At 42.6% G+C, this 57,671-nt stretch carries 54 protein-coding genes, 6 tRNA genes and 1 pseudogene (1 of these 61 only partly in view); 11 read left to right on the forward strand and 50 right to left on the reverse strand.

Annotated elements, in window-relative coordinates; translation table 11 throughout:
• Together BMW59_RS13940 and BMW59_RS13945 are read left to right on the forward strand one after the other, a co-directional pair.
• On the forward strand, positions 1 to 934 hold the 3' portion of the coding sequence (locus BMW59_RS13940; RefSeq protein WP_093053413.1) for an STAS domain-containing protein. The gene continues 101 nt to the left of window position 1, outside the view; the window shows 934 of its 1,035 coding nt (coding positions 102-1,035); its start codon lies beyond the left edge, outside the window; its stop codon occupies positions 932 to 934.
• Between the two features lie 112 nt (positions 935 to 1,046).
• Positions 1,047 to 1,856 (forward strand): uroporphyrinogen-III synthase, encoded by an 810-nt coding sequence (locus tag BMW59_RS13945; protein WP_093053417.1) that lies wholly within the window; start codon positions 1,047 to 1,049, stop codon positions 1,854 to 1,856.
• A 131-nt stretch (positions 1,857 to 1,987) separates the two neighbouring features.
• Here the strand turns inward: BMW59_RS13945 and BMW59_RS13950 are convergent, their stop codons facing one another.
• Entirely contained in the window at positions 1,988 to 2,602 is a 615-nt protein-coding gene (locus BMW59_RS13950; RefSeq protein ID WP_093053420.1) for a hypothetical protein, read from the reverse strand.
• A gap of 9 nt (positions 2,603 to 2,611) precedes the next feature.
• Entirely contained in the window at positions 2,612 to 3,805 is a 1,194-nt protein-coding gene (locus BMW59_RS13955; RefSeq protein WP_093053423.1) for a ParM/StbA family protein, read from the reverse strand.
• Between the two features lie 630 nt (positions 3,806 to 4,435).
• Between BMW59_RS13955 and BMW59_RS13960 the strand changes: the two genes are divergently transcribed.
• Positions 4,436 to 5,434 (forward strand): chymotrypsin family serine protease, encoded by a 999-nt coding sequence (locus BMW59_RS13960; RefSeq protein ID WP_093053426.1) that lies wholly within the window; start codon positions 4,436 to 4,438, stop codon positions 5,432 to 5,434.
• A gap of 104 nt (positions 5,435 to 5,538) precedes the next feature.
• On the opposite strand, the gene BMW59_RS13965 is transcribed toward BMW59_RS13960, so the two are convergent.
• Positions 5,539 to 6,042 (reverse strand): ferritin, encoded by a 504-nt coding sequence (locus BMW59_RS13965; RefSeq protein WP_093053429.1) that lies wholly within the window; start codon positions 6,040 to 6,042, stop codon positions 5,539 to 5,541.
• A gap of 211 nt (positions 6,043 to 6,253) precedes the next feature.
• Between BMW59_RS13965 and BMW59_RS13970 the strand changes: the two genes are divergently transcribed.
• The gene (locus BMW59_RS13970; RefSeq protein WP_093053431.1) at positions 6,254 to 6,619 is read left to right on the forward strand and encodes a (2Fe-2S) ferredoxin domain-containing protein; all 366 of its coding nucleotides are present in this window, start codon (positions 6,254 to 6,256) and stop codon (positions 6,617 to 6,619) included.
• A 66-nt stretch (positions 6,620 to 6,685) separates the two neighbouring features.
• Here BMW59_RS13970 and BMW59_RS13975 read toward each other — a convergent pair whose 3' ends face one another.
• Entirely contained in the window at positions 6,686 to 7,960 is a 1,275-nt protein-coding gene (locus tag BMW59_RS13975) for a GntP family permease (RefSeq protein ID WP_093053433.1), read from the reverse strand.
• A 738-nt stretch (positions 7,961 to 8,698) separates the two neighbouring features.
• On the opposite strand from BMW59_RS13975, the gene BMW59_RS13980 reads away from it, so the two are divergent.
• Positions 8,699 to 10,525 carry a M4 family metallopeptidase gene (locus tag BMW59_RS13980; RefSeq protein ID WP_177174354.1) on the forward strand — a complete coding sequence of 609 codons (1,827 nt, stop codon included), beginning with the start codon at positions 8,699 to 8,701 and terminating at the stop codon, positions 10,523 to 10,525.
• A 152-nt stretch (positions 10,526 to 10,677) separates the two neighbouring features.
• On the opposite strand, the gene BMW59_RS13985 is transcribed toward BMW59_RS13980, so the two are convergent.
• A complete protein-coding gene (locus tag BMW59_RS13985; RefSeq protein WP_093053437.1) occupies positions 10,678 to 13,851 on the reverse strand; it encodes a bifunctional cytochrome P450/NADPH--P450 reductase in 3,174 nt (1,057 codons plus the stop codon).
• Positions 13,852 to 13,898: 47 nt separating this feature from the next.
• Complete coding sequence (locus BMW59_RS13990; protein ID WP_093053439.1) at positions 13,899 to 14,465, reverse strand: TetR/AcrR family transcriptional regulator; 567 nt, start codon at positions 14,463 to 14,465, stop codon at positions 13,899 to 13,901.
• 202 nt (positions 14,466 to 14,667) lie between these two features.
• On the opposite strand from BMW59_RS13990, the gene BMW59_RS13995 reads away from it, so the two are divergent.
• Both BMW59_RS13995 and BMW59_RS14000 read left to right on the forward strand, forming a co-directional pair.
• Positions 14,668 to 15,645, forward strand: a complete 978-nt coding sequence (locus BMW59_RS13995) for a zinc-binding dehydrogenase (protein WP_093053441.1) — start codon at positions 14,668 to 14,670, stop codon at positions 15,643 to 15,645.
• 262 nt (positions 15,646 to 15,907) lie between these two features.
• Complete coding sequence (locus tag BMW59_RS14000; RefSeq protein WP_093053443.1) at positions 15,908 to 17,035, forward strand: zinc-dependent alcohol dehydrogenase; 1,128 nt, start codon at positions 15,908 to 15,910, stop codon at positions 17,033 to 17,035.
• Positions 17,036 to 17,162: 127 nt separating this feature from the next.
• On the opposite strand, the gene BMW59_RS14005 is transcribed toward BMW59_RS14000, so the two are convergent.
• Positions 17,163 to 18,224: an SIR2 family NAD-dependent protein deacylase gene (locus BMW59_RS14005; RefSeq protein WP_342740230.1), complete on the reverse strand. Its 1,062-nt coding sequence runs from the start codon at positions 18,222 to 18,224 to the stop codon at positions 17,163 to 17,165.
• Positions 18,225 to 18,466: 242 nt separating this feature from the next.
• Between BMW59_RS14005 and BMW59_RS14010 the strand changes: the two genes are divergently transcribed.
• Positions 18,467 to 18,799 carry a c-type cytochrome gene (locus BMW59_RS14010; RefSeq protein ID WP_245733117.1) on the forward strand — a complete coding sequence of 111 codons (333 nt, stop codon included), beginning with the start codon at positions 18,467 to 18,469 and terminating at the stop codon, positions 18,797 to 18,799.
• A gap of 155 nt (positions 18,800 to 18,954) precedes the next feature.
• Here the strand turns inward: BMW59_RS14010 and BMW59_RS14015 are convergent, their stop codons facing one another.
• Positions 18,955 to 19,146, reverse strand: a complete 192-nt coding sequence (locus BMW59_RS14015; RefSeq protein ID WP_093053445.1) for a DUF4083 family protein — start codon at positions 19,144 to 19,146, stop codon at positions 18,955 to 18,957.
• Between the two features lie 44 nt (positions 19,147 to 19,190).
• On the reverse strand, positions 19,191 to 19,784 hold the full coding sequence (locus tag BMW59_RS14020) for a nucleotidyltransferase family protein (RefSeq protein WP_093053447.1): 594 nt from the start codon (positions 19,782 to 19,784) through the stop codon (positions 19,191 to 19,193).
• Between the two features lie 243 nt (positions 19,785 to 20,027).
• Here BMW59_RS14020 and BMW59_RS14025 point away from each other — a divergent pair.
• Both BMW59_RS14025 and BMW59_RS14030 read left to right on the forward strand, forming a co-directional pair.
• A pseudogene (locus BMW59_RS14025) lies at positions 20,028 to 20,824 on the forward strand (dehydroquinate synthase/iron-containing alcohol dehydrogenase family protein); the annotation flags it as partial.
• Between the two features lie 203 nt (positions 20,825 to 21,027).
• The gene (locus BMW59_RS14030) at positions 21,028 to 21,726 is read left to right on the forward strand and encodes a YetF domain-containing protein (protein ID WP_093053449.1); all 699 of its coding nucleotides are present in this window, start codon (positions 21,028 to 21,030) and stop codon (positions 21,724 to 21,726) included.
• A gap of 40 nt (positions 21,727 to 21,766) precedes the next feature.
• Here the strand turns inward: BMW59_RS14030 and BMW59_RS14035 are convergent, their stop codons facing one another.
• The 28 genes from BMW59_RS14035 to BMW59_RS14170 all read right to left on the reverse strand — a co-directional run bounded on the left by BMW59_RS14035 (position 21,767) and on the right by BMW59_RS14170 (position 43,601).
• Complete coding sequence (locus tag BMW59_RS14035) at positions 21,767 to 22,015, reverse strand: glutaredoxin family protein (RefSeq protein ID WP_093053451.1); 249 nt, start codon at positions 22,013 to 22,015, stop codon at positions 21,767 to 21,769.
• Positions 22,016 to 22,073: 58 nt separating this feature from the next.
• Positions 22,074 to 22,553, reverse strand: a complete 480-nt coding sequence (gene rlmH / locus BMW59_RS14040) for a 23S rRNA (pseudouridine(1915)-N(3))-methyltransferase RlmH (protein ID WP_093053453.1) — start codon at positions 22,551 to 22,553, stop codon at positions 22,074 to 22,076.
• A 172-nt stretch (positions 22,554 to 22,725) separates the two neighbouring features.
• Complete coding sequence (locus BMW59_RS14045) at positions 22,726 to 22,893, reverse strand: CxxH/CxxC protein (protein ID WP_093053455.1); 168 nt, start codon at positions 22,891 to 22,893, stop codon at positions 22,726 to 22,728.
• Positions 22,894 to 23,198: 305 nt separating this feature from the next.
• Entirely contained in the window at positions 23,199 to 24,449 is a 1,251-nt protein-coding gene (locus BMW59_RS14050) for a S1C family serine protease (RefSeq protein WP_093053457.1), read from the reverse strand.
• Positions 24,450 to 24,631: 182 nt separating this feature from the next.
• On the reverse strand, positions 24,632 to 25,426 hold the full coding sequence (locus tag BMW59_RS14055) for an MBL fold metallo-hydrolase (RefSeq protein ID WP_093053459.1): 795 nt from the start codon (positions 25,424 to 25,426) through the stop codon (positions 24,632 to 24,634).
• A gap of 17 nt (positions 25,427 to 25,443) precedes the next feature.
• Entirely contained in the window at positions 25,444 to 26,226 is a 783-nt protein-coding gene (locus tag BMW59_RS14060; protein ID WP_093053462.1) for a two-component system regulatory protein YycI, read from the reverse strand.
• On the reverse strand, positions 26,213 to 27,574 hold the full coding sequence (locus BMW59_RS14065) for a YycH family regulatory protein (RefSeq protein WP_177174355.1): 1,362 nt from the start codon (positions 27,572 to 27,574) through the stop codon (positions 26,213 to 26,215). The genes BMW59_RS14060 and BMW59_RS14065 overlap by 14 nt, the downstream gene beginning before the upstream one ends.
• Positions 27,567 to 29,396 carry a cell wall metabolism sensor histidine kinase WalK gene (gene walK, locus BMW59_RS14070; RefSeq protein ID WP_093053466.1) on the reverse strand — a complete coding sequence of 610 codons (1,830 nt, stop codon included), beginning with the start codon at positions 29,394 to 29,396 and terminating at the stop codon, positions 27,567 to 27,569. Before walK ends, BMW59_RS14065 begins: the two co-directional genes overlap by 8 nt.
• Positions 29,397 to 29,399: 3 nt before the next feature.
• A complete protein-coding gene (gene yycF, locus BMW59_RS14075) occupies positions 29,400 to 30,110 on the reverse strand; it encodes a response regulator YycF (RefSeq protein WP_093053468.1) in 711 nt (236 codons plus the stop codon).
• A 498-nt stretch (positions 30,111 to 30,608) separates the two neighbouring features.
• A tRNA-Thr gene (locus BMW59_RS14080) sits at positions 30,609 to 30,684 on the reverse strand.
• A gap of 9 nt (positions 30,685 to 30,693) precedes the next feature.
• Positions 30,694 to 30,769 (reverse strand) — tRNA-Phe (locus tag BMW59_RS14085).
• 14 nt (positions 30,770 to 30,783) lie between these two features.
• Positions 30,784 to 30,859, reverse strand: a tRNA-Asp gene (locus tag BMW59_RS14090).
• A 60-nt stretch (positions 30,860 to 30,919) separates the two neighbouring features.
• Positions 30,920 to 30,996: transfer RNA gene (locus BMW59_RS14095), tRNA-Met, on the reverse strand.
• 222 nt (positions 30,997 to 31,218) lie between these two features.
• A tRNA-Glu gene (locus BMW59_RS14100) sits at positions 31,219 to 31,293 on the reverse strand.
• Between the two features lie 26 nt (positions 31,294 to 31,319).
• Positions 31,320 to 31,395, reverse strand: a tRNA-Lys gene (locus BMW59_RS14105).
• Positions 31,396 to 31,651: 256 nt separating this feature from the next.
• Positions 31,652 to 32,938: an adenylosuccinate synthase gene (locus BMW59_RS14110; protein WP_093053469.1), complete on the reverse strand. Its 1,287-nt coding sequence runs from the start codon at positions 32,936 to 32,938 to the stop codon at positions 31,652 to 31,654.
• A 208-nt stretch (positions 32,939 to 33,146) separates the two neighbouring features.
• Complete coding sequence (locus tag BMW59_RS14115; protein ID WP_093053471.1) at positions 33,147 to 33,656, reverse strand: DoxX family membrane protein; 510 nt, start codon at positions 33,654 to 33,656, stop codon at positions 33,147 to 33,149.
• Positions 33,657 to 33,970: 314 nt separating this feature from the next.
• Positions 33,971 to 35,335: a replicative DNA helicase gene (dnaB, locus tag BMW59_RS14120; protein ID WP_093053473.1), complete on the reverse strand. Its 1,365-nt coding sequence runs from the start codon at positions 35,333 to 35,335 to the stop codon at positions 33,971 to 33,973.
• 30 nt (positions 35,336 to 35,365) lie between these two features.
• Positions 35,366 to 35,809: a 50S ribosomal protein L9 gene (rplI, locus tag BMW59_RS14125; protein ID WP_093053475.1), complete on the reverse strand. Its 444-nt coding sequence runs from the start codon at positions 35,807 to 35,809 to the stop codon at positions 35,366 to 35,368.
• On the reverse strand, positions 35,806 to 37,776 hold the full coding sequence (locus BMW59_RS14130; RefSeq protein WP_093053477.1) for a DHH family phosphoesterase: 1,971 nt from the start codon (positions 37,774 to 37,776) through the stop codon (positions 35,806 to 35,808). Before BMW59_RS14130 ends, rplI begins: the two co-directional genes overlap by 4 nt.
• A gap of 12 nt (positions 37,777 to 37,788) precedes the next feature.
• Entirely contained in the window at positions 37,789 to 38,724 is a 936-nt protein-coding gene (locus BMW59_RS14135) for a YybS family protein (RefSeq protein ID WP_093053479.1), read from the reverse strand.
• A gap of 171 nt (positions 38,725 to 38,895) precedes the next feature.
• Positions 38,896 to 39,078 carry a YuzK family famiily protein gene (locus BMW59_RS14140; RefSeq protein ID WP_093053481.1) on the reverse strand — a complete coding sequence of 61 codons (183 nt, stop codon included), beginning with the start codon at positions 39,076 to 39,078 and terminating at the stop codon, positions 38,896 to 38,898.
• Positions 39,079 to 39,317: 239 nt separating this feature from the next.
• A complete protein-coding gene (gene rpsR, locus BMW59_RS14145; RefSeq protein WP_093053484.1) occupies positions 39,318 to 39,545 on the reverse strand; it encodes a 30S ribosomal protein S18 in 228 nt (75 codons plus the stop codon).
• A 49-nt stretch (positions 39,546 to 39,594) separates the two neighbouring features.
• Complete coding sequence (gene ssb, locus BMW59_RS14150) at positions 39,595 to 40,140, reverse strand: single-stranded DNA-binding protein (protein WP_093053486.1); 546 nt, start codon at positions 40,138 to 40,140, stop codon at positions 39,595 to 39,597.
• A gap of 42 nt (positions 40,141 to 40,182) precedes the next feature.
• Positions 40,183 to 40,470: a 30S ribosomal protein S6 gene (gene rpsF, locus BMW59_RS14155; protein ID WP_093053488.1), complete on the reverse strand. Its 288-nt coding sequence runs from the start codon at positions 40,468 to 40,470 to the stop codon at positions 40,183 to 40,185.
• Between the two features lie 253 nt (positions 40,471 to 40,723).
• Positions 40,724 to 41,824: a redox-regulated ATPase YchF gene (gene ychF, locus BMW59_RS14160; RefSeq protein ID WP_093053491.1), complete on the reverse strand. Its 1,101-nt coding sequence runs from the start codon at positions 41,822 to 41,824 to the stop codon at positions 40,724 to 40,726.
• A 455-nt stretch (positions 41,825 to 42,279) separates the two neighbouring features.
• Entirely contained in the window at positions 42,280 to 42,486 is a 207-nt protein-coding gene (locus BMW59_RS14165) for a DUF951 domain-containing protein (protein WP_093053493.1), read from the reverse strand.
• An 89-nt stretch (positions 42,487 to 42,575) separates the two neighbouring features.
• Complete coding sequence (locus BMW59_RS14170) at positions 42,576 to 43,601, reverse strand: YkvI family membrane protein (RefSeq protein WP_093053495.1); 1,026 nt, start codon at positions 43,599 to 43,601, stop codon at positions 42,576 to 42,578.
• An 89-nt stretch (positions 43,602 to 43,690) separates the two neighbouring features.
• Between BMW59_RS14170 and yyaC the strand changes: the two genes are divergently transcribed.
• Positions 43,691 to 44,302, forward strand: a complete 612-nt coding sequence (gene yyaC, locus BMW59_RS14175) for a spore protease YyaC (RefSeq protein ID WP_093053497.1) — start codon at positions 43,691 to 43,693, stop codon at positions 44,300 to 44,302.
• A 326-nt stretch (positions 44,303 to 44,628) separates the two neighbouring features.
• Here yyaC and BMW59_RS14180 read toward each other — a convergent pair whose 3' ends face one another.
• The 13 genes from BMW59_RS14180 to rpmH form a co-directional block, all read right to left on the reverse strand.
• Entirely contained in the window at positions 44,629 to 45,336 is a 708-nt protein-coding gene (locus tag BMW59_RS14180; RefSeq protein WP_093053499.1) for a DUF554 domain-containing protein, read from the reverse strand.
• 10 nt (positions 45,337 to 45,346) lie between these two features.
• Positions 45,347 to 46,507: an aminotransferase class V-fold PLP-dependent enzyme gene (locus BMW59_RS14185; protein WP_093053502.1), complete on the reverse strand. Its 1,161-nt coding sequence runs from the start codon at positions 46,505 to 46,507 to the stop codon at positions 45,347 to 45,349.
• A 129-nt stretch (positions 46,508 to 46,636) separates the two neighbouring features.
• Positions 46,637 to 47,485: a ParB/RepB/Spo0J family partition protein gene (locus tag BMW59_RS14190; protein WP_093053505.1), complete on the reverse strand. Its 849-nt coding sequence runs from the start codon at positions 47,483 to 47,485 to the stop codon at positions 46,637 to 46,639.
• Positions 47,478 to 48,239: a ParA family protein gene (locus tag BMW59_RS14195; protein ID WP_093053507.1), complete on the reverse strand. Its 762-nt coding sequence runs from the start codon at positions 48,237 to 48,239 to the stop codon at positions 47,478 to 47,480. The genes BMW59_RS14190 and BMW59_RS14195 overlap by 8 nt, the downstream gene beginning before the upstream one ends.
• Positions 48,240 to 48,572: 333 nt before the next feature.
• Positions 48,573 to 49,421, reverse strand: coding sequence for a nucleoid occlusion protein (gene noc, locus BMW59_RS14200; RefSeq protein ID WP_093053510.1), 849 nt, complete (start codon positions 49,419 to 49,421; stop codon positions 48,573 to 48,575).
• 340 nt (positions 49,422 to 49,761) lie between these two features.
• The gene (gene rsmG / locus BMW59_RS14205) at positions 49,762 to 50,478 is read right to left on the reverse strand and encodes a 16S rRNA (guanine(527)-N(7))-methyltransferase RsmG (protein ID WP_093053513.1); all 717 of its coding nucleotides are present in this window, start codon (positions 50,476 to 50,478) and stop codon (positions 49,762 to 49,764) included.
• A 39-nt stretch (positions 50,479 to 50,517) separates the two neighbouring features.
• A complete protein-coding gene (mnmG, locus tag BMW59_RS14210) occupies positions 50,518 to 52,407 on the reverse strand; it encodes a tRNA uridine-5-carboxymethylaminomethyl(34) synthesis enzyme MnmG (RefSeq protein WP_093053516.1) in 1,890 nt (629 codons plus the stop codon).
• A 64-nt stretch (positions 52,408 to 52,471) separates the two neighbouring features.
• The gene (gene mnmE, locus BMW59_RS14215; protein ID WP_093053519.1) at positions 52,472 to 53,848 is read right to left on the reverse strand and encodes a tRNA uridine-5-carboxymethylaminomethyl(34) synthesis GTPase MnmE; all 1,377 of its coding nucleotides are present in this window, start codon (positions 53,846 to 53,848) and stop codon (positions 52,472 to 52,474) included.
• 401 nt (positions 53,849 to 54,249) lie between these two features.
• Positions 54,250 to 54,867 carry an RNA-binding cell elongation regulator Jag/EloR gene (gene jag, locus BMW59_RS14220; protein WP_093053522.1) on the reverse strand — a complete coding sequence of 206 codons (618 nt, stop codon included), beginning with the start codon at positions 54,865 to 54,867 and terminating at the stop codon, positions 54,250 to 54,252.
• The gene (spoIIIJ, locus tag BMW59_RS14225; RefSeq protein ID WP_093053525.1) at positions 54,864 to 55,664 is read right to left on the reverse strand and encodes a YidC family membrane integrase SpoIIIJ; all 801 of its coding nucleotides are present in this window, start codon (positions 55,662 to 55,664) and stop codon (positions 54,864 to 54,866) included. The genes jag and spoIIIJ overlap by 4 nt, the downstream gene beginning before the upstream one ends.
• Before the next feature lie 125 nt (positions 55,665 to 55,789).
• Positions 55,790 to 56,020, reverse strand: coding sequence for a membrane protein insertion efficiency factor YidD (gene yidD, locus BMW59_RS14230; RefSeq protein ID WP_093053527.1), 231 nt, complete (start codon positions 56,018 to 56,020; stop codon positions 55,790 to 55,792).
• A 10-nt stretch (positions 56,021 to 56,030) separates the two neighbouring features.
• A complete protein-coding gene (gene rnpA / locus BMW59_RS14235) occupies positions 56,031 to 56,390 on the reverse strand; it encodes a ribonuclease P protein component (protein ID WP_093053530.1) in 360 nt (119 codons plus the stop codon).
• Positions 56,391 to 56,660: 270 nt separating this feature from the next.
• Entirely contained in the window at positions 56,661 to 56,798 is a 138-nt protein-coding gene (gene rpmH, locus BMW59_RS14240) for a 50S ribosomal protein L34 (protein WP_026697111.1), read from the reverse strand.
• Positions 56,799 to 57,671: the final 873 nt, after the last annotated feature.

The raw sequence follows: 57,671 nt of genomic DNA on the forward strand, positions 1-57,671 counted from the left end.
AGAAACCGCCATGGTGATGTGGGTGGAAACCGCTATGAAAAGTTTCCTGGAAACTATTAGTGAAATTTCTGGCTCCCAGGTAGCGAATGTCGTTCTGGAAACAGCCGGCTACCGGATGGGAGCCATTGTAAGTGAATTCTTTAAAACGGGTGAAATACATGATATTTTTCAAACCCTCCCTTCAGTCTACCGTGCTGCCGGCTGGGGACTTACGACAGTAAGTGATTATAGTGTAGAGAACAAAACAGCCATTATACAAGTGAAAGATTCGTGGGAATACCGGATCAATAAAATACAAAGCGAAGGCAGGGACCCAGCTTTCCTCCCGGGTCATTTTGCAGGTCTTTTATCAAATTTATATGAAGATAATATCTGGTACACGATTGAGAAAAGCCAGCTCAATGGTGATGACTGCTATGAGTTTTATTTTTCGCCATCACAGATTACTCCTACCCAGAATATTCATGAACTGACCCGGGCACAGGAACAAAGGGAAATTTCCAAGCTTGAAGAGATGGTGGAAGAGCGGACGAAAGATTTGAGAGAATTAGTGAAAGAAATCTCCTCCCCTCTCATACCCGTTTTCGATGATATCGTGGTTATTCCATTAATGGGGACATACGATGATATGCGTGCTAATGAACTGCTGCATAAGACGCTGGACAAGCTGCCAGAAATTAAAGCAAATTACGTCATACTGGATTTGACAGGTATTAACGACAGTGTCGATGAATATATGATTTCGCTTATCCAGAAAATGACTCAGTCTGCTGCTCTCCTAGGCTCCCAGTGTATTCTTGTTGGCATCTCCCCTAAATTAAGTATAGAAATGACCAATGCCAATTTTACTACAAGAGAAACACATATCGGCTGTTATTCCACTTTAAAACATGCGATAATGTACGCTCTTTCCCAGGAAGGGAAACAAATTTAATCTTCACCGTACCTGCCTCCACACTAAGGAAGCAGGTACTAATTTTATGTAAAACCAGATAACCTGTTACAATAAAGCTTCAGCATTAAATGCCAGAAAGGAATGTGCCATCATGAGCCTGTCAAATAAGCGCGTTGTTATTGCCGGTTTAAGGAAAACTGATGAAATGAGTACCCTTATTAAAAAGCAGCACGGGACCCCGCTTGTCCGATCTCTTCAAGGCACCGTTTTTTTAAATAGCGAAGAAATAAAAAAGGACCTGGAACAGGTGACCCAGACAACCTGTGACTGGCTGATCTTCACTACAGGTATTGGCGTAAATGCGCTTATAGATACAGCTGAAGAGATCGACTTAAAAACTTTGTTTTTAGAAATGGTACGTGAAGCGAACGTTGCTACAAGAGGATATAAGACGTTTTCAGCTTTGAAAAAACTAGGTGTCAGCCCACAGGCGAAAGATGACGACGGGACAATTAATGGACTGATTTCTTCTTTAAAACCATTCGACTTTAAAGGTAAACAGGTGATGGTACAGCTTCACGGAGAAAATGCCCCGTCTCTGCTTACCTTCTTAGAGGAAGCCGGGGCTGATGTTCTGCCTGTTCTTCCTTATAAGCATGTTTCCCCTAACCTTCAAACGATGGAACGTTTCTGCCGGGAAGTAATTGCAGGAGAGGTGGATGCCGTTTGTTTTACTGCTGCTGTTCAAGTACATTTCTTGTTTAAGTATGCCTCAGAGAATGGGTATATGCATCAGCTTATTAAAGCGTTTAACTCGCATACCGTGGCCGCTGCCGTTGGAAAAGTTACTGCTGAAGCACTGCACGGGGAAGGAATAGAACAATGTGTCCAGCCTGAACTGGAAAGAATGGGTGCGATGATTGTAGAATTAAGTCACTATTTCGGTAGAATAAAAAAATAACATTATACTTAAAAGGCATGCTGTCATACGATTGACAGCATGCCTTTTGTATTCCTGTCTATTATTAGACTGACTTGGCAGAGAAGCGGCTGACAGCGGCTTCTCAGTCCATTTCACGGAACCAGGACGATTTATTTATTCATTTGTGCCAGAAAATCACCAAGTAAATCTTCTCCGTCCTCTTCTTCCTCTTTTTCTTCCTCATTCCTGTCTGCAGAAGAAGCGAACTCTTCTCTTGCTTTATTTAAATCAAAATTAGCCAGATCATCTTCCAGGTTATCTTTTTGAGGAGAAGCCTGGACAGGTTCTTCTAATGCTTTTTCACCCTCCTGAGTGGCCCCATCAGTTTCAACCCTTTCACCGGGCATGGAACCCTCATTTTCCTGTAAATATAAAGCCTCATCAATATCAATAGAACTGCTGTTTAACGAAGCCAGAAAAGAAGTTGCCCGCATCGGATCTACCAGCAATTGATAGACAACACTCCCTAAAAGAGCTTCAGAGTGTGAATGTTTAAGCCAATTGCGTTGCTCCTTTGTCAATTGTCGTGGCAAGGGGATGGTGACCGTTTCTCTTTCTTTGGATAGAGAATTATTAACTCCTTCTAAAGCAAACTTAGCAATTTCACTGGAAAAATTTCTTCTTTCAGTCTCTTTTAATTTTTGAAGCTGCTTTAAAATATGATCAGGTGTATCAGAGGGGAGACGGAACGTAATCGCCTGCCCTCTCTCAATCCTTTTTGTCATAAAACCACCCTATTTGTTTTTTACAGGCTGTTTCTCTGTCCCTTTGTCACTCTTAGCTTGCTCTTTATTATTTTCTCTGTTAAAAGCGGAAATTAACTTGTAATAGGCATTAGCCATCATCCAGATACTTTCCTTTTCGTCTTCAAAGAAGCCGATATTATATCCGTCTAAATTATTATTGATCGTTTTAAGATATTCTTTTAAAACCATCGATCCTCCGCCAACAAAATAACAGATTTCTGTCTGGGAATTTTTTTGCCAGACATTGCGTAAATGCCGGTACTGTTTTTTAGCTATGTCTAACAAGATTCTGTCGGTAATATCATGAACGCTTGTCCGGCTGCCTTTGACCATAATGTGGTTCCTGTCATTTTTCTTAGTGATAATGTCAACGACATCTCTTCGGCTATCGAGCTCAACGCCGTGTTTTGATCTGATTTCTTCCCTGATCTGCTCCAATGACTCAGAAACTCCAATATTAAACCCTTGAGCTTTATCATCATCTATCTTACGGTTCACAATGACAGCAATATCAGTAGTTAGTCCGCCAATGTCCTGGATTAATATTCTCTTATCCACTAAATCTCTGTTCGTGATGTTTAAATCGTTATCCATAACCAGGTTGATATAAGCAGCAAAGCCTTCAGGATATACTTTGACGTGGTCAAACTTTATATTCACCTTTAACCCTTGATATTTAGGGGTAACTAAAAATTCAACTTGATGAACAGACCCTAGCAAACTTGAGCGATAGCCTACATCCTTCCCTTCTTTCACTTCACGAAGAGGCAGGCCTGTACCCAGCGTATAATTAGCATCTATAACATTATCTTTTCTATTAAACAACTCTGCGTTTTCTTCTCTAGCAGCGTCCAACGCTAAAGAAGCAAAAAGCATAACAAGTGTCTGGTCTTCTTCAGATTTACTGCTGCCCATATCTAATTCTGTAGCATTCCCGCTCTTTGTCGCTAAGTCCCCAACACGGTAAATTGCATTGTTTTCTTTCAAGGCAGGCGAATGGACACGTATATGTACTCCTTCTAAAGGATTTTTATCGTCCAGTTCTTCTATACCTATAACTGGTCTGTCTTCTGTATCTCTTGCAATGACATTCGGCATAGTCAGTTCATAGTCTGCTTTTCCAAATAACCCTTTAATTGAATCATTGCCTACATCAATCGCTGCAATTCTGCTTTTGCTCATATTATACATCCCTTCCTTTATATCTAATAATTTCCACAGATTAAATGATATAGCAGGAAGGAAGATTATACAATCATCCCAAAGTTGTGTTCAAAAAAGAAAACATGTATACGTATATGTATACAATTACAACTGTTGCATTACCCCCTCCATACAAGGATGCGTACGTGTTTGTAAACATGTATACACATTAGTAAACAGCAAGATTACATTTTGTTTACATGTTTACAAAAATGTATACATAGAAATCTGTAGCTATTATCCTCTTTAAAAAGATCGATTTACCTCGGCTGAAAGTCAAAAAGGGGTCTGTCCCAGCACGGTGATGTGTTAAAGTATTCAGTAAAACGGTACGGATCCGGGGGATAGATGACTCTTAACACAAAGTTAAAAACATTTCCGCCTGATGTTTATTCTGTAAATTTTTCCTGAGAATGGCGGACCTCGACTGGAGTGGGCCCTCTTTCCCGACATTTCTCATTTAAAACATTAACCGGGTCTTTTGTCATTATTTTCTGATTATTCTGTCCTATATTTCCGACTCGTAAAGGAAAAATAAGGTTTTTATAGAATATTTCAAGAACAGACTTGTTTTTTCTCCAAAAAACAAAACAAGGAGGAATCCGAATTATGCCACATCTTTCTAAACATGAAATTGAAAAGGTTAAAAAAGTCAAAACAAAGAAAAATGAAGCTGATTTTTTACGAAAGAAGAATGTGGTAGGTGTGGGGGTTGGCGTAAAGCTTAAAGATGGAAAACCAACAGGTAAACCAGCGCTCGTGACCTTTGTAACTTCTAAAAAGCCGCTTGAATCTTTAGACAAAGAGGATGTGGTGCCTGAAGAGGTTGACGGAGTAGAGACAGATGTTGTTGAGATAGGTATGCCGACGGTGCAAATAGGTTTAGAAGAAGGCAATACGGACACCTTGCGCACTCTCCCTTCAAACGAATTGAAAGTGAAAATACGGCCTGTTAAAGGCGGATGGAGCGTGGGACACCCTAATATTACAGCTGGAACAGCCGGGGCTGTCGTTTTTAATAAAGACGAGACTAATCCTGCAAAATACTATATCTTATCTAATAATCACGTTCTTGCCAACAGTAACGATGCTAAAATTGGAGACCCGATTTTACAGCCTGGGCCTATAGACGGCGGCAGTGCTCCTGATGATCAGGTAGCTTCGTTAAGCAGATTTATTCCTATAGATTTTACTCCTGATAAACCCGCAGAAGAACACGAGAACCTGGTAGATGCAGCAATCGCGGAAGGCTCCCTGCAGGAACTGGACCGTGAAGTCTATTGGACCGGATATATTAAAGGCTGGGTAAAGAAGGAAGAGGTCGAGGTTGGAATGCTGTTAAAGAAAACCGGCCGGACAACAGGCTATACCACTGCGGAAGTCCTCACTGTAGACGCCACAATTGATGTTAACTTCGGTAACAACCGTGTGGCGCGATTTGATGAACAAATTCTTACAACCCCCTTCTCGCAAGGCGGTGACAGCGGGTCGTTAGTGACCGATTATGAAAACCGGGCTGTCGGGCTGCTCTTTGCTGGAAGCCCTGAAGTAACAGTACTCAACCAAATTGAGCACGTAAGAGATCTGTTGAGGATCGATTTTGTGTAAAATCAAACCCCCGTTCTTTAATGAACGGGGGTTTGATCTTTCTATCCTCTTTAACTTAGTAACACATTAATGTACTGGGGGTCAGGCACCTGCCTGGGGGCAAATTAGTTGCCCGGGGTGAAAGTCCGTTTTCCGAGCTCACTTTCCAGCATATAAAACGCATTACTGTCATTTTCTATACGCTCAAGCTTTTGAATAATAGTATCAAAAGTAGCTTCTTCTTCTACTTGTTCTTCAATAAACCAGTTTAGGAATGTCATGGTTGCATGTTCCCGTTCGTCAAGTGCAATATCTGCAAGATTATAAATACGCTTTGTCACTTCTTTTTCGTGTTCGAGTGATTTTTTAAATGTATCAAGCACTGAAGAAAATGTATTGTGAGGAGCTGGAATTTCTTTAATTTCAGCGCGTTCGCCTAAATCATTAATAAAACGGTAAAACTTCATGGCATGGTAGCGCTCTTCCTCTGCTTGAGCCAAAAAGAAGTTTGCAAAACCGTCTACTCCCCCATGAGAACAGTAGGCAGCTGCAGCAAGATAAGCCTGCGCAGAATAGAATTCATAGTTCATTTGTTCATTTAAGCTCTTTACTAACCTTTCGCTAATCATTTTCTTCACCTGACCTTTTTTAAGTTTAATAGAAATACAATTTATCTATAAGACTAACACATTTTTAATTAGACATTAATGGAATAAATGTATTGTTTTTAAATCTTAATATTCCATTCATTGTCCTTTTCATTTATTTCCTGTTAGCATACTAACTAATAAACTCTTAAACTATTGCTCATTGATGCCGAGGCCTTAAGGAGGGAATACCGTGAGTGCCAGAAGTCTTCATAAAACCGAACACCATTTACTGTTATGCAATGGGAAGAACTGCAAAAAAGCAGGCGCCAAGGCTTTTCATAAAGCGGTACAGCGTGAAATTTCAAACCGGAATTGCAAACAGACCATACAAACAACCCGCACCCGCTGTCTTGAACGATGCAAAGATAAGTGCGCTGCAGTCGATTATCCTGCCGGCACATGGTACAGAAACCTAAGGGAAAACGATGCGGCGGAGCTCGTAGACACTCTCTTAAACCGGGAACTCTGGCCTGAAAAAACAAGTTACACAATGGCCGGGGGAGAGCTTCGCAGAAATAAGAGAGCTTCAAAGAAAAAGAAAAGTAAAACAAAATAAGAATAAGGGGTCTGTCCCCCGGCACATTAACGCTTTACAAGACCGGGGGACAGACCCCTTTTTAATTCAATTTAAAAATACAAACCCGAAAACTCCAAAAATAAGTGTGGATACCACGGCTATACCAGCCCCTATGAGCGTTTCGTATGGCAGGAGCTTAAATCGTTCTTTCATATTCATATGAACACTTGCACGTGTAATGTGAAAGTAAGTCCCATGAGGCATATGATCCAACACTGTAGCTCCGGCATGAACCATTGCTGCCCCTGCTAAAGCATGGACCCCCAGTTCTAAAATGGTTGGCGCAAAGACGCTTCCAGCTACCGCCGTTCCGGCTGCTGTCGAGCCCGTAGCCCCGGACATTGTAATACCCGCCAAAGGAGCAAGTACATAAGCTGGAATGTTAAAAGCGTCGATCACATAAAGAATTTGGCCGATTAAAGCCGAATTTGCAATGACCCCAGCGAGAGTCCCTGTGCCGATCAAGAGAACGGCTACCCCTGACATTTTATGAATTCCAGAGGTGATATACTCGTTTAAATATGCTCCCTTTCTCATGACTAGAGCTCCCGCGATTCCGCCCGCAGGAAGAGCGAACAAAGGATCTATAGACACGCCTGCCAATGGCTGTAAAAGCAATAAGAAAATAGCAAAAGCAGGAGCCGTTAAGGCTGCTGTTAACGTAGGTGTATCCCCTTTACCTTCTGTTGACAATTCGTTATCTTCCACTTTAGCCCCTGAATATTTTAACTTCCTTGCTAAAATATAAGTTATCCCGATTCCGGCGAAAGCAGGAATGAATCCTGCTATCATTAGAGTCGTCAATGGAATTTGGAAGGCTTCAGCTGCCGCAATTGTGTTAGGATTAGGTGAAATAATATTACCTGCTTTTCCTCCGCCTGAAATGGCTAAAAGAATGGCCATTTTCGATGTGTCAGTTCTCTTTGCAATAGCGAGGGCAATAGGTGCCATCGTTAACACCGCTACTCCGATGAAGACGCCGACACCTGTCAATACCATTGTCGCTCCAGCTATTGCCAGGAGTGCTTTTGCTTCACCTAAACCGTTTAAAATTGATTCGGCGATCTTTTTTGCGGCACCGGATTCTATAAGTACCCCTGCAAGGACTCCTGCAGCGAGTACACGAAGGACGACACCTGTCATCCCTTCAGCACCCTCTATCATAATTTCTACCGTACCGGTGAAGGTGGCCCCTCCAGTAAGGCCCCCTATAACAGCACCCGCCATCATAGCGTAGGCTGGGGCTACCCGTATTAAAATGAGACCAATTGTTGCAGCCAGGGCAATAATTGTTCCCAGAGACGTCAATTCTACATCCACTATATAATCACCTTACCTTACCAATCATAGTAATTTTTCTAACCTATCATACTACGTTTTTAACACGAACGCAGTGGAAAATATTAAAAAAAGTATGTGAAAAGGGGTCAGTCCCCTTTCACATTAAAGCAGTAAAGGATATGACTTTAAAATACTCTCCTAAACTCTTTCTATTTGTAGTGGCAGTTCTAATAGCCTAATCCTATAGGTCTCATCCTTAACAGTTCGGCTTGATTCGACTAAAAAGACATCGTTTAAACGTTCTGCTGAGACTACGTTTTTTACCCCTGATACAGTGTCTCTACTGCATTAACTGCTGGGTATCTCCTCATCATGTAAATAAAATAGCCCTAATTGCAGGACAACTTTTTCAAAATTGACAGAATGCACCGTCAATTTCAGACAAATAGAGCAAATGGGCAATGGCGCGGTAATATAAAGCTTCTAGGTCTATTTTAAAGAACAATTTAATTGTAATTAGTCTGTACGACTTAGATATAATGGACGTTAATTATGTCTAAAGTATGGTAAAAATTTGTCATTTAAACACCCTATGATTTTACACGTCTCTATTCACACAGATAACTGACAGAATATTCTGTTGTCGATTCCATTTTTATCCACTACGCTTAAAATAGTTCGGATATCGGAACTTTCGATTTCCAGTCATTCGGGCAAATTATAAAGAAGGTAGGGATAGGTGTGAAGAGATTGGCGTCGGTTTTTTTAGCGGGTTTGATGATGGGCTCGAGCTTCCTGGGAAGCAGTGCCTTTGCTTCGAAAGACTCGCTTGAGGAGTTTGAAACTTTAAACAAGGGTAAAATACGGATGGTAGACAACAATGACAAACACGGTCCGCCCTCGTTTGTCGCAGGTATGCTGTCTGAGCGTTTTGCTGAAGCGAATGGGCAGAATGCCAAGCATTTCCTGGATGAGCATAAGGATTTCTTCGAGATGGACAACCCTGAAGAGAATCTTGAGGAAGTCCGTTCCAGTGACGATGACCTTGGGATGACCCATGTACGTCTTCAGCAGACTAAAAATGGTATTCCTGTTGATCGAAATGAGTTGAATGTCCACTTCAATGAAGATAACCAAATTACCACTGTAAACGGAAATTTTGATAATGAAATTGAAAATACAGACATTAATACAACACCTTTTGTAGAAGAAAATACGGCCATTCAAGCGGCTAAAGATGAGGTGGACGCGCCTGATTTTGTGGAATTTGAGGAAAGTGACCTGATTGTTTATCCGTTTGAGGATGACTACCACCTTGCTTACAGGGTGAACCTTGAATTCCATACAGGCTCACCGGGGAACTGGTATGTTTACGTGGACGCTCATACAGGAGAGGTTATTGACAGTTATGACGCCATGACAGGCTTAGGGGAATTCTTCTCTGAATATATTGATACCGAGCCTTCAGAAGAAGCTGAAGTATCTGTCCCTTCAGTTAATATGATGAGTGCTCTGCCTTTATCAGTGGAACCGGCCAGCCTTTTGCCTTCGCGTGGAAAAGGTCTTGGTACGACAGGTGTGGAGAAACTGTTAAACCTTTCTCATGGACCTAATAAAAACGGCGGGCGAACCTTTTACTTAGCCGACCAGACATCTGATATTATGGATGGAATCTTTACGTATAATATGAAAAATACCGCAAACCAAATTTCCCTTTATGAGAATACTAAGGCCTCCTGGAAAGATGTAAAGTATAACGGTGACAGCAGCTCGTGGGAAGCAGTCGGCCAGGGGCCTGGCGTCGATGCCCATAAGAATTCCCGGATTGTGTATGATTATTTCCTGGAAAATCACGGTCGTAACTCACTGGACGATAACGGGATGGCGATCCGCTCACGCGTCCACTACTGGACAGAATATAATAATGCTTTCTGGAGCAACGGATTGGCAATGATGACCTATGGGGATGGAGACGGGCAGCAGTTTATCCCTCTTGCGTCACTTGATGTGACAGCCCACGAAATGATGCACGGTATTACACACTATAACGGTGGTCTGCGATACCGTTTTGAAACAGGAGCGATTAACGAGGCGTTCTCGGATACTTTCGGTACTATTATCGATGACCGCAGCTGGGATATTGGCGAGGATATTATGGGTGAAGCATGGCTTGCAGAAGGCCGCACCGCCCTTCGAAGCAATGAAGACCCTGGAAAATTCCCGGTAAATGAAAGATTCTGGGCTTACAGTGTGGACGGTGAAGGCCGTTATCCTTCCCATATGGATGAGTATTACTTCCTTCCGGCAAATATGGATAATGGCGGTGTCCATATTAACTGTACGATCCTGCAGCATTCCGCTTATCTTGTTGCGGAGGAATACGGTATGGGGCGTGAAGTAGTGGCTGACACGTGGTACCGTTCTTACGACTATCTGCATTATGACGCCACCTTTGCAGAATTCCGTGAAGCGATTCTTCAGTCTGCAATTGACCTTTATGGTGAAGACAGCGAAGAATACGATGCCTTCCTCGGTGCTTTTGATGATATCGGGCTTTATGAAGGGTGGTCTCTTGAGGAAAACTACCGCGGCCCTCTCTGGTAATAAATCAAGGGGTCTGTCCCCTCGCACATTAACGCTGTAAAGCACTGGGGGGCAGACCCCCCAAGATTTTACAGCCCTCTTTCCCCTCAACAAAAATCCCGCCGCACTGCAATGTGCGGCGGCTTTCCGTTTGCGGCCGTGCGGCGGTCTTATTACCAAACATCCTTTACAAAACGTCCTTCTTCCTGAAGACCGTCCAGCCATTCCTGAGCTTCTTCTTCAGTTTTTTGTCTTATATTCATAAAACACTTTTTCATTGTTTCCTCTACTTGCGGTGCCATCTTGCTCCCTTCACCGCATATATAGAGATGTCCGCCCTTCTCTTCAATCAGTTCCACAAGCTCTTCTTCCCGTTCTTTCATGACATCCTGCACGTAAGTTTTAGGTTTATTTTCCATGCGGGAAAACGCCGTATGCACAGTAACGAGGCCTTCTGCTTCATATTCTTTCAGCTCATCGTTATATAAGAAATCATGGTGTTCGTTTCGGCTTCCAAAATATAAATGTGCCTCTCCTAACTCCTGGCCTTCCATCTTCATCGCTTTGCGGGCTTGAATAAAGCCTCTGAACGGTGCTATCCCCGTACCTGGCCCGACCATGATGACCGGTGCATCTGGGTCTTCCGGAAGCTTAAACGAGCGCTGAGTCCGGAAAAAAACAACAATATCATCTCCAGGCTTAAGTTCCATCAGAAAGTTGGATGTAATACCGCGGTATTCTCCGCTGCCGCTGAAAGCTTTTCCCCTCACGACACTCACCGTAATACTAACCTCATCTTTCTGCACTTTCGGTGAACTTGATATCGAATAATACCTGGGTTTTAAAGGTGGAAGCAAAGCGATAAAACGGTCGAAATCCATTTCACACGCCTCATACCGCTCGAGAAAATCAAGCATAGACACCCTTTTATTGACCACGTTGTCTTTATAGCTCCCTTCATCGAGAAGTTCCTCCAGCTCTTTTTTGTGAGGAGGACATGTTGTTGATGCACAGAGCTCCTCCACCTGCTCTCTTGAAGCAGGTTCCTGAAGTTCCACACTGTAGCTCAGTAAATCATAAATGCTTATCGCCTGTCCTGCAGGCAGGTGGGCAGCGCTCCGGCCCTCCGCTTCAATCATTACTTTTTCATTCCCCTTTAAGTGAAACCTTTTTAAAACTCTCTCTAAAAGCTGATCGCTATTTTTAGGAATAACCCCCAGATGGTCCCCCTCGCTGTAAGTCAGTCCTTTAGGGACCGCTATTTCAAGATGCCGGGTGTAGCGGCCGCTGTCTTCATGCTGCAGTTCCCTGTTTTCCAGTACTTTTGTTTCTTTAGCTAAGTAATTTTGGGCTATGGAATGCTCAGCAATCCCGCTTACATACGTTAACTTAATTTGGTTTTTCTGATTAAGAAGGTCTTCCGGAACGTCGATATCAAACTTTTCCATTAATGCCGGCCACAAATCCTCCTGCCACTCTTCAAAAGCCATTTCAAAATCCCCGCTTGCGTCACCTTCTCCCCGTACCAGAATACGTTCGGCACCTCTTTTATCAAGTTCTTTATCTATAAAGGCAGGAACTTTCTGGTAAGTACTTGCCCAGTTTGTGTCACCGCATCCAAAAACGGAATAAACTACCCCCTCGAGAGAATCTTCCGTTTCGTGCAGCCAGTCCGTAAACTTTTCTGCATTTTCAGGCGGCTTGCCATTATAAGAGGCCGATGCAATCAGCACAATGCCTTCTTCCGGCAAGCTTCCTTTAAATTCATCCAATGTAGCCACGTTACTTTCAAAACCCTGCAGACGCCCTTTATCAGCAAGTTCACGGGCAACTCCCTCTGCTGTCCCCATTGCCGATCCGTAAAGGACAAGCAAAGGTGTCCCATGGTAGTTTCTTTGCACCTTTTCTTTAAGCTGCTTGCTATTTTCTTCCTTGATCCGATTTTTAAAACCTGGCAGCATAATATCTTTTTTATCACGGACTTTTACTTTCATTTTGAAATCGTGAGGTTTAAGAGTCAGCGTTTCTTTTATTTCCAGGTCGTAATCATTATGATCTTCAAATTCAAATTCCCTTAAGATCATCCCAAGGACAAGAGTCGCTTCATGCAGGGCGAACTGCTGTCCAATACAAGCCCTCTGGCCGTTGCCAAATGGTTTATAGGCGTGCTCTGGAATCTTTGTCGGATCTTCGAAGCGTTCAGGTACAAAATCTTCCACATCTTCCCCCCACGCTTCTTTATCGCGATGCAGTTTAGGAAGAAGGACATTAATGGTATCCCCTTTCTTAATCTCATATTCTCCCTGCAGTGTTGTATCCTCCTTAGCAAATAACGAAAATGCCGGTGCAGTCGGCCAAAGCCGCAATGTTTCATCAAGCACCATACGCACGTACTTCAGCTGGCGGACCTGCTGATAGTTCGGGTACTCATCTGCCAGCACAGTATCCGTTTCCTGTCTGGCTTTCTTAAGCTTATCTGGATTTTTAAGCAGATAATAAATAGCAAATGAAAGCAGCCCGCTCGTGGTCTCGTGGCCGGCGATCAGAAAAGTGATCATCTGGTAACGGATATTTTCATCGTCCAGCCCTTCGCCAGTTTGGGGATCCTTCCCCTCAAGCATCCTCGACAGCAGATCCCCTTTATCCTGGTCCTCTGCTTTTTTTCGGTCTTCGATAAGCTTATCAACGAGTTCATACATTTTTTCTACATTTTCATTGAATTGACTCTTTTTGCGTAGGCTCAGTTTGTTTTGAATATCCAGACGCTGCAGCTGACTCATGGCCTCGTCCAGAGCACTTACCATATTATTTATAAACGGATGATTTTTTTCACTGTAAAAACTGTTAAAGCGGTAATTAAATCCGCATAACCCGATCGTATCCAAAGTCAGCCGTGTCATATCTTCAGGTACATATATCTCCTCGTCATCATTAAGCCTCGACCATTTTTGAATAAGCTGTACTGCGATATCAGTCATTTTATCGTGATAATCTTGCATCGCTCTCTGGCTGAAACTCGGAAGCAGAATATTGTGCGCTTTTTTCCAGTTCTTTTCTTCCGTCCAGCTTGTAAATAGCCCGTCTCCGGCAAATTCTCTTACATTTTGGAGTGGCTGCCAGACGTTTTTGTCAAATCTGGACTCATCACATACTTCTTCAACAAACTTATGGCCAGACACATATAACGTGTCTCTGCCTGGAAGTTCCATTCTAAAAATAGGGCCGTATCTTTCAGCAAGTTCTACAAATGACTGAACGGGTGCCTCTGAATCTATCTGGGGAAGGTTCATTAAAGGACCGTATGTTTTTGGCTGAGGAAAATCCTCTCTTGTTTTTTTTTCTGACATTTTCAACACTCCTTTTCTTCTTCCGGAATGAATATTCATTCCGCTGACTATAAGTTAATGGCGTCCCAGCAGCACTCTTTGAAATGATCCATTAATGTCTCTGTCTCCTTGATATGTCCACGCTGTATATATTTACAGCAGCCTATAAAAGCACCGAAGACCATAACAATTAAAGCGTAGGAGGGAAGAGGCTTTATCAGCTTTTTCTTCTGGCCTTCCGCTATAAATTCATGGTAAATATCCAATAGAGAATGATACATGGCGTTGCTTTTTTCGTTTAGAGCATGGGAGTGGCTGTGGGAATCAATAAAGTAGAGTGCCTTAATGTTCTTATCAGCAAACTGAACCATGCCTGCAAATAAATGATCAAATTTAATGGTCAAATCCTCTTCATTTTCAAGGTAATTCCGTAAAATGGTGTCCTTTAGTTTCCCTATGTATTCCTGAAACAGTTCGTTAAGAAGTGCTTCTTTATTTTTAAAATACCGGTAAACTGTTCCTGCACCTACATCCGCAGCCTCAGCAATCATAGGAAGCGTCGTGGCGTCATACCCGCGCTCTGAAAATAACTCAAGAGATGCCTCGAAAATTTGTTTCCGCTTATCAACCTTCATCTAAGTTCTCCCCCTTTAAATCCATATAATAACAATCTACTGATAGCCCTTCTGTCTTTTTCCCAAACCTTTTCCTGTGAAAATACTAACAAAGTCTTACGTGGTCATAGATTTTTTACACAGGGATTTATTTAAGGTTGTTTGAGTGGTCTTTTATACAGGAATACGGTTAAAGAGTACGAAAGTTTAGGAGGGATAAGTAATGAAAGCATTAGCTCTTGAAGAAGCAGGCGGTAACTTGAAAGTGATGGATGTACCCGTTCCCGAACCTGAAGCCGACCAAGTTCTAGTAAAAGTTCATTCGGTCGGACTGAATCCGGTCGATTATAAACTGGCAAATAGTCCGTTGCCGGAGTGGCAGTTTCCCCATATTCCAGGACTTGATGTAGCAGGTGTTGTGGAAAAAACAGGTGAAAATGTGACTGGCTGGCAGCCCGGAGATAAAGTTTATTACCATGGCAGCCTTGCCCATCAAGGCGGATTTGCTGAATATTCGATGACCCGTCAGGATGTGCTTGCTCCTCTTCCGGAAGGACTGAGCTTTAATGAAGCAGCAGCTTTACCAACTCCTGCTTTTACAGCTTACCAGTCTCTGAACAGGAAAGTTCCTCTTAGGAAAGGACAAACAATTTTAGTTCAGGCCGGTGCCGGAGGAGTTGGAGGATTTGCAATCCAGCTCGCCCACCTGAAAGGGCTTGATATCATTACCACATGTTCTCCTGAAAATACGGATCATGTTAAGAAACTAGGCGCCAGCAAAGTAATCGACTATAACACTGAGAACGTTGTAGAGGAAGTGCATAAATACACAGAAGGCCGCGGGGTCGATATCGTCATGGACATGGTTGGCGGCCAGGCAGTATCAGAGGCTATGGATATGCTTGCATTTAACGGCCATCTGGTAAGTGTGGTAGAGCTTCCGGATATGAGCCAGTATGAACCTAAATCACTCGCCCTCTCAATTCATGAAGTAGCCTTAGGATTTGTTTACCGGACAGACGATGAACGGCAAATTGCCGACCTAGGGCATATAGCCAGGGAAGTCGGAGAATTAGCAGCAAGTAAAAAGCTTGATCCGCTGTTAGAAGAGGTCGTCACGCTGGATGCTGTGCCTGAGACTCTTTCAAAAATTAATGAAGGCCACGTGCGCGGCAATATCGTATGTCAAATAGTGGGTTAATTGCAATGAAACAGCGGCTGATGTAAGCCGCTGTTTTTTTGGGGTCTGTTTTTTTGGGGTCTGTCCCCTCGTGCTTTAAAGCTTTAAACCGCTGGGGGTCTGACCCCTTTGTGAATTTCCCTCTTTTATTAAATGAGGCTTTATGTGGAGGTTCTTTATTCTCAATTTACAGCGATTCTCTTCATAACGTTTCGATTTACCAAATAAAGGTTAAAGGTTGTCACCAGACGTTATCAAATCTATTTGAAAGTGAGTTGATAGTGTGCAAGCAGTGACTTTTCAGGACAAAGACAAAATAGAAGTGAAAGAGATGGAAGACCCGAAGATTCAAAACGGGGATGATATGATTATCCGCATCACAGCCTCCGGCATCTGCGGTTCGGACCTTCATTTATATAAAACAGGCATTCCTCTGGAAGAAGATTATATTATTGGCCATGAACCAATGGGAATTGTCGAGGAAACCGGGCCGGATGTAAAAAACCTTAAAAAAGGTGACCGTGTGGTAATTCCGTTTAACGTAAGCTGCGGAACGTGTCATTTCTGTAAAAATCAGATGGAGAGCCAGTGTGATGAATCCAACCCTCACAGTGACTCAGGCGGATTATTTGGCTTTTCAAAAATGTTCGGCAATTATCCTGGCGGACAGGCAGAGTACTTAAGAGTGCCTTACGCTGATCAAACGTCGTTTAAAGTCCCTGAAAGCAGCGAATTAGATGATGAAAGTGTGTTATTCCTTTCCGACGTCATCCCTACCTCCTGGTGGAGCGTTGAGCCTGTCAAAAAAGGCGATACAGTCGTTGTATTAGGGTGCGGGCCGATCGGCCTGATGACGCAGAAACTAGCATGGTTAAAAGGGGCTTCAAGAGTCATCGCGGTTGATCAGGTGCCTCACCGTCTCGAACATGCCAAACGGACAAACAATGTAGAAACGTATAATTTCAGTGAAACGGAAGGCGTAGGTGAACTACTGAATGAAAACACGAAAGGCGGAGCAGAAGTAGTTATCGACTGCGTTGGTATGGATGGCACTGTTCCTCCAAATGAAACGTTCGGTTCTGAAGGAGACAACCAGTTTGGTACGATCAGTCCAATTGTCACTGCTTCTCAGGCTGTCAAAAAGTTTGGAATCGTTCAGCTTACAGGTGTTTACGGAACGGAAGCAAACAACTTCCCACTCGGTGATTTCTTTGCCCGGAATGTTTCCCTGAAAATGGGACAGGCGCCAGTCGTTCATATGATGCCTAAATTATATGAAAAGATAGAAAACGAAGAGTTTGACCCGAAAGATATCATCACTCACCGTATGTCCTTGTCCGAAGCTCCTAAAGCCTATGACATATTTGATAAAAAAGAAGATAACAATATTAAAGTTGTTTTAAAACCATAGATAAATCAGCGGGGAGCCTTCTTAAAAGAAGGCTCCTTTTTTGAAAATAAAAAGGGGTCTGACCCCTCGTGCTTTAAAGCTTTAAACCACTGGGGGTCAGACCCCCCATTTATTGTAAATTATGAGATTACCTGCGTCTTCCAATTTCAATCAATTCATTTATGTTCTGGAGAGTCTTTTTTGCTTTTCCCTCAATTACAAGATCAAATCCCGCTCCGGTTTCTGCAGTTTCCGCGTTAATATAAACCGTTTTTCCTGAAGTCATTGCCGGCAGCTGGTTTGCCGGGTATACTTCCATACTCGTCCCAATGACAATTACGAGGTTTGCATGTTCGATCGCTTCCAAGGTTGTCTCCCAGGCTTCTTGCGGGAGCATCTCGCCAAAAAGAACAACATCAGGACGCCACCTCCCCCCGCACAGGCTGCACGTTTCATGAGATGTAAATGCTTCAGTAGATCCCTCTTTGCCGCAGTCATGGCATCTAATACTTCTAATAGAACCATGTAATTCCTGTACATTTAAGCTTCCCGCAGCGAAGTGAAGACCGTCAACGTTTTGAGTGCCAATCAGCTGAACCAGATCGTTTTCTTCCCATTTCGCTAGAATACGGTGCCCCTCATGAGGTTCTATTTGATTCAGAGCTTTCATTCGTGTCGCGTAAAATTCCTGAAACAGATCATAATGGCTATCAAGAGCTTCTACCGTGGCAACAGTACGAGGGTCGATCTGCTTCCACCAGCCTGAAGAGGACCTGAAATCAGGAATATTCGATTCCGTAGACATACCTGCTCCTGATAAAATGACGGTCCTTTCAGATCCTAAGAGCCATCTTGCAGCCATAACCATATCTTTATTTTTCCCCGTTAATACCTTGTCACTCCAAGCCAGTAACAGTTCTTCTCCTATGTTTTTGCTTGTAAGCATATATGCGCCCAGATAAGGATATATAAGCGGATCCGCCTTTAAGAGCTGAAGGCTGCTTAAGGGAGAGCCATCCAGCAATCTAAGGGCATTATCCCAGCCTGTCACCTCATTTCCTTCCCGTGGGTAACCGTGCTCTAAAGAAGCCCCATTTACAGTCCGTTTAAATACCCACTCCCCATTCTTTTTCTCCTTTCCTGAAATTTTAATATGCTCATTTTCCGTGCCGACAGTTAACAGCTCCTGCCAATCATTGACTGATACCATATCGCTGCCTCCTTGGTAAATATCTCATTTCATTCTAACATAGAGAAAGAACACTCACTCTCAAGTAAGGCGACAGCTTTTTTCTGCTTAAGACTCCTATAAACGGTTCCTCTGCTGCCGTTTCACTTATATGAAAAAGGCTAAGAGAATAGCCCCCTCGCTTTTTATCAAATTTATGTGAGGTCCATCACATACAAAAATTGATTTCATATATATACTCATTTTACGAGGAGGGATGTATCGTGAAAAAATTAATTACAGTACTTTTAGGCACCTCTCTTTTAATTGCCGCATGTGGTGACGGTAACAATGACACAAATGAGGCACTGGCAAGTGAAACAGCTTCTAACGGTTCCTATGATTTAATGAATGGCGAAGAAGTTTACGTAAAGGCCTGTGCAAGCTGCCATGGCGGTGATTTAAGGGGAGCAGGCGCTGGAGGCGTAACAAACTTAACATATGAAGAAGTACTGGATGCTGTGGTAAACGGCTCAGGTATAATGCCGGCCGGCCTCGTAACTGGAAGCGATGCTGAAGATGTGTCTGCATGGGTGCATGAAGCCGGAAAAGAATAACACGTCTTTCAGCTGCCAATAAGCAATAGGTATTTGCTGCCTCCTATATCTCTGACTCAGCAGGATTAAAAAAAGGGGTCAAAAAAAGGGGTCTGTCCCCTCACCAAGTGACGCGTTAAAGCGCGAGGGGACAGACCCCCCTTTTATTTCCAGTTCTATTTTCTTCTGCTGTCTTCCAGCAATTCAATGATTCTGTCTAATTTCCTGTTCATTTCTCTTAGCTGCTCATTTTTATCGTGGTGCCGGTGTCTGTTATTTTTAATAAACGTTGTTAATGAAACTATAAATAAGATAACAAGTCCTATTACCACAAGCTGATAGACCATTGCAAACACATCCAGGGGCATAAGCTTCCCCTCCTCCTTTCATCATATGAGACAGCAACTTTTGATTAAAATAGCGTGTTCTCCTCACCTGGAACATGCTCAACACATATTCGCGGCCACTTGGCCTTCCAGTTCTTTTCCTTTATCCGCTTCTCATATATTGCTGCCCTTTCCTGTATTTCTGTAAAGAAAGGCGTAGGTTTAACCCTCATATGTAAAGCATCTTCAATCCCCCAGGGAGCTGCTAAACGAATTTGATTATTTGCATCAAGCGATAAACCCAATGCAGTTACTGTTTCAGGAAATTTAGATATGGCATCAACTGATGAGAGGTACGGCGGAATGTTATTAACTGTATGCATGCGCGCCTGATTTTTTACCGACCATGGCAAGCCGGGTTTCAGCTCTCTTAACTTTGCTTCCAGTTTCTTTTCTTCTGCTTCATCCGTATTCGTCTTATCAAAATAAATAACATCTATATCCGGCGGCGCTGTCTTTTGACTAAACCCGTGCAGCGTATCCCAGATTTTTATACGGATAAATCCCGCGCACACCCACCAGTCGGCCAGCTTCAATTCTTTTGCCGCTTTCAACACATCCATCATAAAATCATCATCTTTTACATACTGGATGAGCTCTTCTTCGCTGTTAATACTCATTATAACCTCCTTAAATTAGATCTTTTAGATTCCCTTATTAAAATGGTTTCCCTCACAATTTCTAAGAAGTCCTGTTTTATAGACTTGCCAGGTAATAAACTTAAGCCTTTCTCCCGTGGGTCTAATGTTTCACGTGTAACATTTCTATTAACACTCTCTTAGTGTCCACTTCCACCTTTCAGCTCTCACTCTAAAAATTAAGCCTTAAAGTAAGTAAATATTGCGCCTTATTTTTGTAAATTTTTTGAAAAAAACTTTGGATCAAAAGCTCTTATTATTGCTGACAGCGCCGTTTGGGATATTGCAGCCCAAAGCGTAGCAGAAAGCCTTGAAAAAGGCGGTATTTCTCCAATCAAAATTGAATTTAAATTAGATACTCAAATTATCGCACAAGCTCCTGCCCGTTATTTTGCCTCAGGGATCGCGCCACATGGGTAGAGGCCAGTGCTGCCAAGGCTTCTGACAGTAAAGCGATGGCCGGCGGACGTCCAACTTTAGCAGCCGGTGCTATCGCAGAAAAATGTGAAAAGGTTTTATTCGATTATAGTCTTCTTGCTTATGAGTCCGTCAAAGAATCAATTGTCTCACCTGCCGTAGAAGCAGTCATTGAGGCAAATACCCTTTTAAGCGGTATTGGATTTGAAAGCGGAGGCCTGGCTGCCGCTCATGCTATCCATAATGGCTTTACAGTGATGGAAGGGGACATCCACCACCTGACACACGGTGAAAAAGTAGCATACGGCACCCTAACACAGCTTGTATTGGAAAACAGACCTAAGGAAGAAATTTTCCGTTATATAAAGTTATATCACTCTCTAAATTTACCAATTACGTTAGAAGATATCAAACTGGCTGACGCGTCTTCCGATGACCTTCGCCGAATAGGTGAAGCAGCTGTTAAAGAAGGAGAAACCATTCATAACATGCCTTTTACAGTTACCGCTGACGATGTGGTACAGGCGCTACTCGCTGCAGACCGTTATGCTAAAGCCTTCAAGCAGTCTGAAAAACAAAACAGGCTCCCCCTTTTTAATTGCTAAATCTACGGGACCCTGGAGCTGGCTAGATAGTAACTACTACCGGCCAGTTCCGGTCCACCTTCCTGCTCTCACCTCTCTGCTCTATGCTGCTTGGCAGCGCTATAAATGACATTCTCCCCTTCTGTTAATCTCCATTTAAACAGGGATGAAATTCTTTAAACCTGGCAAAACTTAAGGAAAGATAGTTATTAGGAGAGAGTATCATGGAACCGAATTTCTTAGATTTAACTTTAAAATTAATAACCGGTTTCTTCATGCTTTTTCTTATTACAAGAATTCTCGGTAAAACAACAATTAAACAGCTGACGCCTTTTGATTTCGTTTCAGCTATTGTTCTTTCTGAACTTCTCGGAAACGGAGTCTATGAATCAAATATTCCGCTGTCTTTTATCGCTTATGCTATTCTTTTATGGGGTTTATTACTGGTAGTAATGGAAAAGGGACTGCTTAAATTTAAGAAAATCCGCGGAGCAATGGAGGGAAATCCGTCTATCGTTATACGTGACGGAATAATCGACAGGCGTGAGCTTAAGAAGAACCGTATGAACGTAAACCAGCTGCTCAGTTTGCTCAGGCAAAGCGAGATCTTCTCTGTAAGGGAAGTCGCCTACGCTATTTTAGAATCAAACGGTGGGCTGAGTATTATGAAGAAGTCGAAGTATAAAAAAGTTTCCATTAATGATTTGCAGCTTCCGGAAAAGCCTGTTTATTTACCTGCGAGCCTGATTCTTGATGGGGAAATACTAGAAGATAACCTGAGAGATTTAGGTTTTACAAGGCCCTGGCTGACGAATCAGCTCACTTCATTAGGATATTATGACGTTAAAGAAATCATGTATGCCGACTGGCTGACAGGCGATGGATTATATGTTATACCTAAGCAAAAATTTGAGGCAAAATAATACCGCATCCCTCTCAAACAGAAGCCGTAACAAGAATAGGTTACGGCTTCTGCTCCATTATTTTATTCACCAGTTCCTGAAGCTCAGGTGTCATTCCTTTCACAGCTTTATCCCCATAAACTGTTACAGGCACTCCGAGAAACCCGAGCTTTTCAATTTCTTTTTGATACGCGGCATCTGCTGATATATCGCGAACTTTATAATGAATTCTGTTTTCAGTCAGCATCTGTTTTACAAAAGTACACTCAATACAGTCTTTAGTCGTATAAACGATAACCTCTTTTTTCACTATTACTCCTCCGTTTCATTTGTGCTGACCCCCGGCATTACAAACAACCTACAAAATGTCACTTATGGTACGCATGGCCATGAATAATTCGGAAAGCTCTGTATATTTGTTCCGAAAGAATCAGCCGCATCAATTGATGCGGAAAGGTCATTTTTGAAAAAGATAACTGAAGGTCGGAACGGTTTAACACTGCTTTCCCCAGACCGACTGATCCGCCTATTACAAAAGCTATTTTACTCTTCCCGTATGTTGCCAGCTGATCCAATTCCTTTGCGAGTCTTTCTGAAGTCCAGGCTTGTCCCTCAATCGCAAGTGCAATGACAAACGTATCCTGGCTGATCTTGCTTAATATTCTTTCACCCTCTTTTTCTTTCACCTGAATGATCTCATTCTCACTCAGATTATCAGGCGCTTTTTCATCTGCTACTTCTACCATCTGGACGTTTGCATAAGAACCAAGACGTTTCATATATTCCTGAATTCCCTGCTTCAAATACTTTTCTTTCAATTTACCAACAGCTATAATTGAAATATTCATTTTATCCACCGCCCCTCACTTTATCCACAAAAGTTATCCACATATGCACAGTAATTATTCCATAAAAGCGGGTAATTAGAACTTTAACCAAGTAACTGAATTGTGGATAGTTTTATTAATTGATCCGGTTATGCACAAGTTATCCACATTAATTACCCACAGTTTTGCGGTGTTATAACTCCTGGCTTATGACTTGATAGACAGCCTGTTTATTACAAATAAAACATTTTTCCAAGACAGTTTTGTCTTCCGGCAGCCTTTCTAAATCAGGCGGCAAGCCCTCGTCTGTCAAGGCTTCTTCAATTGCTTCCTCTGCATGTGTTGCGCAGCTGTAAACCATATATTCCACCTCAATCCTATATAAAAATTATCTTTAACCTGAACATACGAACGTCAGTTTCAGGATTGACAAAACAATTATCCACAATGGTATGTGAATAACTATTCTGACAACTAAACAATAACATTTGTCCACTATCCACAAGTTTCCACAATTAGCCTTATTTTTCTGAGTATGAGAAATTTCCGTATGACTGACAAGTCCTGCGGAAGCATAATTTTTTCTTATGCTATAACAACGTTATACTTTTTAAAGTATAACAAAAAAAAAGAGAGGATAGTTATCCCCTCTTCAACACCGTCTAACTAAAACACTTGTTTATCTAAAGTCAGTTCTACCGATTGTTCTTCCCCGTCACGGTAAAAAGTGACAGTGATCGTGTCGCCGACACTCACATCTTTATAAAGGAAACTTCTTAAATCATGAGCATCTTTAATCTCTTGATCATCAAGGGCTACAATAACGTCGCCTTCTCTTAACCCTGCTTCGTCTGCTGGTGTGCCGTTTTCCGCACTTTCGACGTACACTCCGCCTTTAACATCTTCAGGCAGGCCTAACGTATCGTGCCAGTGGAAGCTTGGAATTTCCTGAAGTGAACGAAGAGCAATTCCCATTTGAGGTCTCTGCACTTCCCCATATTGTTCCAAATCTTCTATAACCGGCAAAGCAATAGCTGAAGGAATGGCAAACCCTATTCCCTCAACTGCCTGCTGGGCAATTTTCATAGAGTTAATGCCAATCACTTCTCCCTGAATATTTAAGAGAGCGCCGCCGCTGTTTCCCGGGTTAATGGCTGCGTCAGTCTGCAGCACTTCTGAATTCCAGTCGGGTTGGCCGTTTCCTGTTAAATCTACCGGAAGACTGCGTTCCACAGCACTGATAATTCCTAAAGTAACCGTCCCTTCAAAAGATAAAGGGTTACCAATTGCAATTGCAGGCTCTCCCGCTTGTAAATTTTCGGAATCGCCAAACTCTGCAATTGTATCTATTCCGTCCGCTTCAATGGTTAATACAGCTAAGTCTGTCAAAACGTCTTCCCCAACAAGTTCCGCCGGAACCCGTGCACCGTCAGCCAGCGTCACGTCGATCTCACTTGAACCCTGCCCTGCTCCTTCAATCACATGGTAGTTAGTAACTATAAAGGCCCTGTCTTCTTCTATCTTATAAATAACGCCTGACCCGGTTCCTTCACCGCTGCCTTCAGGGCCAAACAGGCCTGTAGACTGCCTCATATTGACTACCCCTACCACCGCATCGGATACCTGCTCAACCGCTTCAATAACTTCAGAAGTGGTTTGCAGGTTCAGTGTCTCAGTGGCTATATTATCGTCTTCAACATCATTTTCCGTGACTTCATCACTGCCCACAGGAGAGGTATTCTTTGGAATAACCTCATACGGAAGAAATCCGTTATCTGCCAGTAGAGGCACAGAAAACACTACGAGCAGTGCCCCTATAATCGCCCCCGCAAATCCGTAAATGCCTGTCCGCTTTGTGCCTCGCCGGGCATCGCTCCGGTTTCTGGCAGCAGGCGCATGATCATCATAATACCCCATATTAAACCCTCCCTATTGGCCTTATGCGAAAAAAGACAGCTACCCTTTTTCTTACCATTATTTTAATAAACTATTAATGGGTTCGTCTATTAAGATATTTGAAATTTGATATTTTTCCACAACTATAGGATTTCCTGGCCGGTCAAATATTAAACAGCTTCACATGGCAAGCCTTAAAAAACTTACACTACTTTCAGTGGAGTTGGAATAACTGGATCTGTATCGTACAGCTTAACCTGTCTGCCGACTTCAATATTATTTTCTTCTAATGTCTGCTGAACAGTCATCCGGGCCAGATCTTTCATGTTATTGTCCAGACTGAGATGAGCAAGATAAATATCAGCCCTGCTATCCCTCACGATATCAGCCAGTGCAATACCGGCATCCACGTTTGATACGTGACCTTCATCTCCTAAAATACGGCGTTTAACTGTCCACGGGTATTTACCCATCCTAAGCATATCCATATCGTGATTCGATTCAAAAATTAAAGCATCCGAACCCTTTGTTATCCCCATCATATGGTCGCTTACATACCCTGTATCAGTTAGAATAGTTAATTGTCTGCCTTCGTGGTGGAAGGAAAAAAACATAGGATCAGCTGCATCATGTGAAACCCCGAACGACTCTACGTCCAGGTCTCCAAATGCTTTCGCTTCTCCTGTTTTAAAGTGGAACTTCTGCTCCAGGGGAATAGCTCCAACCCCTGCGGCCATTGCTTCCCATGTTTTTTGATTGGCGTAGACAGGCAATTTATAACGGCGGGCCAGTATGCCTACTCCCTTTATATGGTCACTATGCTCGTGACTGACCAATATACCGTCCAGTTTGGAAGGGCAGAGTCCAATCTGCTTGAAGCACTGCTCTATTTTTTTACCGCTCAGCCCCGCATCAATTAACAGACGCTGCTTATTTGTTTCCACATATATGGCATTTCCTGTGCTTCCACTGGCCAGTACACTAAACTTTAAACTCATAATTGCTTTCACTCCAATTAGCTGATCGATTGGATTTCCCCATTCAAGGCATCCACAAAAAAGTCCTCGTTATCCACTCTTATCCTCCATACCGGAGCGAAAACCTGAAAGTTGTCATCAGGCTGGATAAGACTGAAGTAACCTAGCTCAGAATGCTCAATTACTGCATTAGCACTAAGATACCCTCCATCCAGTAAGCGCTCTACTGCTTTTAGGGGAGATAAAAGATCCTGTTCCCGTCCCTCCTGCTCTGAAATCTCCATATAGGTCTGGACATATGATTCTATCTCCAGGTCTTCCGTCAAATGTAAAACGAGATGGAAATTTTCCCTTTCATACTCATCTATTTTCCTGCCATTATAAGTCTGATAAAGGCCAATAAAGTTTTCTGACTCGTTGTATTGGGCAATTTCGTACTCTTCTCCTAAATAGACGTGCTGCTGGAGAAACGCATCAACAGTAGCTGACAAATTAGCCCCTACAAGACGGAATGGACCGTCCAACTCGGAAAAAACGGTGGTCGGATTTAATAATGAAATGGTTTGCCGTTCCAGATTTTCTTCCAGGTAACTTTCGTCAAAGGTGGCAGAAGTACCGGTAACAGGCGCTCCCGTCACCGTCTCTTCAGCGTCTTCTATATCGATTTCAATACCTTCTTCTTCAAGTCGTGATTGCAAATCCGGATCCGTCAAAACGCTTATGTCTCCCTGTTTATTTCTTTCATAAAGCTGGTAGCCTAAAAACATATTCAGGAGGAGGAAAGTGACTATAAAAATGGTTTTTGTTTTACTCCAATCCATTGTAAGTCACCTCCTGGCCCGAATTTGAAGAAAAGTCAAGCTGGATCCATCTTCCCTCTACTTTTAAAAACCAGGCAGGTTCAAAAATAGCGAAAGATCGCTGCCGTGTCATGTAATGGGCGATCCTTATATCTTCCACAGCCCTCATACTAAACACTTCATTTTCTTCAATATGACGCTCGACTTCTTCAAATGAAGGAAGATTCACGTCTGAAGTGGTTTCAAAAGGATGGTCATTTAATTGATACATTGGACGGGTATATTCCGTAATGGTATTGCCTGTGCGGCGAATATCCATCATATAGTACTGTTCCCTGTTCATATTTGACCCATATACCGGAAATCCTCCTACATGAAGCCTGAAGGATGCCTGGTCATCCACTTCCATTTCTCTCCAGTCTTCTGCATAGAAATCATCCGTCCACCCGGAATGAGTATTGATAAAGTCAAGGCTGTCCTGCAGAATTGTGTCCATCCCTGCAGGTATTGTCGCCCGGACATTTGGTCTTACATAATTCAATATAGCTCCGTTTTCCTGCAGGTTAATCATTCTGTTTCCGTCTGTATACGTCTGTCCCTGATTTCCTTGAGAATAGTTCTGAATAAACTCCGGGTCAGGAAACAGGATCTGAAAAAAAGACTGGGTGCTTAAGTCAGTTGTTTCATACGTATATTTTCTTAACGTCGTAGATTCCGTCGGTGTATATTTAACCGGCTGAAAATCGCTGTCAGGGCGTTCCTGGAACACCCTTTTCTCAACCGGGGTCTGATGCTCCTCTGTTCCTTCATAAAGTGCCTGCAATTGACTGACTGAAAAGGACGTTTCCGATTCATAAATGACTTCCTCTTCACTGTCTACAAATTGCACCATCACTTCAGTCCCGCTGGATGATGGAGGATTCTCCACAAGAACTATTCTGTCTGCCTGCTCCAAAGGTAAATGATCTTCTTCAAAATTGAATAGATCTTTCAGCCATTCGCTTTCTAAAGGATCATCGAAAACAAGCTCCAATCCGTTATAAAAATGCTCAAGAGAAGGGGCATGGGACGGCCCTCTCCGGTAGAGATAGTCAATATCAATCTCCTTAAGCTCATTTATAATGGTTCTGTACTGGCCTTCCATCGGATGGAGATAGGCTATCTCTTCTCCTTCATGAATTAATATTTCCTTTGGCTGGATAATTTCATGAATATCCCTTGTTTCACCTAAATCTTCAATTTCTACATAGTTTTCTCCTGATTCTTCCCGTACACCGTATTCAGGCTGGTAAGTCCACAGCAGCCATGTCAGTGTTACACTGGATAAAACAAGAATGGTCAGTACGGCAGATTTAATATTTTCAAGCATCATCCATCACCCCATCTTCCTCATAAGGCAGACTGAATGAAAAGGTTGTCCCCTTGCCCCATTCGCTGCTTACCCAAATATCGCCGCCATGAGCAATTGCAATCTCCTTTGCAATTGCGAGCCCGAGGCCTGTACCGCCAAGGTTTCGGGAGCGGGCTTTATCCACCCTGTAGAAACGGTCAAATACATGTGATAAGTTTTCTTTCGGGATCCCGACGCCTTCATCTTTCACACTTATAATAATGCGGCTCTTTTCAATTTTTAATGTACAGGTAATCGTTCCGCCTTCAGGAGAATATTTAACCGAATTGGATAAAATATTGTCCAGTAGCTGTGTAAGTTTATCCCGATCCCCCAGGACGGGTATGCTTTTATCAGGAATTTTACGTTTAAACTGGATATCCTGTTTTTTTGTTGCCATTTCAAACCTGTCAATAACCTGATTGACAAACGTCGTAGCATTCATACTGGCCAGATTCATCTGGTAGTCTTTACTGTCCATTTTTGACAATTGTAATAAGTCATTAACAAGACGGATCATCCGTTCTGTCTCATTGGATGTCACATTAAGGAAATGAGGAGCCACTTCCGGATCTTCCAAAGCGCCATCTGCCAAAGCTTCTAAATAACTTTTCATAGAAGTAAGCGGTGTGCGGAGCTCATGTGAGACATTAGCTACAAATTCCCGGCGTTCTTCTTCAATTTTTTCCTGTTCGGTGACGTCATGAAGAACGGCAATTAATCCATTTTTTTCCCCGTTTTCTTTCTCAATAACAGAAAAATGAGCCTCAAGAATAATCTCTTCCTCATCATTGTCAAAATCAAGCAGAATCGGATCTGTCATTCTGTAAAGGTCTTTTAGTTTCATAAAATGATCCAGATTAAGCATTTTAGTTATTTCGGTGCTCATAGCTTTTTCCTGATCCTGGTCCAGCATTTCTTCTGCCCTGCGGTTCATTAATATAATTCTTCCGTTTTTATCAGTCGCTATAACCCCGTCTGTCATATGTGTCAACACTGAAGAGAGCTTTCTTCTTTCTCCTTCAGTCGTCGCATGAGCTTCTTTCAGTTTTCCGGTTAAATCATTGAAAGTAGCTGCGAGTTGTCCGATTTCATCATCGCCATAAACTTTTACGTTTCTTGAGAAATCCCCTTCACCCATTGCCGTAGCCTGTTTTCGCACGGCAGTAATCGGCCGGGTAATTGTCCTTGCAAGAAAAATTCCTAAAGCTGCTGTTAAGACTAAAGCAATAAGAGTGCCTGTTAAAAGGATTTGATTAATCTGCTGCATCTGATTATAAATTTCTTCCATTGATGCTTCGATATAAATAGCACCTATGACAGCCTGGTCTTCTGTTTTCACAGGCACAGCCATAACCCGGACACGGTTGCCGGTTTCCTCATCCCTGAGAATCTCCCTTTCATCTTCATACCCTACGAGAGCGCGTTTCACCCGGTAGTTTGTCGTCCGCTGCCCCTCGTAAATCCGATGGTCCAGGGAGGTAGCTGTAATGACTATACTGTTCTGGTCGATCACCTGGACATCAGCGTTATCTATCGTTAATAACTCCGTTAAAAGAGAATCAATTCGTGACTTAAGCGAAGCCTCTTCATCTTCTTCATCCCTTAGCATTTCCTGCTCTACATTATAAGAAATCAGCTCCGCCCGCTCTTCCAACTGTTCGTTAAAATTACTGACAAGCTGTTCTTCTAGCTGCTGGATAAAATAAACTCCGATAACCTGCATCGCAATCAGAATCAATAGCACGTAGATGATAACAATCTTAAGGTGTATTGATTTATAAAAGCGAATTCTGCTCATATTTTAACTCTCCTGATCTGATTGACGAAGGTAATACCCTACCCCCCGACGAGTAACAATCCATGCCGGATTACTTGGATTATCCTCCACTTTTTCTCTTAATCGGCGTACCGTCACATCGACCGTACGAACATCCCCAAAATAATCATAGCCCCATACCGCCTGAAGCAAATGTTCGCGGGTCATGACTTGTCCAGTATGGCGGGCTAAATAATAAATAAGTTCAAACTCTCTGTGTGTCAGCTCAATAGGGTCCCCACGCTTTGTAACAAGGTAGGCGTCAGGCTGAATAAGTAATGGACCGATCTCAATGTTTTTATTACCCGTTTGAGATTCTTCTGTTTTCTGGTTCCGGCGGCGCAAGTTTGCTTTTACCCGTGCCACAAGTTCACGTGTACTGAAAGGTTTAGTGACATAGTCGTCCGCTCCAAGTTCAAGTCCTAGAACTTTATCAATCTCCGAATCTTTTGCTGTGAGCATAATAATGGGCATATCATATGTCTTTCTGACTTCCCTGCATACTTCCATTCCGTCACGGTACGGGAGCATGATATCTAAGAGGATCAGGTCCGGTACATGTTCTTTAGTCATTTCTACTGCCTCATTTCCGTCATAGGCGCAGATAACGTCGAACCCTTCCTTTTGTAATCCAAACTGTAAAATGTCAGCAATCGGCTTTTCGTCATCGACTACTAGAATTTTTTGTTTATCCATTTTCTCACCAGCTCCTCTTCGTAATTCACCCTCTCTATTCTACCACATAAAGAAAAATACTCTCCAGCTAAAGGGAGAGAAGTTTATCCAATTCGTGAGAGAGGCGTGCTGCTTATAAAGCTTATACTGCCCCCTTCCCATAAACAGAGTACTTCACTCATATACGTCACATTTCGCCTCGTTTTGATATTATTGCCGGGGAAATACTTTTATTCGACTTTTTTTAAAAGACCCTTTAGGTTCATGGAAAAAATTAAAGTAACGGAGTAATTTTACGGGGCGCGGGGTAAGTGATCAAAGCAGGGTAAGAACTTGTTTCGACAACCAGGACACCTAGATTTCAAGCGAGATCTTGCACGCGGTGTGCATATAAAATAGTGGTGCTTCGCTGGCAGAGGAGAGGAAAAGCAGTCCCGCAATTTAAAACCACCATCCTGCGAAGCTAAAATCATACAAAAAAACCTATCCGTAAAGGATAGGATAGTTATCAAAATTAAATGGTGCTGGCCAGAGGACTTGAACCCCCAACCTACTGATTACAAGTCAGTTGCTCTACCAATTGAGCTAGGCCAGCACTCAAAAATGGTGGCTCGGGACGGAATCGAACCGCCGACACACGGATTTTCAGTCCGTTGCTCTACCGACTGAGCTACCGAGCCTTATTTTATAAAAATGGCGGTCCCGACGGGAATCGAACCCGCGATCTCCTGCGTGACAGGCAGGCATGTTAACCGCTACACCACGGGACCAAAATCTTTCAAAATATGTATGCAATGCCTTTAAATGCCTGTACAAAATAAAAAAATAATTGGTTGCGGGGGGCGGATTTGAACCACCGACCTTTGGGTTATGAGCCCAACGAGCTACCAGACTGCTCCACCCCGCGACGATAAAATATTAAATTATTTGTTCCTGCAATAAGTGACTGTCTCTTCCTCTGCAAGAACTGCTTCGAAGTTTAATGCGTCGAGACAACTCGCCGATCATTCGACGATGCTTCCCTCGTTGCTCCACCCCGCGACGATATTAAATTCCCTTCACCCCTTATTATTAGGAGCAACAGAATAAATTATACTAGGTTTTTCGAGATAAGTCAAGGAAAAAATAATGGTGACCCGTACGGGATTCGAACCCGTGTTACCGCCGTGAAAGGGCGGTGTCTTAACCACTTGACCAACGGGCCATGATTAGATAATCTTATAAAAATCATGGTGAGCCATGAAGGACTCGAACCTTCGACCCTCTGATTAAAAGTCAGATGCTCTACCAACTGAGCTAATGGCTCGCAGTTCCTCAGAAAGTGTTGTTTCTGTTTATCTTTCAGCGACAAAATATATAATAACATTAAAATGATAAAGGCACAATACTTTTTTCAAAAAAATTCTTTCACTCTCTGAAACCTTTTTTACTTTACCTGATTTTCACATATAAATCAAGAGCTTCATCAGTTTTTTTCATAAAAGAATGCTTTTGAGTCCTCTTAGTCATATCATGTTAAAGCAGTGAAGCAGAGAAGAGGCTGTCTCTTCTCTGCTTCAAAATTAAGCAAATACACCGCGTACAAGGTTTGTCTGTTTACGGTCAGGCCCTACAGAGAAAACTGTTAAAGGAATACCTGTCAGCTGGGACACCCGTTCAATGTAGAAAAGGGCATTTCGAGGCAGATCATGAAGGGACCGGACACCGGTAATATCTTCTGTCCAGCCTGGAAGCTCTTCATAAACAGGCTCGCATTCTGCCAGCACTTTCAGACTCGCTGGGAATTCCTCCATAATTTCTCCCCTGTATTTATAGGCCACACAAATTTTCAACGTCTCAATTCCTGTGAGAACATCGATAGAATTTAAAGACAGATCAGTTATACCGCTCACACGTCGTGCGTGACGGACAACGACACTGTCAAACCAGCCTACACGGCGAGGACGGCCGGTGGTCGTGCCATATTCATTGCCGACTTCACGAATCTGGTCGCCAATTTCATTATTCAGTTCAGTAGGGAATGGCCCATCGCCGACCCGGGTCGTATACGCTTTTGAGACTCCAACCACGTGGTTAATCTTTGAAGGTCCTACGCCGGAGCCGATTGTAACGCCGCCGGCAATCGGGTTTGAAGAAGTAACGTACGGGTAAGTTCCCTGATCCAGGTCCAGCATTACTCCCTGCGCTCCTTCAAACAGTACGCGCTTTCCTGAGTCCAGTCCATCATTCAGAATAACAGAGGTGTCAGCTACGTACTTAGCAAACTGCTGGCCATATTCATAATATTCATCGAGAATGTCTTCAATTTTAAATCCTTCTGTTTCATAAACTTTTTCAAGCAGACGATTCTTTTCGCGAAGATTAACTTCAAGTTTTTCTTTAAATGTTTCTTTGTCAAGGAGGTCAGCAATACGGATACCTATCCTTGCCGCTTTATCCATATAGGCAGGTCCAATACCTTTACGCGTCGTACCAATTTTATTTGCACCCTTGCTCTCTTCTTCAACTGCGTCCAGTTTCAAATGATAAGGTAAAATGACATGTGCCCGGTTACTTATTCGCAGATTATCTGTGCTCACACCACGCTCATGCAGGTATTCCAGCTCTGTTACCAGCGCTTTAGGGTCAATAACCATTCCATTACCAATCACGCATGTTTTGTCGTTATAAAAAATTCCTGATGGAATTAAATGCAATTTATACTTTGTATCATTAAATACAATAGTATGGCCGGCATTATTCCCTCCTTGATAGCGGGCAATTAATTCAGCCTGCTCAGATAAATAATCAGTAATTTTCCCTTTTCCTTCGTCTCCCCACTGTGTTCCTACTACCACAACCGATGGCATCAGACGCGCACCTCCTGGATTATTTAAACATTAAATAATTTTTTCCCTCTCTTATAAACCATCGTTAGTTTATCAGTTTACCAGTAGTCAGTCAACCGTAACACGAACATTAGAACAAAATGGCTTCTTTTTATTCGTTTATAAGTATTTCAAAAAAAGGCGTTCCCGTTATTAAACCGGAACGCCTTTTTAGTATGAATGTATGATGTCAGGCTGCCTTTACTGAAGCTGGTTTAGTAAATTTATCTTTAAAAATAACGGTACGGATGTAAGGAATGACCCAGCGGTCACCACCGAATTTACCGGCATTGTAGCCTGCTGCCAAGATAAAGATGGTCAGAAGCACTAACCATGGGTTTGATGAAATAGTGCCTGCGAACATAAACGCGAAGTTCATGACGATTCCGAAGAACGCTGCTGCCGTTGTCAAAACACCTAAAATTAAGCCAAGCCCTACGAGCAATTCACCCCAGGCAACCATAAAACTGAAAACTCCTGCATTCGGTAAAGCAAAACTTTCTATAAATGCGTGATACGTCGGGTACTGTTCAATGACCGCTTCATTATTGACCACACCGGTTAAATATCCGCTTGCATCAAACGGCTCTCCTGTCACTTTCCCCCAGCCTGCTGTCAGCCACTGCCATCCAATATAAACACGTAATACTGTCAACACGCCCGCTGCAATTTTGTTGTTTCTCAAGAAATCCATAATCATGATTCATTCCTCCTCAGGAATTTATTTTTTTGGGAGCCAATGATCACTTACAAATAATAAGTATAAGTCCGGAAGTTTAAGCGAGCGAAGCAGTTTCGTTCACTCATTCACATGAGGGTTTAGTTAGTGACCACTAACTCTTTCTTATGATTTTATTATATAATGATTTCTACTCCTGTGAACGTGTTAACTGTGAACAATTCGTAGCGGTCCCGTGTCCAAAATGTGACACTAACCTGGGAATAAATGGGGGGTCTGACCCCAATCTGGAACTGAAAAAAGAGACGCAATCCGCGTCTCTTTTTTCATCCGTATTAAGCTCCCGGCGGCATGTCACCTTCGTCAAACCGCCTTTCCAGATTAACGAATTTGTTATATTCTTTCACAAAGGCAAGTTCAACGGTGCCGACCGGACCGTTACGCTGTTTAGCTATAATAATTTCAATAATATCTTTCTTCTCAGATTCCTGGTCATAATAGTCATCACGGTACAAGAAAGCAACTATATCAGCATCCTGCTCAATACTTCCGGACTCACGGATATCAGACATCATTGGACGCTTGTCCTGTCTTGACTCTACCCCTCGCGACAGCTGGGAAAGGGCAATGACCGGCACTTCAAGTTCACGTGCGAGGCCTTTCAGCTCCCGTGAAATTTCAGACACTTCCTGCTGCCGGCCTTCACCGCTTCGGGCATCCCCCTGAATGAGCTGCAAATAGTCAATCATGATCATACCCAGACCCCGCTCCTGTTTTAATTTCCTGCACTTTGACCGGACATCCTTTACTTTAATTCCGGGAGTGTCGTCAATATAGATCCCGGCTTTAGACAGGCTCCCCATAGCCATAGTGAGCCGCTGCCAATCTTCATCTTCCAATCTTCCGGTACGAAGCCGCTGAGCATCTATATTCCCTTCCGCACAAAGCATACGCATCACAAGCTGGTCTGCTCCCATTTCCAGACTGAAGATGGCTACGTTTTCATCCGTCTTTGTCGCTACGTTTTGAGAAATATTAAGTGCAAATGCAGTTTTACCTACGGAAGGACGCGCTGCCACAATTACAAGGTCACTTCTTTGGAAGCCTGCTGTAATCCTGTCTAATTCCGTAAATCCAGTAGGAATTCCGGTAACTTCCCCCGCTGTGTGCTGCAGCATTTCAATTTTATCGAAAGCCTCAACGAGCACATCTTTTATGTCCACAAATTCACCAGCATTTTTCTTTTGGGACACCTCAAGAATAGATTTTTCGGCATCATTTAGAATAGCTTCCACATCTTCTTCAGCTGAATAACCTTCTGATGCAATGTTAGTTGCCACCCGGATCAGCCGTCTTAATAATGATTTCTCTTCAACAATCTGACTGTAGTACTCAATATTGGCTGCAGTCGGCACAGCATTTGCCAGGTCGCTTAAATATGAGACGCCTCCAATTTCTTCAAGCCATTTCTTTGTTTCAAGTTCATCAGTCACTGTTACCAGATCGACCGGTTCGTTTTTGGACGAAAGGTCAAGCATGACAGTAAAAATATGCTGATGGGCCGTCCGGTAAAAATCTTCCGGAATTAAACGTTCAGAGGCGGTGACAAGAGCCTGGTCTTCCAGAAAGATGGCTCCCAGCACCGCCTGCTCAGCTTCAATATTTTGAGGTGGCGTTCGTTCGGCAAATAAGTCGGTCATGATGTGTGTCCCTCATTTCCCGTAATAGGATTACTCTTCAGCAACGTGTACTTTTAAAGTCGCTGTCACCTTTGGATGAACTTTCACTTTAACATTTGTATAGCCAAGTGATCTAATCGGCTCATCCATTTCAATTTTGCGTTTATCAATTTTCATGTCCATTTTCTTTAAACGCTCTGCGATCTGTTTGTTAGTCACCGCTCCAAACAGCCTTCCGCCGTCTCCAGCTTTCGCCTTAAGTTCAATCGTTGTATTTTCAAGGTTGTCTTTAAACTTCTCTGCTTCTTCAAGTTCTTTTTCAGCTTGTTTCTCTGCGCTTTCCTGCTTTTTCTCCAGTGTCTTCATGTTTCCTTTGTTGGCTTCGACCGCCAGATTATTTTTAATTAAATAGTTTCTGGCATACCCTTCTGATACATTTTTCACTTCACCTTTTTTCCCTTTTCCTTTTACATCCTTCAAAAAGATGACTTTCATGTTCCTTGTCCCCCTTTGAAATACTCATCAATTTTTTCTTTTAGTTTCTCTTCAGCTTCTTCTATTGTGCTGTCTTTCAGCTGAGTAGCTGCGTTTGTTAAATGCCCGCCGCCATCCAGCATTTCCATAATGACCTGGACATTCACTTCTCCGAGTGAACGGGCGCTTATGCTGATCCGGCCGTCTGACAATTCGGATATAACAAATGAGGCGACCACGTCATTCATCGTGAGCAAAGTATCAGCAGCCTGTGCGATAAGCACCTGGTTATACGGTTCATCCGGATCACCTTTGGAGATAGCCATGCCGCCGGAATAAATATACGCATTTTCAACCAGTTTAGACCGCTTGACATACTGCTCTAAATCTTCCTTCAGCAGTTTCTGAACTAGCGTCGTATCCGCTCCATTGCTTCTAAGATATGAAGCCGCGTCAAACGTTCTCGCACCGGTGCGTATAGCAAAACTTTTAGTATCTACAATAATTCCTGCAAGTAAAGCAGTCGATTCAAGTACGTCTAAATCAGGCTGTGACGGCTGATATTCAAGAAGTTCTGTCACCAGCTCTGCCGTTGAAGAAGCATAAGGCTCCATGTAAACAAGAACCGCATCGTCAATAAAATCCTCTCCACGACGATGATGGTCGATGACGATGGTCCTGTCCATCTTATCCACAAGTTTCGGTTCCATGACAAGAGACGGTTTATGCGTATCAACTACTACAAGCAGTGAATCATCGGTAGCTTCCTCTCTCGCCTCTTCAGGAGTAATAAACTGAGCCCATAAATCGTCATGCTTCTCTATTTCTTCCAGAAGTTTATGGACACTCTGATTCACTTCATCAGGGTTTAAAACGACAAACCCGTCTTTCCCGTTAGCTTCTGCTATTTTAAGCATGCCGATGGCAGCCCCAATGGAATCCATATCGGGATTTTTGTGGCCCATGACAAATACTTTATCGCTCTCTACTACAAAATCACGGATCGCATGCGAAATAACCCTGGCCCTCACTCTTGTACGTTTTTCCATAGCGTTTGATTTTCCGCCATAGAAACGTACCTTGCCGTTTTTCTCCTTGATGGCAACCTGGTCGCCGCCCCGTCCAAGAGCTAAGTCAAGGCTGGACTGGGCTAAGCTTCCCAATTCCCTTAATGACGACTGTCCGCTGCCTATCCCAATGCTGAGGGTGAGAGATACCTTTTCTTTTCCCGTATTTTCACGGATTTCATCCAGGATTGTAAACCGGTTCTCTTCCAGGTCCTGCAGTGTTTCTTCATTGAAAACAGCAATAAACCGGTCTGAGGACGTTCTTTTTACAAAAATATCATTTTCTCTGGACCAGTTGTTTAAAGCATCTGTGACATGCGTCAGCAGTTTACTGCGAACCTGGTCTTCCATCCCTTGGGTAACTTCATCGTAATTATCAAGATAAATATGAGCGAGGATTGTTTTTTCTTTCTCAAACAGTTCTTTGAATTCCTGCTCTTCAGTTACGTTTATAAAGTAAAGTAAACGTTCGTCAGGCTCGTGAAAAATACGGTAATTGTGTGCATTTATTTCAGCAAGAAACAGTTTTTTTTCATCATTCACCTCATTAATGAGGTCCCTGGAAAAAACTGAAATAGGAGATCCGACCAGATCCTGTTCCATCAGCTGGGACAAATAAGGATTCGTCCATTGGATATGCCTCTCCTCATTGTAAAGAAGAATCCCGATTGGCAAATTAGTCACAGCTTCTTCTCCGGCTTTATTGACACGGTAAGTCAGCGTGGATATATATTCAGACAACTCTTTCTCAAATTGAATCCTTGCACGGATCATTAAAAATAAGACGCCGCCTAAACAGGCAAACCCTAAAACACCAAGTTGCCACTGGTAATAAGTTAATATGCCGTTGAACAGCACTGCGATACTGAACAGGGCGATAACGTGATATCCATGCCATTTTTTCAACAAGTATTTAGGCATTCTTCACAACTCCTATTTTTGCTCGTTCATTCGCTTTCTTAAGTCAAATCCTAAGTCAATTATACCTAAGATTCTTATAATATGAAGGAAAACCGGTAAAAGAAACGAAACACCGACAAGAAGCACAGGAATGACAGGGCTCAGGCGTTTACGATGAAAATAGAAAAACATAAAGGCAAAACCCTGGATGACCATCACTGCCTCAAGACCGGTAGCTAAGTTGGCTACAGCTGTGTGGATGGCTGTTCCTTCGTCCACGCCAATCAGAATAAAAATGTAGGTAATCAAATAATACCATATAAAGGCTTTTGGAAACCCCCATTCCCTAAATGGTGGAAAACGAACCGGTTCATACTTCTTTCTCTTTAACATCCAGTATGCAATCAGCTGAACTGCAAGAGCCAGGCCTGCTCCTGCCATCACCATCAAAGCAGGAGCTATCACTGCCATTTCATCTATCATTTCTGTTACAGCTTCAGTCGAAACAGCTTCTTCATCCCCCATAAAAAACATCATGTCTTCTGACATCTCAGCAGATTCAATCATAACATTCTGGATTTCCTCCACCGGGTTCACGTCAAGGAGAAGGACGCTTCCTACAAAAATAAGAACAATCGATCCTATAAAGCTGAATGAGCCTCCCGCTAAAACCGCAAAAGCGGGTTTTTTAAGCCGGAATAATTCGCCTATTACCACTCCGCTCACTGAAAAAAGCATAGTAAGCGGCAAAGCTAACGGTCCAAATATTATAAACAAAAAGAAAAACGACAGGGTTGCTAAGACAGCTCCCGCCTTAAGGTCATATTTATAAGTAAAAAAAATAAAAGGCACCGGCAAAAAGAGAAAAGTAACGAGCCCAAGTACAGGCACCCATAAAGTAATAAACATGAGTACAAGGTACAAGCCCAGGTACACAGCTCCCTCTTGCAAGGCTTTCTGTCTGTCCATTTGTCTCTCCCTTCAAACACAACTTTCTCATGCACTATTCTCCATTTTATCATGTTCACGGTTAAAACCACAAAAAAATAAGCAATCAGCCTCTGCTGATTGCCCAAAATATATTAATGGGGGGGTAAATTGAGGTTAAAAGCCGGTACAATATTTTTAAACGCTTTTTATTTACCGGCTAATTTTACGAGATAATTCCTGCTCTGTCTGCAAGCTTTTTCGATACTCTTTTTCACGTTCTTGTTCAATTTTCACTTTTTGGTCAAGACTTTTCTTATAAACTTCGTGACCTACTCCGTGAGCCTGCTGAAGGCTTTTCTCCATGTTTTCAGTATACTTCATATCATCAGACATGATTAAGATAACACCTCTCGCATTCTTGATGTGTTTTCAGCAATTTTGCTGATGGTTTATATATTCCACCACTGTCAAAATACTAAACATTTTCTTGGAAAAAAATGCTACAAAACAAATGCGCAAAAATGAAAGGCTTTTGCAGCAGCGGGACATCAAAAACGTAAAAAAATGCACTCTTACACAAATATAAAAAACCCCCGCTGCCTTGATAAAGACTTCGGGGGCGTGCTCTATATCTATTCAGTTACGAAAGGTAATAGAGCCATTGTACGCGCGCGCTTAATTGCGCGAGTTAATTGGCGCTGATATTTTGCAGAAGTTCCTGTTACCCGGCGAGGAAGAATCTTTCCTCGCTCAGAAACGAACTTTCTTAGCAAGTCAGTGTCTTTATAATCTATATGCTTGATTTTGTTAACTGTAAAGTAACAAACTTTACGACGCTTTGGTCGTCCACGACGTGCCATGCGTATCCCTCCTTATAAATTATTTGTAACCGGACATTTCCGGTATCATTTAGAACGGCAGGTCATCATCATTAATGTCAATCGGTTTCCCGTCACCGGCAAACGGATCATCATTCTGACTGCCCTGGCCTCCTTGATTTCCTTGACCAAAACCACCTTGTCCAGGCCCCTGATTCGGGTTGTTCTGATAACCGCTGTTGTCATTCTGTTGTCCATAGCCGCCTTGGCCTGCACCTTGACCAGCATACTGGCCTCCGCCGCCAGATCCTCCGGAACCTCGGGGCTCCAGGAACTGCACACTTTCAGCTACTACTTCTGTCATGAAAACACGACGCCCTTCGTTATTATCAAAACTGCGTGTTTGAATGCGTCCGTCTACACCTGCCTGGCTTCCTTTTTTAAGAAAGTTGGCGACGTTTTCGGCTTGCTTCCTCCAAACCACACAGTTAATAAAATCGGCTTCCCGATTTCCCTGCTGGTTTGAAAATGGGCGATTTACAGCTAAAGTAAAAGATGCAACGGCGATACCGTTGGCAGTATACCGTAATTCAGGATCTTTTGTTAAACGTCCAACTAAGACAACACGGTTAATCATCCGAACTCCTCCCCGGAATTGTGATCTTGACTTATTTTATTTCTATTCCTCTTCACGTACAGTCAACGTACGTAAGATATTGTCGTTAATAGAGCTTAAACGGTTAAATTCATCAAGCGCTTCTTTGCCTGCTGTTAATTTAAGCAGTACATAGAAACCTTCAGTGAAATCCTCGATTTCATAAGCAAGACGTTTCTTGCCCATTTCCTCAGTTTCAGTCACTTCTGCGCCATTGTCCGTTAAAATCTTGTTGAAACGCTCAACAGTTTCTTTAATTGCCGCTTCTTCCAAGTTCGGACGTACGATGTACATAATTTCATAGTTGCGCATGTTCTGTCACCTCCTTTTGGTCTAAGGCCCTTTCCGTGTCAGAAAGAGCAAGGAGCAAATGTCATTTCCTTTTGCTCGCAAGTGTATATTATAACAGATGATACATCCAGGGACAAGAAGAGAATAAAAAAATTTAATTTAAGTAAGAATACTAACTTCCCTCTTTCATTTAGTGTCCGTCTGCAGTGATAGAATCTCTCTCTCATCTATTAAAAAAACCGGCCCAAAATGGACCGGCTCCTGAATGTGACACTTATACATTAAAACGGAAATGAACCACATCTCCATCTTTCACTACATAGTCTTTTCCTTCAAGACGAACTTTCCCCTGTTCTTTAGCCACAGCCATAGAACCAGCCGCTACAAGATCATCATAGGAAACGACTTCGGCACGGATAAAACCGCGCTCAAAATCAGTATGAATGACTCCGGCTGCCTGAGGGGCTTTTGTCCCCTGGCGGATTGTCCATGCGCGTACTTCCTGCTTACCTGCAGTAAAATAGGTCTCAAGGCCAAGCAGATTATATGCAGCCTTAATCAGCTGATCAAGACCTGATTCCTCGATACCCAGGTCTTGTAAAAACTCTTCTTTCTCATCGCCTTCAAGCTCGGCAATCTCAGATTCAATTTTAGCGCACACCACAATTACTTCAGAGTTTTCCTCTGCTGCAAATTCTTTTACCTGCTGGACATAAGGATTAGCGTCAGCATCCAGCAGTTCTTCCTCACTTACATTAGCTGCATACAGGACAGGCTTCCACGTTAAAAGATGAAGTCCTTTAACCAGTTTTTCCTGCTCTTTTGTAAATTCAACGCTTCTGGCAGGCTTTTCATCTTCAAATGCGTCACGAAGCTTAGATAGAACCTCAAATTCAAATAAGGCGTCTTTATCTTTCTGTTTTGCCATCTTTTCAACTTTTCCTATACGCTTTTCCACTGTTTCCAGGTCGGCTAGAATAAGTTCAAGGTTAATGACCTGAATATCGCGGATCGGATCAACGCTGCCTGACACATGCGTCACGTTATCATCATTGAAACATCGAACCACATGTGAAATGGCGTCTACTTGACGTATATGGGAAAGGAACTTATTACCGAGGCCCTCACCTTTGCTTGCCCCTTCAACAATCCCTGCAATATCCGTAAATTCAAAAGCTGTCGGTACCGTTTTATCCGGAACAACCATTTCAGTCAGAGTGTTTAAACGTTCATCAGGAACTTCCACAATTCCAACGTTAGGGTCGATCGTACAGAACGGATAGTTTGCAGACTCTGCGCCTGCCTGCGTAATTGCATTAAACAATGTAGACTTCCCGACATTAGGAAGCCCCACAATTCCAGTTGTTAAAGCCATAAATCATTCTCCCTTATATTTAGAAAAAAATTGGCTGACCGCCAAGCTCTGGCGGAAGCTCTGCGTTTTTCTTATTCTATAATCCTCCGGTAAACTCCAGGCAAGAACTCGCTGTGTTCACCTCAGATGTCTTGTAATTTTTACACCCATAATGACTATGATCAGTACCAAAGAATAAAAAACCTTAAAAATTCGTGTTAAATTCACATCCCTGTTAATTATAGATACTTCTTTTAAAAATGGCAACCGCAGTCCATTACCGGATTCATTAGACTTACGGCTTTAAAATCCAGTTTTTAAAAATATGTCCTAAGCTGAACAATTATGGCTTTCATCACAGAAAATCCTTTTTCTGACGCTCAGCTTGGCTCAGTTTAAAATAGTAATCTCCTTTAACAGTCTGTAATTTTTAAAATTAAAAAAACAAAGACTCACACGTTTAAAAGTGCAAGTCTCTAAACCTCTGTGCTATTTGATTTCTCAAGCACGCGTTTCATTTTTTTAGTAAATTCTTTTCTTGGAATCATGACGCTGTGTCCGCAGCCGAGGCATTTAATACGGATATCCATTCCCATGCGAATAATCTTCCATTTATTTTCACCGCAAGGATGGGGCTTCTTCATTTCTACCACATCATTCATCTCAAATGATTTGTCACTCATAGCCTGCTCCCCTTTAGTCATCGTTTTTTCTTATTATACACGATGAAGGTTCCCTCTCTCCAGTCCTTCAAAAATTGCCTCCCATGAACTCAGGCTGCATTCTGGTCAAACCGGTTCACGATAGGATACAGCATAATGGAGGCTAGAATGTATAAATTCATTAACCCGTATAGCGGATATAAAATACTGATCAGCTTCGAGAATCCAAATGTCGTTAATGGAATCATTAAAATCAGAAAAAACAGTGACAGGAGCCAGAAAGGCATTTTTAAGACCGGCTGAAAACGGGTGCAGAGACCAAGGATCCCTGAAGCTGCAGTTGTATATATAGCAGCCCACAATAATCCTGTCATAACAAGCACCATAAAATAAGGGTAGTTTTTTAAAATGGCAAACAAAGGAATTTCATAAAGCATGACTTCCTGGGCCACGGCAATCAGGGACTGATTGTACAAAAATGAAACTGTTCCGAGCAGACCAGCACTGCCGAGACTCGCAATCCACAATTCCCCTTTATGGTTAATCTTTTTCCCGATCGCCCCAATAACGGCTACCAGGGGGAGAATATTTAAAGCGGTAAAGGTAAAAGCCGATGGCCAGTTCCCCTGTTTATTCCAGGCAGAAGCCATGTTAAATCCGTTGGTCCATTGAAAAACAAGCAATGTACCTACCAGGAATAATATGAGCAGCGGGATAATCATTGCATTGATCGATGTCATCCCATTCAGTCCCCAAATAAACAGCAGCACGATTAAACTGGAAATGATAAAAACACCGTACCAGTAAGGAACGTGAAGAACTTCCAGTGTTGCCCCTCCCCCGGCGATCATTATTACTGTCGTTGAAAATAAATATAAAATAATCATTCCATCATAGAGGCCTGTCAATTTTTTTCCCATCAGTTTCTCTAACACCGGAATATAGTGTTCCGATTTCTGCTGGTAGCTGATTGACATAACCACATAGCAGCAGACAAAGAAGAGTATTGAAAAAAGCAGGATAGCAAGACCGCTTTCATAACCAAAAAACTGCCACAGCTCCCTTCCAGATGCATAGCCCGCCCCGATCATTGTGCCGATAATTAAAAACATCCATTTTAAACCTGATTTCCACACGTTTATCCCTCTTTTTCTTATCTGAGACGTATAGATCCCAAATGTGATCCGTATACTGTTACTACTATTTTTGAAATGAGGGTTGTATGATGGTTTATGGACAACTTTTTAGAGAAAAAAATAATAAATCTGAACGGTTCCATATGGAAGACCCTTTGGCTGTACAAAAACTGTCCAGAATAATTTTCTCCTGTCTGCCTTCTTCACCTGATGTTCCCGTCGTTGTCGTCTGTATTGGCAGTGACAGATCAACCGGAGATTCTCTTGGACCTCTGATCGGCTCCAAATTGATGGAAAAACGATGTCCCCTTTTTTCCGTTTACGGTACACTTGACTCTACTGTTCATGCTAAAAATCTCGAAAACACACTGGAGTATATTCATAAAAATTATAAGGATCCATTTATCATTGCTCTCGATGCCTGTCTCGGAAGAACTGAAAGTGTGGGTTTTATGACCGTCAGTGAGGGACCTGTAATTCCTGGGGCCGCTGTTAAAAAGAAACTTCCTCCAGTTGGCGATATTCATCTGACAGGGATAGTGAATGTTGGAGGTTATATGGAAATGATGGTCCTGCAAAATACCCGCCTGTCGCTTGTGATGTCAATGGCTGATTCGATGGCTGAAGCTTTGTGGAAGGCCGGGTGCTGGCAAACTAACCGCCATCAGATTCTCTACCCGAAAAAAGAAGGAACGGTTTAATTAGGATCTCTCTCCTTAAGACACGTTTTTACAAAGCTTTATTAAACTATCATTCTGCAGCTAAAGGATCACTATCATACTCTCATTAAACTTTTAGTAAAAGATAATATTAATTTAAAAAGATAAAACACAAAAAAATTATGGCAAGCGGCAGACGAGGCTTCTGCGGAAATAGCATGCCCCTGTAGAAAACACATCGTATTTTCGAGGAGGTTTAGGTCATGCCCGCGGAAAGCGTCTGTCGAAAGCTAGCCATAATCACCTTTAAACTGCTCCCATTCTATAAATTGAAATCCTTCATGTTCAGTTTTGTCCCAGTCTTCCTTCTATGAAAACCATTGACTGTATATAAGAACCAGCACGACTGCTACTATAAGAGCGGGCAGCAGATTTGCGATCCTTATTTTAGGAATCCCAAGCAGGTTCAAGCCGATTCCTATTATCATAATTCCTCCAACGGCGGTAATCTCACTGATAATCATATCAAGCCACGTTTCAGGTACCCATTGAACAATAAAGGTGGCTGCCAGAGCAATGGATCCTTGGTAAAGAACAACAGGCAAGGCAGAGAACATCACTCCAATACCCATAGCTGCCGCAAAAACAATTGAGGAAAATCCATCCAGCATTGACTTTGTCAGCAGAACAGAATGGTCATTCCTGAATCCGCTGTCTAAAGCCCCTATAATAGCCATGGCCCCCACTACAAACAAAATCGTTGCGGCTACGAATCCCTCAGCCATTTTACCTCCGCTCTTCCGTTTCATTCGTCTTTCAAGCCAGTTGCCAATTTCATTTAATTTCCCTTCAAGGTTCCACCTTTCCCCGAGCACACCGCCTAAAGCGAGGCTGAAAATAATCAGCAGGAACTCCTGGCCTTCAAGAGCCATTGTAAAACCGAGAACTACTACAGCAAGGCCGATCGCTTTCATAACCGTCTCTCTCATCCCTGCCGAAAAGTGTTTTAATTTTACACCTATCCAGGCTCCGGCTACTATAGCAAGCCCGTTGACGATTGTTCCAAATAAAACCATACTGTCTCTCCTATTCCAATAAACCTTCTTTAATTTCTTTTATGGCACCGGTAAAAGTATCTATTTCTCCAAATGTGTTATATATGCCGAAACTGGCTCTGATTAGTCCTGAATCTGCTGTTTTATAAACGTTATGGGTAAGAGGGGCACAGTGCAGTCCCGCTCTCACAGCAATATTATAATGTTCATCAAGAATCATCGCCGCTTCGTTTGAGTCTACGCCCTTTATATAAAATGCCACTACCCCCAAACGTTCTTCTTCAGCACCCGGGCCCACAATCTTTACGCCTTCAATAGCTTCCAATTCTTTTATACAATAACTGGCCAGCTCTTTTTCGTGGCTGTGGATATAATCCAGACCATATTTTTCTATCGTTTCTAAACCTTTTAATAAACCTGCAATCCCGGGGGTGTTTAAGGTCCCGCTTTCCCAGCCCGCCGGCCAGATATCCGGCTGTGCAGGCAATTCAGACGCACTGCCTGTTCCGCCGACATGAACTGGTCTAAGTAAGATGTTATTTGCAACCATCAGCACTCCGGTGCCTTGGGGGCCTAACAGGCCTTTATGGCCCGGAAAGGCAAGAAGGTCGATGCCCATTCCTTTCATATTAATGTCAAGTACACCTGCTGTTTGTGAAGCATCCACACAATACAGAGCCGGATGGTCTGCGACCAGGTCACCAATCTCTTTTACTGGAATAATTTCTCCTGTCACATTGGATCCATGTGTCACAATCACAAGTTTTGTACGGTCAGTCAAATGCCTCTTAACAATGTCTGCCCACTTCCCCGGTGAGGCCTGTCCGTCTGCCTGCAGATAATCCACTGTTATTCCTTTTTCCTGTTTCAGCCTTTCCAGAGGTCTCCTTACAGAATTATGTTCAAACACGGTAGCCAGTACATGGTCGCCTCTCTTCCATGTCAGACCTTCGATCGCCTGATTAAGTGCTGAAGTGGCATTATTTGAAAATACAACCCTGTCAGGTGAGTGACTGTGAAACATTTTATGGAGCTTTCGCCTCGTTGTCTCGATGACACTGTTTGCCTGCCGGGCTAATTTATGGCCGCTCCTTCCAGGATTAGCTCCATAACGCAGTATGGCTTCAGATACTGCTTGCCCCACTTCCGGCGGTTTAGGAAAGCTCGAGGCAGCCTGATCAAAATAAATCATTGCTTCTCCTCCCTCCGTTCTTAGAAAAAGCGCCCCGAGTCTTCTGCTGCTTAGAGATGACAGACTTGTAAAAGGTTTGTCTGGTTTTCTCCAAGGCGCAGATTTCCCGGGCCGCCTGACTTTTTTGAGTTATTCTTCCTCTTGTTGATGAAGCAAATTCAAAATTCGTTCCAAGTCTTTATCTGTAAAAAAGTCAATTTCTATTTTTCCTTTATTTTTTCCTTTTTTAATTTGAACATTTGTTCCAAAATAGGATTTTAATACTGATTCTCTTTCTTTTAAGAAAGGGGACAGCTTATTTTTTGAAGTTTCACGTGAAACATTATCGTTAGATCGCTGAATCCATTCTTCCAGTTGACGAACACTCATTTTTTCTTTAATTACTTTTTGAATGAGAGCTGTGAGCTGGTTCTCGTCTTTCAATCCTAACAGCGCCCTGGCATGTCCCATTGAAAGTTTTCCTTCTGACAGATACTGCTGGGCAAGCTGCGGCAGTTGCAGTAAACGGATATAATTTGCTATATAAGGTCTGCTTTTCCCCAGCCTTTTTGCAAGTTGTTCCTGTGTAACCTGAAGATGTTCCAATAGTTTCTGGTACGCCTTCGCTTCTTCGAGCGGATTCAAGTCTTCTCTCTGAAGATTCTCAATCAGGGCGATTTCCATCATATCATTTTCGGAAAGCTCTTTAACTACGGCTGGTACGGCTTTTAGCTTAGCTTCTTTAGCAGCCCGGTAACGCCGCTCCCCTGCGACAATTTCATATCCTTTAATACTTTTCCTGACGATAAGAGGCTGAAGGATGCCGTGCCGTTCAATAGAGGTTTTAAGCTCTTCAATTGTCTCTTTCTCGAAAACTTTTCTGGGCTGATAAGGGTTCGGACGCAGGTCTGCAAGTTTAATGTCTTGTACGTGATCTCCCTGCTCTTGTGAAGCGTCAGGAAAGAAAGCCCCAATACCTCTTCCTAGTCCTCTAGCCATGAGTCATCACTTCCTTCGCTAGATCTAAATAAACTTCTGCGCCTCTCGATTTAGGATCATATGTAATGATCGGTTCACCATGACTCGGCGCTTCACCGAGACGGATATTTCTAGGAATAATTGTTTGAAAAACTTTTTCCCTGAAATATTTTTTCACCTCTTCAATGACCTGAATGCCAAGGTTGGTTCGGGCATCAAGCATCGTTAATAATACTCCTTCAATTTCCAGGTCATGATTAAGGTGTTTTTGAACAAGGCGTACTGTATTTAAAAGCTGGCTCAGCCCTTCCAGCGCATAATATTCACATTGTACAGGAATCAGCACAGAGTCAGCTGCTGTTAAAGAGTTTAAGGTAAGAAGTCCAAGTGAAGGAGGGCAATCAATAACGATGTAATCATAGTTACTTTTTATATCCTCTATCGCCCGTTTCAAACGCACCTCTCTTGAAATTGTAGGAACAAGTTCAATTTCAGCTCCTGCAAGCTGGATTGTCGAAGGAATGATAAATAAATTTTCCATTACTGTTGGTACGATGACATTTTCAGCTTTCTGATCTTCTACAAGTACATTATAAACACATTCATCAATGTCACCTTTATTTACTCCAATACCGCTGGTTGAATTGCCCTGTGGATCCACATCGATCATCAGAACTTTGTTGCCCTCTTGAGCAAGACAAGCACTTAAATTGACTGCTGTAGTTGTTTTACCTACTCCACCTTTTTGATTTGCAATAGCTATCACTTTTCCCATTTTGTCACCTGCCTAACTGCAAACGCTATTTTTCCTGTTACGGTAAGGGAAATATTTTAACTTCTGCTGAAAAATTAGTCATTCTTTTCAGACTTTAAACATATATTTTATTTTATCACGAAAAACGCAAAGTGGATTAATTCGTTTCCTAAAAAATATTAAAAATGACTATTGGAGGAAGAATTAGAGGAAATTCCGGCTCTCAAGCCATTGAGCCTGGCTCAATCCAGCTTACCTCACTGCCCGGACCCGGGACTATATATACAGAAAAGCCAGTCAAAAAACCGTTCGCGCCTCAGCAGGCGGAACGGCTTCTCATAATCTGTTAAATAATTATTTTTTAGGAATGCGGATAGTAAACTGGTAATATTCTTCATGCTCTTCTTCATTTGTATCAATACTCATACCTGTCTGAGCGACCATATCTACCGATTTTCTAATCGTATTCATCGCAAGCCTGGTGTCTTTCGAGACAGCTTTACGGATCGCTTTCGGTTTCTTTTTCTCAGGCTCCTCCGAAAGCTTTGCAATTACTTCTTCAGTCTGTTTTACATTTAACTCTTCCTCAATAATCCTTGCCAGCACTTTCTCCTGCTTTTCTGCATCCTTAAGGACTATTAATGCCCTGGCATGCCTTTCTGTAATCTGACGGTTCAGCAAAGCTTCCTGAACCGGTTCCGGCAAATTTAACAATCTTAATTTATTTGCTACTGTGGACTGCCCTTTTCCAAGCCTCTGAGCCAGGCTTTCCTGAGTCAACCCGTGCAGTTCTATTAGTTTGGCATATGCTGTAGCTTCTTCAATAGACGTTAAACCTTCACGCTGGAGGTTTTCAATAAGAGCGACAGATGCGGTTTTCGTATCATCCAGATTTTTAATAACAGCAGGGATTTTTTCCCATCCGAGTTTTGTAACTGCACGCCAGCGGCGTTCCCCTGCGATAATCTCATACTTGCCGTTACTCTCACGAACGACAATCGGCTGAATAATTCCATGGGTATTTATCGTTTGAGCTAATTCATCTATTTTTTCATCATGAAAAACCGTTCGCGGCTGGTACCGGTTCGGAACGATCTCTGATACAGGAAGTTTATGGACTTCTTCCCTTTCGCTGATTAACTTCTCTTCAGTCTCTTCATTTTTATCATTCAAACCAAACAGCTTTGAAAATGATTGTTTCATGGCGACACCACCTTCAGAAAACTACCTCCCCCGTCTGATACACATAAGGGAAATGATATAAGCCCTGTACGGCGTAAAAACCTGGCATATTTATTAAAAGACGACCCTATCGCTTGTATGCTTTCAATATTAAAGTGAGCAAAGTCTCCGTGCTGAAATGTTTCACGTGAAACGGCGCCCATCGTAAAACTGTTTCTTCTCGCATATTCAGTATACGTGAGAAATGAAAAATCTTCTATAATAATTTTAAGAGATAACTAGATTTTACCCTGATCTCTGCCTGTATGTAAGAGCCCCCTTTACTGCTCAGTAAGTCTCTATATCACAGCAAAGGGGAAAATTAAATCAGGGGTTGTTTGTTAGGCGTACCCGCTTTTCGAGGGTAGGTTTTAGGAGTTTGTTTTTCTTTATCCACAACAATAATCGACCGCTCACTCTGTTCAAGAGGCAATTGAAAATCATATTTGTGCTTAAGCTTGCCTCCGAGTACTTTGAAAGCTTTATCCGAATCAAGCAGTTCTTCAGAAGCGCCTGCCCCTTTCATAGCGATAAACCGTCCGCCCTTTTTAACTAAAGGCAGACACAGCTCCGATAATACAGGCAGCCGGGCCACTGCACGGGATATTGCTGCATCATACTTTTCCCGGTGTTCTTTTTTCCTTGCAAACTGCTCGGCGCGGTCGTGGTAAAATGATACCCCTTTTAAATCAAGCTCAGAAGCAAGGGCATTTAAGAAGGTAATACGCTTGTTTAGAGAGTCAACAATAGTTACATCGAGATGAGGAAAACAGATTTTCAGAGGGAGGCTGGGGAACCCCGCCCCTGCTCCTACATCCACTATTTTCAACGGTGTGCTTAAATCTTCATAAAAAGCTGCGGTGACTGAATCGTAGAAATGTTTTAAATAAACTTCTTTTTTTTCTGTAATAGCCGTTAAATTCATTCGTTCGTTCCAATCAACCAGAATACTGTAATAGTGTTCAAATTGCTGCATTTGTTCATCTGTCAACGGAACGCCTTTTTGCTGGAGAGCTTCTCTAAACTCGTCTTCATTCATCTTTAATTTCACCTCATTATTAGCCTGAACGTCAACTTATTAAGCTTGCTTTACTTTTTGGAGTTGTCCCTGCTCCATATAGACGAGGAGGACAGAAACATCTGAAGGGTTCACCCCTGATACCCTGGATGCCTGCGCAATCGATAGCGGCCGCACTTCTGCTAATTTTTGTCTTGCTTCAGTAGCGATTCCGTTGATTGCCATATAATCCAGGTCTTCCGGAAGCTTTTTATTTTCCATTTTTTTCAGCCGTTCAACTTGTTCCAGCTGCTTGGAAATATAGCCTTCATATTTAACCTGAATTTCTACCTGTTCTTTAACATCTGCTTCCAATTCTTCTTCCGGCTCAGTCAGACGTGCTACATGATCGTAAGTGATTTCCGGCCTTTTTAACAGGAGTGCGGCGCTGACTGCTTCTTTCATTGGTGCAGAGCCGGCCTCTTCAACAATTTTTTGTGCGTCATCGCTCACTTTAATAATCGTTTTTTCCAGACGCTTAATTTCTGCAGCTATTTTCGCTTTTTTATCTGTAAAGCTGTTGTAACGGTCTTCGGAAATTAAACCGATCTCATACCCTTTCTCGGTGAGACGGAGGTCTGCATTATCGTGACGGAGCAGCAGGCGGTATTCAGCTCGTGACGTAAGCAGGCGGTAAGGTTCATTGGTGCCTTTTGTAATCAGGTCATCAATCAGTACACCAATATAAGCTTCAGAACGATCAAGAATTAACGGCTCTTCCCCCTGCACTTTTCTCGCCGCGTTAATACCTGCCATAAGGCCTTGTCCTGCTGCTTCTTCATAGCCGCTTGTTCCGTTAATTTGCCCTGCAGTAAACAGTCCTTCTATCTTTTTCGTTTCAAGCGACGGCCACAGCTGTGTCGGAACAATGGCATCGTACTCAATCGCGTAACCCGGCCGCATCATGCGAACATTCTGCAGGCCTGGAATAGTCTTTAGAATACTGTGCTGCACGTCTTCAGGCAGGCTTGTAGAAAGCCCCTGCACATAAACCTCTTTTGTGTTTCGGCCTTCCGGTTCTAAAAAGATCTGATGCCGCGGTTTATCATTAAACCGGACGATTTTATCTTCAATCGAAGGACAGTAACGCGGTCCAGTTCCTTCTATCATACCGGAATACATTGGCGAACGGCTTAAATTTCCGTTAATCAATTCATGAGTTTCTGCATTCGTGTAAGTTAGCCAGCATGGCAGCTGGTCTGTTATATACTTGGTCGTCTCATAAGAAAAGGCCCGCGGTACATCGTCACCAGGCTGAATCTCAGTTTGGTCATAGTCGATCGTCTGTCCGTTTACACGCGGTGGTGTACCTGTTTTAAAGCGGACCATATCGAAGCCAAGCTCCTGCAAGTGATATGAGAGGTTAACGGACGGCTGCATGTTATTAGGGCCGCTCTCATAGGATAAGTCACCTAGAATAACTTTCCCCCGCAAGTAAGTTCCGGTAGTCACTACCACAGTTTTTGCGTAATATTCGGCACCTGTTTGTGTAATGACACCTTGAATCTGCCCATCTTCTACAATCAATTTCTCTACCATGCCTTGACGGAGAAGAAGATTCTCTGTATCTTCAATTGTCTGCTTCATTTCATGCTGGTACGTAAATTTATCGGCCTGTGCACGCAATGCACGCACAGCAGGTCCTTTTCCAGTATTCAGCATACGCATTTGAATATGCGTTTTGTCGATGTTACGGGCCATTTCACCGCCCAGTGCATCTATTTCTCTTACAACGATCCCTTTTGCCGGTCCGCCGACTGACGGATTACATGGCATATAAGCGACCGCATCCAAGTTTAATGTTAACATTAATGTATCAGCGCCCATCCGTGCTGCAGCAAGACCGGCTTCTACGCCCGCATGGCCTGCACCGATGACGATGACATCGAATTTTCCACCATTATAACTCATCATACGAACCTCCTTTGTTCGATTTTCGTTACTATTTATAGTTAATCACAGCAAGTGTTACCATCTATTTTCCTAAGCAGAACTGAGAGAACAGCTGGTCAATAAGGCTCTCAGAGACACTGTCCCCAATTACTTCACCAAGCAGTTCCCAAGCTTTAGTAATATCTATTTGCACCATATCCACCGGCATTCCGGCTTCCATTGCTCCTAATGCATCGTCAATCGTTTTCTTTGCCTGGTTTAAAAGAGCGATATGGCGGGAGTTAGACACATAGGACATATCCCCTGTTTCCAGGTCGCCTTCAAAAAAGAGCTCTCTTATCGCTTCTTCAAGTTCGTCGACCCCTTCGTCTTTTAAAAGAGAGGTAGCTACAACCGGACGATTTCCGGCAAGTTTACGGACTCTGTTCAAATTAATCTTTTCTTCAAGGTCTGTTTTGTTAACGATCGTAATGACATCATGCCCTTCGGAAAGTTTGAAAAGTTCTTCATCTGCCTCTGTTAACGGCTCGTTATTGTTGAGCACCAGAAGAACAAGCTCAGCACTGTTTATCACTTTCCGTGACCGCTCTACCCCAAGCCTTTCAACGACATCTTCAGTCTCCCGGATTCCGGCTGTATCAAGAAGACGGAGTGGAACACCCCTGACATTCACGTACTCTTCAATGACGTCACGGGTTGTACCTGGAATGTCAGTGACAATCGCTTTATTTTCTTGCACAAGACTGTTTAACAATGAGGATTTCCCAACATTTGGCCTGCCGATAATAACAGTGGACAATCCTTCGCGAAGAATTTTTCCCTGCTGGGCTGTCTGCAGCAGCCGGTCAATTTCCTTTTTTACAAAAGAACCCTTCTCCTGAAGAATCTCCAGGGTCATTTCTTCAGCATCATATTCAGGATAATCGATATTAACTTCCACATGAGCTACGGTTTCCAGCAGAGCCTGTCTTAATTTTTGAATTCGCTGGGAAAGCTTTCCTTCCACTTGATTCATAGCGACATTCATTGCACGGTCAGTCTTGGCACGGATCAGATCTATTACACCTTCAGCCTGTGAAAGGTCAATCCTTCCATTAAGGAAAGCGCGTTTAGTAAATTCACCCGGCTCAGCAAGACGGGCTCCTTCATTCAGCACTAACTGAAGAACCCGGTTAACTGATGTCAAACCGCCGTGACAGTTAATCTCCACCATATTTTCTTTAGTATACGTCCGTGGAGCTTTTAACACAGAAACCATGACTTCTTCCACAATATCTCCTGTATCCGGATCTTTAATATGGCCATAATTAATAGTATGAGTTTCTGCTTCTGCTAAGGGCCGCTTTCCTTTGAATAAATTGTCGGCTAATTGAATAGCATCGTCTCCGCTTATCCTGACAATCCCGATTGCTCCTTCTCCCATAGGTGTTGAGATTGCAGAAATTGTGTCCATTTCCATCGTTCCACTCCTCCTTTCTTTGAGGCTTGTTTACCTCATCAGATTTATATATAAAAACGGAAAAATTTTCCTTAAAAATTCGGATCAACATTTGCTGATTCCAAATAAATAGAATACCATAAATTTAGTCTGTATTAAAGAGTTTCCCCTCCCAATTTCCCCAGTTATATCCATTTATCCACAAATATAACCTTTTGTTGCAGAGTTTTTATTCACATGTGGACAAAACACAAAGTGCCTCTGTTGATTATCCACAATCTTACCGGAAGTTTCAAGTTTCAGGGGGAAGCGAATGGAAAACTTCCCATTAGTTTTTGAGAAAAACGGCGCAAAAAAAGCAGCTCCGAATTCCGGAACTGCCTGGCTTGATTAGTTATAAAAAGTTGTTCTCGATGACTGAATCATTTAGGTACGACGACGATTCGCCGGTGAGGTTCTTGACCGTCAGAGAAGGTGCTAACTCCTTTGACGTCTTGTAATGCCGTATGGATAATCTTACGTTCATGGGCACTCATCGGCTCCAGCCTGACTTCCCGGCCTGTCCGGAGCGCTTTATCACTCAGGCGCTCGGCGAGAGTAACCAGCGCCTCTTTTCGCCTTGCTCTGTATCCTTCTGCATCAAGATAAATACGTACATAATTTTCAGATTGACGATTAGCTACAAGGTTAACAAGATATTGGAGAGAATCGAGAGTTTGTCCACGCTTTCCAATCAGCACCCCAATTTCTGAGCCTGTGATATTAAGAAACATGCCTTCATCCCGCTCTTCTGTCTCCACACTGGCTGACACACCCATTTTATCAATCGTATCCCGCAAAAATAATAGTGCTTCTTTTATCGGATCAGGCTTTACTTTCACTTCCACGACAGCCGGTTTTCCTCCAAGAAGCCCGAACAATGCTTTTTGCGGTTCTTCAATGACGTGATATTCTATCATGTCCATAGTTGCATCCAGCTTTTCAAGGCCTGACTCAACTGCTTCCTCTATCGTTTTCCCTGATACAGTCACTTTTTTCACTTGGTCTTCGCTCCTCCTGTTTTGGCCTCTTTATCCTTACCTACGTTAGGTCCAGTAATAAAGTATGTTTGTATAATCATAAACAAGTTACCAATTACCCAGTATAAAGCTAAAGCGGATGGGAAGAACGCTGCAAACGCGATAATCATGACTGGCATAATGTACATTAACGCACGCATTTGCGGATTATCCTGCACCATCATCATTTTTTGCTGAATGAACGTTGTTGCCCCGGCTACAAGCGGTAAAATATAATAAGGGTCAGCACTTCCTAATTCAAACCACAGAAAATTCTGCGGTGCCCCGGTGTAAGTCGGATCAACGTCCGGATTGATCTGAGGCGTCCGGATGATCGCATGATAAAAAGCAATTAAAATCGGCATTTGAATTAAAATTGGAAAACAGCCTGCCAACGGATTAACTTTATGCTCCTGAAAAAGAGCCATCATTTCCTGCTGCAGTTTCTGCTGTGTCTGCTGATCTTTCGCACTGTATTTCTCACGAAGTTTAGTCATTTCCGGCTGAAGCGCCTGCATGGCTTTCGTGCTCTTCGTCTGTTTAATCATCAGAGGTAAAATCAAAATACGAAGCAGTATGGTTACAATAATAATCGCTAAACCATAACTGTTTCCTAACGCATCTGCAATGTTTGTCATTAACCATGACAGCGGATAAACAAAAAAGGAATCCCATATTCCACCATTCTCTGCTTTAATTGGTTCATCAATATTAAAACACCCTGTCATTAATAAAGCTAAACCAATAAAAAGCGATACTAAACCTAATTTTCTTGCCACTCTAGGTCCTCCTATCTCTTTCCCTATCAAAATAATCTATTAACACGTCACTAAAAGCACTTATTTCCATTATATCTTGTTATAAAAAGATATAAACGTGCTCAAATGACCGAAAGAACTGCCTGTCAGTCTTTATTCTGTTTTTTTTCAGGCACCGGATCATAACCTCCCGGATGAAAAGGCTGACATTTTACAATACGTTTCAACGTAAGCCAGCTGCCTTTAACGAACCCGAACCGTTTTACTGCTTCAATTCCGTAATGCGAACAGGTAGGATAAAACCTGCACGTCGGCGGTGTAAACCTTGAAATCCATTTCTGGTAAAAGCGGATTAAACCAATAGCGAGCCATTTCATAGCGTCAGCCTCACCTGTTTACCCGGGTTGGGGCTCTGAAAAGCTTGGCCACCTTCATCACATGGTACATAGATTTTTTCATCTGATGGTAATCCATGTCTGCTGCCGGCTTTCTCGCTATTATTACCACATCACGGTTTTGGAGCAGGTCAGGTGCAAGCTCCCTTAAAATTTCTTTCATCAGCCGCTTAATACGGTTACGGTCCACAGCGTTCCCTAACTTCTTACTAACAGATAAGCCAATGCGGATGGTATCCTGTTGCTCTTTTTTAAGCTGGTATACGACAAATTGACGATTTGCGGCAGAATTCCCCCGTTGAAAAACGTACTGAAAATCTTCATTTTTTTTCAAACGGTATTGGCTCTTCATCCACGGCACCCCATCAGTCATATTTCTTGGACAGATTACGTCACTTCCAAAACTCATTCTACATTATAAAGAAGATTTAGGACAATCACTATTCACTTTGTGCCCAAATCTGTCACTTTTAAATACTTTCTATGCTTACTTTCGCAAAAAGAAAACCAGATCAGTACTCTCTCTTTTTATGAAAGATTAAGCCTTGACCTGGTTTCTCACATCGGTCTATCCGTCATTTTTCGACTATAAAGTGAAAAAAGACCGCTCTCAGCGGCCTCATTACGCAGATAGAACTTTTCTTCCTTTACGGCGACGGTTTGCTAATACTTTACGACCGTTCTTTGTAGCCATACGCGCACGGAAACCATGATTCTTTTTGCGCTTTCGGTTATTTGGATTAAATGTTGGTTTACCCATCTATTCCACCTCCTGGGATGATAATTCTTTCATTATCCGAATTCACTAATCATATTATTCCGGTAACAGCTGAATTTCGGACTGTAACCGGTATAGACAGTCTTGTAAATTATAAGAAAGACCACTTCTGTTGTCAAGCCCCTGCCAACTTAATTATTACGAACCTTTTTTTGTGGGCTCTGTAAAACTTTGTTGATAATTTCCGATTCATGGTTCTCCTGCGGTTCCTTGTCGAAAAATAATAACCGCTGATCCTTCCGGGCTCCCAGTCTCGTTCACCAGATTAAAATTTCCATCGTTGTTTCTTCCTCTGCATTTTCACTTCCTTTGAGAACGCCCGAATTCCACGTTCACGAGAAAATGCCTCTGCTTTATTTTAAAACAGGTATCACTTTATTTTGCAAAATCCACGTATTTCAAAAACACAAACCTTCAGTTAAACATTTTTTTCTTCAGGGTTTGTGGACAACTTTCGCCATTAATTTACAACCTTCCACACCCTTCCCCACAGCTTTTACACATGATCTTGTGCTGTGGACAACTTTTAAACACAACCCCTTGAATGGTGTGGATAACTCACTTCCGCCATTGTCAATCCTTTATATATCTGATATCATAATGTTGTTTTTTCTAGTGGAAAACCTGTGGTAAAATATAAACTATCCACAACTGTTAACAACTTTGTGGATAGTTATTAGACTGTTATGGGTTAGTTTATCCACATATTTGTGTATAACGTGTACAGGTTGTTTTTCTTCCTATATAAGTATTTACCCACATATTATACACGTTAATTTTTATACATGGTTATTCAATAGGGTTATATATTTGTTGTACAAGCATCGGATTCAGGGGGCGGATCCGTTGTTCTGT

This window comes from Salipaludibacillus aurantiacus, from assembly GCF_900111295.1.
GTDB classification, from domain to species: Bacteria; Bacillota; Bacilli; order Bacillales; family Salisediminibacteriaceae; genus Salipaludibacillus; species Salipaludibacillus aurantiacus.

What these genes read in the sequence shown, in the direction of transcription:
- yycF (WP_093053468.1), bottom strand. Translation starts at nt 30,110, where the DNA reads ATGGATAAACAAAAAATTCTAGTAGTCGATGACGAAAAGCCGATTGCT.
- BMW59_RS13985 (WP_093053437.1), bottom strand. Translation starts at nt 13,851, where the DNA reads ATGTCAGAAAAAAAAACAAGAGAGGATTTTCCTCAGCCAAAAACATAC.
- yyaC (WP_093053497.1), top strand. Translation starts at nt 43,691, where the DNA reads ATGGTTTATGGACAACTTTTTAGAGAAAAAAATAATAAATCTGAACGG.
- BMW59_RS14005 (WP_342740230.1), bottom strand. Translation starts at nt 18,224, where the DNA reads ATGGTATCAGTCAATGATTGGCAGGAGCTGTTAACTGTCGGCACGGAA.
- noc (WP_093053510.1), bottom strand. Translation starts at nt 49,421, where the DNA reads ATGAAACAATCATTTTCAAAGCTGTTTGGTTTGAATGATAAAAATGAA.
- BMW59_RS13955 (WP_093053423.1), bottom strand. Translation starts at nt 3,805, where the DNA reads ATGAGCAAAAGCAGAATTGCAGCGATTGATGTAGGCAATGATTCAATT.
- rnpA (WP_093053530.1), bottom strand. Translation starts at nt 56,390, where the DNA reads ATGAAGAGCCAATACCGTTTGAAAAAAAATGAAGATTTTCAGTACGTT.
- BMW59_RS13945 (WP_093053417.1), top strand. Translation starts at nt 1,047, where the DNA reads ATGAGCCTGTCAAATAAGCGCGTTGTTATTGCCGGTTTAAGGAAAACT.
- BMW59_RS14110 (WP_093053469.1), bottom strand. Translation starts at nt 32,938, where the DNA reads ATGCCATCGGTTGTGGTAGTAGGAACACAGTGGGGAGACGAAGGAAAA.
- BMW59_RS13965 (WP_093053429.1), bottom strand. Translation starts at nt 6,042, where the DNA reads ATGATTAGCGAAAGGTTAGTAAAGAGCTTAAATGAACAAATGAACTAT.
- BMW59_RS14115 (WP_093053471.1), bottom strand. Translation starts at nt 33,656, where the DNA reads ATGATTATGGATTTCTTGAGAAACAACAAAATTGCAGCGGGCGTGTTG.
- rpmH (WP_026697111.1), bottom strand. Translation starts at nt 56,798, where the DNA reads ATGGGTAAACCAACATTTAATCCAAATAACCGAAAGCGCAAAAAGAAT.
- rlmH (WP_093053453.1), bottom strand. Translation starts at nt 22,553, where the DNA reads ATGAATATTTCAATTATAGCTGTTGGTAAATTGAAAGAAAAGTATTTG.
- BMW59_RS14065 (WP_177174355.1), bottom strand. Translation starts at nt 27,574, where the DNA reads ATGCTTGAAAATATTAAATCTGCCGTACTGACCATTCTTGTTTTATCC.
- dnaB (WP_093053473.1), bottom strand. Translation starts at nt 35,335, where the DNA reads ATGACCGACTTATTTGCCGAACGAACGCCACCTCAAAATATTGAAGCT.
- ssb (WP_093053486.1), bottom strand. Translation starts at nt 40,140, where the DNA reads ATGATTAACCGTGTTGTCTTAGTTGGACGTTTAACAAAAGATCCTGAA.
- rpsR (WP_093053484.1), bottom strand. Translation starts at nt 39,545, where the DNA reads ATGGCACGTCGTGGACGACCAAAGCGTCGTAAAGTTTGTTACTTTACA.
- BMW59_RS14165 (WP_093053493.1), bottom strand. Translation starts at nt 42,486, where the DNA reads ATGAGTGACAAATCATTTGAGATGAATGATGTGGTAGAAATGAAGAAG.
- BMW59_RS14130 (WP_093053477.1), bottom strand. Translation starts at nt 37,776, where the DNA reads ATGCCTAAATACTTGTTGAAAAAATGGCATGGATATCACGTTATCGCC.
- BMW59_RS14045 (WP_093053455.1), bottom strand. Translation starts at nt 22,893, where the DNA reads ATGGTTTACAGCTGCGCAACACATGCAGAGGAAGCAATTGAAGAAGCC.
- BMW59_RS13995 (WP_093053441.1), top strand. Translation starts at nt 14,668, where the DNA reads ATGAAAGCATTAGCTCTTGAAGAAGCAGGCGGTAACTTGAAAGTGATG.
- BMW59_RS14060 (WP_093053462.1), bottom strand. Translation starts at nt 26,226, where the DNA reads ATGGATTGGAGTAAAACAAAAACCATTTTTATAGTCACTTTCCTCCTC.
- BMW59_RS14185 (WP_093053502.1), bottom strand. Translation starts at nt 46,507, where the DNA reads ATGATTTATTTTGATCAGGCTGCCTCGAGCTTTCCTAAACCGCCGGAA.
- BMW59_RS14180 (WP_093053499.1), bottom strand. Translation starts at nt 45,336, where the DNA reads ATGGTTTTATTTGGAACAATCGTCAACGGGCTTGCTATAGTAGCCGGA.
- rpsF (WP_093053488.1), bottom strand. Translation starts at nt 40,470, where the DNA reads ATGCGCAACTATGAAATTATGTACATCGTACGTCCGAACTTGGAAGAA.
- BMW59_RS13990 (WP_093053439.1), bottom strand. Translation starts at nt 14,465, where the DNA reads ATGAAGGTTGATAAGCGGAAACAAATTTTCGAGGCATCTCTTGAGTTA.
- BMW59_RS14055 (WP_093053459.1), bottom strand. Translation starts at nt 25,426, where the DNA reads ATGAGTTTAAAGTTTAGTGTACTGGCCAGTGGAAGCACAGGAAATGCC.
- BMW59_RS13980 (WP_177174354.1), top strand. Translation starts at nt 8,699, where the DNA reads ATGATGGGCTCGAGCTTCCTGGGAAGCAGTGCCTTTGCTTCGAAAGAC.
- BMW59_RS13950 (WP_093053420.1), bottom strand. Translation starts at nt 2,602, where the DNA reads ATGACAAAAAGGATTGAGAGAGGGCAGGCGATTACGTTCCGTCTCCCC.
- yidD (WP_093053527.1), bottom strand. Translation starts at nt 56,020, where the DNA reads ATGAAATGGCTCGCTATTGGTTTAATCCGCTTTTACCAGAAATGGATT.
- BMW59_RS14015 (WP_093053445.1), bottom strand. Translation starts at nt 19,146, where the DNA reads ATGCCCCTGGATGTGTTTGCAATGGTCTATCAGCTTGTGGTAATAGGA.
- walK (WP_093053466.1), bottom strand. Translation starts at nt 29,396, where the DNA reads ATGAGCAGAATTCGCTTTTATAAATCAATACACCTTAAGATTGTTATC.
- rplI (WP_093053475.1), bottom strand. Translation starts at nt 35,809, where the DNA reads ATGAAAGTCATCTTTTTGAAGGATGTAAAAGGAAAAGGGAAAAAAGGT.
- mnmE (WP_093053519.1), bottom strand. Translation starts at nt 53,848, where the DNA reads ATGGAAATGGACACAATTTCTGCAATCTCAACACCTATGGGAGAAGGA.
- BMW59_RS14050 (WP_093053457.1), bottom strand. Translation starts at nt 24,449, where the DNA reads ATGGGGTATTATGATGATCATGCGCCTGCTGCCAGAAACCGGAGCGAT.
- ychF (WP_093053491.1), bottom strand. Translation starts at nt 41,824, where the DNA reads ATGGCTTTAACAACTGGAATTGTGGGGCTTCCTAATGTCGGGAAGTCT.
- rsmG (WP_093053513.1), bottom strand. Translation starts at nt 50,478, where the DNA reads ATGAATGAAGACGAGTTTAGAGAAGCTCTCCAGCAAAAAGGCGTTCCG.
- BMW59_RS14020 (WP_093053447.1), bottom strand. Translation starts at nt 19,784, where the DNA reads ATGAGTATTAACAGCGAAGAAGAGCTCATCCAGTATGTAAAAGATGAT.
- BMW59_RS14030 (WP_093053449.1), top strand. Translation starts at nt 21,028, where the DNA reads ATGGAACCGAATTTCTTAGATTTAACTTTAAAATTAATAACCGGTTTC.
- BMW59_RS13960 (WP_093053426.1), top strand. Translation starts at nt 4,436, where the DNA reads ATGCCACATCTTTCTAAACATGAAATTGAAAAGGTTAAAAAAGTCAAA.
- mnmG (WP_093053516.1), bottom strand. Translation starts at nt 52,407, where the DNA reads ATGAGTTATAATGGTGGAAAATTCGATGTCATCGTCATCGGTGCAGGC.
- BMW59_RS14195 (WP_093053507.1), bottom strand. Translation starts at nt 48,239, where the DNA reads ATGGGAAAAGTGATAGCTATTGCAAATCAAAAAGGTGGAGTAGGTAAA.
- BMW59_RS14135 (WP_093053479.1), bottom strand. Translation starts at nt 38,724, where the DNA reads ATGGACAGACAGAAAGCCTTGCAAGAGGGAGCTGTGTACCTGGGCTTG.
- BMW59_RS14140 (WP_093053481.1), bottom strand. Translation starts at nt 39,078, where the DNA reads ATGTCTGATGATATGAAGTATACTGAAAACATGGAGAAAAGCCTTCAG.
- BMW59_RS14190 (WP_093053505.1), bottom strand. Translation starts at nt 47,485, where the DNA reads ATGGCTAGAGGACTAGGAAGAGGTATTGGGGCTTTCTTTCCTGACGCT.